This window comes from Rahnella sp. 1L-D-7-B-C2 (genome assembly GCF_057290995.1).
In genome coordinates, this window is the sequence record NZ_JBXAVQ010000004.1 from 173015 (window position 1) to 230506 (window position 57492).

General features: G+C 52.9%; 55 protein-coding genes (2 of these 55 only partly in view). 26 read left to right on the forward strand and 29 right to left on the reverse strand.

The genetic code is table 11. The features are described 5' to 3' along the window. From AC0Z7K_RS09250 to AC0Z7K_RS09265, 4 genes are all read right to left on the reverse strand, one after another. Positions 1-628, reverse strand: partial view of a CDP-diacylglycerol diphosphatase gene (locus AC0Z7K_RS09250; RefSeq protein WP_485614065.1) — the 5' portion only. The gene continues 137 nt to the left of window position 1, outside the view; the window shows 628 of its 765 coding nt (coding positions 1-628); it begins with the start codon at positions 626-628; its stop codon lies beyond the left edge, outside the window. Positions 629-687: 59 nt separating this feature from the next. Then, positions 688-2010, reverse strand: coding sequence for an MFS transporter (locus tag AC0Z7K_RS09255; protein ID WP_413530027.1), 1323 nt, complete (start codon positions 2008-2010; stop codon positions 688-690). A gap of 287 nt (positions 2011-2297) precedes the next feature. Continuing rightward, positions 2298-3437, reverse strand: coding sequence for an inner membrane protein YhjD (yhjD, locus tag AC0Z7K_RS09260; protein ID WP_485614067.1), 1140 nt, complete (start codon positions 3435-3437; stop codon positions 2298-2300). Positions 3438-3521: 84 nt separating this feature from the next. Further along, positions 3522-4421, reverse strand: coding sequence for a LysR family transcriptional regulator (locus AC0Z7K_RS09265; RefSeq protein ID WP_485614068.1), 900 nt, complete (start codon positions 4419-4421; stop codon positions 3522-3524). 126 nt (positions 4422-4547) lie between these two features. Between AC0Z7K_RS09265 and AC0Z7K_RS09270 the strand changes: the two genes are divergently transcribed. After that, on the forward strand, positions 4548-5306 hold the full coding sequence (locus tag AC0Z7K_RS09270) for an SDR family NAD(P)-dependent oxidoreductase (protein ID WP_485614070.1): 759 nt from the start codon (positions 4548-4550) through the stop codon (positions 5304-5306). A gap of 8 nt (positions 5307-5314) precedes the next feature. Here AC0Z7K_RS09270 and AC0Z7K_RS09275 read toward each other — a convergent pair whose 3' ends face one another. After that, positions 5315-6061, reverse strand: a complete 747-nt coding sequence (locus AC0Z7K_RS09275; RefSeq protein WP_413530031.1) for a flagellar brake protein — start codon at positions 6059-6061, stop codon at positions 5315-5317. A 370-nt stretch (positions 6062-6431) separates the two neighbouring features. On the opposite strand from AC0Z7K_RS09275, the gene AC0Z7K_RS09280 reads away from it, so the two are divergent. The 5 genes from AC0Z7K_RS09280 (at position 6432) to mqo (AC0Z7K_RS09300) (ending at position 12289) form a co-directional block, all read left to right on the forward strand. Further along, on the forward strand, positions 6432-6974 hold the full coding sequence (locus AC0Z7K_RS09280) for a tetratricopeptide repeat protein (protein WP_413530032.1): 543 nt from the start codon (positions 6432-6434) through the stop codon (positions 6972-6974). A 43-nt stretch (positions 6975-7017) separates the two neighbouring features. Beyond that, positions 7018-7503 carry an RNA polymerase sigma factor gene (locus AC0Z7K_RS09285; RefSeq protein WP_485614259.1) on the forward strand — a complete coding sequence of 162 codons (486 nt, stop codon included), beginning with the start codon at positions 7018-7020 and terminating at the stop codon, positions 7501-7503. Continuing rightward, positions 7500-8276, forward strand: coding sequence for an anti-sigma factor family protein (locus AC0Z7K_RS09290; protein WP_485614072.1), 777 nt, complete (start codon positions 7500-7502; stop codon positions 8274-8276). The genes AC0Z7K_RS09285 and AC0Z7K_RS09290 overlap by 4 nt, the downstream gene beginning before the upstream one ends. 313 nt (positions 8277-8589) lie before the next feature. After that, positions 8590-10239, forward strand: a complete 1650-nt coding sequence (mqo, locus tag AC0Z7K_RS09295) for a malate dehydrogenase (quinone) (protein WP_485614074.1) — start codon at positions 8590-8592, stop codon at positions 10237-10239. A 397-nt stretch (positions 10240-10636) separates the two neighbouring features. After that, positions 10637-12289: a malate dehydrogenase (quinone) gene (mqo, locus tag AC0Z7K_RS09300; protein WP_485614075.1), complete on the forward strand. Its 1653-nt coding sequence runs from the start codon at positions 10637-10639 to the stop codon at positions 12287-12289. A 65-nt stretch (positions 12290-12354) separates the two neighbouring features. Here mqo (AC0Z7K_RS09300) and AC0Z7K_RS09305 read toward each other — a convergent pair whose 3' ends face one another. The 4 genes from AC0Z7K_RS09305 to ebgR all read right to left on the reverse strand — a co-directional run bounded on the left by AC0Z7K_RS09305 (position 12355) and on the right by ebgR (position 18631). Beyond that, positions 12355-13854: an amino acid permease gene (locus AC0Z7K_RS09305; RefSeq protein ID WP_485614076.1), complete on the reverse strand. Its 1500-nt coding sequence runs from the start codon at positions 13852-13854 to the stop codon at positions 12355-12357. 57 nt (positions 13855-13911) lie between these two features. Continuing rightward, on the reverse strand, positions 13912-14364 hold the full coding sequence (locus AC0Z7K_RS09310) for a beta-galactosidase subunit beta (protein ID WP_413530037.1): 453 nt from the start codon (positions 14362-14364) through the stop codon (positions 13912-13914). Then, positions 14364-17435, reverse strand: a complete 3072-nt coding sequence (gene ebgA, locus AC0Z7K_RS09315; RefSeq protein ID WP_485614077.1) for a beta-galactosidase subunit alpha — start codon at positions 17433-17435, stop codon at positions 14364-14366. The genes AC0Z7K_RS09310 and ebgA overlap by 1 nt, the downstream gene beginning before the upstream one ends. A 215-nt stretch (positions 17436-17650) precedes the next feature. Beyond that, positions 17651-18631 (reverse strand): transcriptional regulator EbgR, encoded by a 981-nt coding sequence (ebgR, locus tag AC0Z7K_RS09320; protein WP_485614078.1) that lies wholly within the window; start codon positions 18629-18631, stop codon positions 17651-17653. 213 nt (positions 18632-18844) lie between these two features. Here ebgR and ygjJ point away from each other — a divergent pair, with 213 nt between their 5' ends. Continuing rightward, on the forward strand, positions 18845-19927 hold the full coding sequence (gene ygjJ / locus AC0Z7K_RS09325) for a protein YgjJ (RefSeq protein WP_413530040.1): 1083 nt from the start codon (positions 18845-18847) through the stop codon (positions 19925-19927). After that, the gene (gene ygjK, locus AC0Z7K_RS09330) at positions 19927-22314 is read left to right on the forward strand and encodes an alpha-glucosidase (protein WP_485614079.1); all 2388 of its coding nucleotides are present in this window, start codon (positions 19927-19929) and stop codon (positions 22312-22314) included. Before ygjJ ends, ygjK begins: the two co-directional genes overlap by 1 nt. A gap of 40 nt (positions 22315-22354) precedes the next feature. Here the strand turns inward: ygjK and cytX are convergent, their stop codons facing one another. Next, a complete protein-coding gene (gene cytX, locus AC0Z7K_RS09335; protein ID WP_485614080.1) occupies positions 22355-23608 on the reverse strand; it encodes a putative hydroxymethylpyrimidine transporter CytX in 1254 nt (417 codons plus the stop codon). Positions 23609-23762: 154 nt separating this feature from the next. Then, positions 23763-24419 carry a Qnr family pentapeptide repeat protein gene (locus AC0Z7K_RS09340; protein ID WP_413530049.1) on the reverse strand — a complete coding sequence of 219 codons (657 nt, stop codon included), beginning with the start codon at positions 24417-24419 and terminating at the stop codon, positions 23763-23765. 185 nt (positions 24420-24604) lie between these two features. On the opposite strand from AC0Z7K_RS09340, the gene dcp reads away from it, so the two are divergent. From dcp to AC0Z7K_RS09360, 4 genes are all read left to right on the forward strand, one after another. Next, positions 24605-26758 carry a peptidyl-dipeptidase Dcp gene (gene dcp / locus AC0Z7K_RS09345; RefSeq protein WP_485614082.1) on the forward strand — a complete coding sequence of 718 codons (2154 nt, stop codon included), beginning with the start codon at positions 24605-24607 and terminating at the stop codon, positions 26756-26758. 148 nt (positions 26759-26906) lie between these two features. Then, positions 26907-27995, forward strand: coding sequence for a bifunctional transcriptional activator/DNA repair enzyme AdaA (locus AC0Z7K_RS09350; RefSeq protein WP_485614083.1), 1089 nt, complete (start codon positions 26907-26909; stop codon positions 27993-27995). Further along, the gene (locus AC0Z7K_RS09355; protein ID WP_413530052.1) at positions 27979-28104 is read left to right on the forward strand and encodes a hypothetical protein; all 126 of its coding nucleotides are present in this window, start codon (positions 27979-27981) and stop codon (positions 28102-28104) included. The genes AC0Z7K_RS09350 and AC0Z7K_RS09355 overlap by 17 nt, the downstream gene beginning before the upstream one ends. Beyond that, positions 28101-28262: a hypothetical protein gene (locus tag AC0Z7K_RS09360; RefSeq protein WP_413530053.1), complete on the forward strand. Its 162-nt coding sequence runs from the start codon at positions 28101-28103 to the stop codon at positions 28260-28262. The genes AC0Z7K_RS09355 and AC0Z7K_RS09360 overlap by 4 nt, the downstream gene beginning before the upstream one ends. Positions 28263-28335: 73 nt before the next feature. Here AC0Z7K_RS09360 and AC0Z7K_RS09365 read toward each other — a convergent pair whose 3' ends face one another. Together AC0Z7K_RS09365 and AC0Z7K_RS09370 are read right to left on the reverse strand one after the other, a co-directional pair. Next, on the reverse strand, positions 28336-29535 hold the full coding sequence (locus AC0Z7K_RS09365) for an MFS transporter (protein WP_413530054.1): 1200 nt from the start codon (positions 29533-29535) through the stop codon (positions 28336-28338). A gap of 125 nt (positions 29536-29660) precedes the next feature. Further along, entirely contained in the window at positions 29661-30362 is a 702-nt protein-coding gene (locus AC0Z7K_RS09370) for a TetR/AcrR family transcriptional regulator (RefSeq protein WP_485614085.1), read from the reverse strand. 84 nt (positions 30363-30446) lie between these two features. Here AC0Z7K_RS09370 and AC0Z7K_RS09375 point away from each other — a divergent pair, with 84 nt between their 5' ends. The 4 genes from AC0Z7K_RS09375 (at position 30447) to AC0Z7K_RS09390 (ending at position 33802) form a co-directional block, all read left to right on the forward strand. Beyond that, positions 30447-31946, forward strand: a complete 1500-nt coding sequence (locus AC0Z7K_RS09375) for an MDR family MFS transporter (protein WP_413530056.1) — start codon at positions 30447-30449, stop codon at positions 31944-31946. A 229-nt stretch (positions 31947-32175) separates the two neighbouring features. Beyond that, on the forward strand, positions 32176-32997 hold the full coding sequence (locus AC0Z7K_RS09380) for a glycoside hydrolase family protein (RefSeq protein WP_485614086.1): 822 nt from the start codon (positions 32176-32178) through the stop codon (positions 32995-32997). Further along, positions 32994-33380, forward strand: coding sequence for a hypothetical protein (locus AC0Z7K_RS09385; RefSeq protein ID WP_485614088.1), 387 nt, complete (start codon positions 32994-32996; stop codon positions 33378-33380). The genes AC0Z7K_RS09380 and AC0Z7K_RS09385 overlap by 4 nt, the downstream gene beginning before the upstream one ends. Before the next feature lie 65 nt (positions 33381-33445). Continuing rightward, positions 33446-33802, forward strand: coding sequence for a hypothetical protein (locus AC0Z7K_RS09390; RefSeq protein ID WP_485614089.1), 357 nt, complete (start codon positions 33446-33448; stop codon positions 33800-33802). A 50-nt stretch (positions 33803-33852) separates the two neighbouring features. Here AC0Z7K_RS09390 and AC0Z7K_RS09395 read toward each other — a convergent pair whose 3' ends face one another. Further along, the gene (locus tag AC0Z7K_RS09395) at positions 33853-34332 is read right to left on the reverse strand and encodes an Hcp family type VI secretion system effector (RefSeq protein ID WP_485614091.1); all 480 of its coding nucleotides are present in this window, start codon (positions 34330-34332) and stop codon (positions 33853-33855) included. 298 nt (positions 34333-34630) lie between these two features. On the opposite strand from AC0Z7K_RS09395, the gene AC0Z7K_RS09400 reads away from it, so the two are divergent. Then, positions 34631-36463 carry an ABC transporter ATP-binding protein gene (locus AC0Z7K_RS09400; RefSeq protein WP_485614093.1) on the forward strand — a complete coding sequence of 611 codons (1833 nt, stop codon included), beginning with the start codon at positions 34631-34633 and terminating at the stop codon, positions 36461-36463. Here the strand turns inward: AC0Z7K_RS09400 and AC0Z7K_RS09405 are convergent. Together AC0Z7K_RS09405 and AC0Z7K_RS09410 are read right to left on the reverse strand one after the other, a co-directional pair. Then, the gene (locus AC0Z7K_RS09405; RefSeq protein ID WP_485614095.1) at positions 36460-37590 is read right to left on the reverse strand and encodes a GNAT family N-acetyltransferase; all 1131 of its coding nucleotides are present in this window, start codon (positions 37588-37590) and stop codon (positions 36460-36462) included. The two genes, AC0Z7K_RS09400 and AC0Z7K_RS09405, sit on opposite strands and share 4 nt — an antisense overlap. Before the next feature lie 76 nt (positions 37591-37666). Next, entirely contained in the window at positions 37667-38296 is a 630-nt protein-coding gene (locus AC0Z7K_RS09410) for a carbonic anhydrase (protein WP_413530063.1), read from the reverse strand. A gap of 219 nt (positions 38297-38515) precedes the next feature. Here AC0Z7K_RS09410 and msrA point away from each other — a divergent pair, with 219 nt between their 5' ends. Continuing rightward, the gene (gene msrA, locus AC0Z7K_RS09415) at positions 38516-39058 is read left to right on the forward strand and encodes a peptide-methionine (S)-S-oxide reductase MsrA (protein ID WP_413530064.1); all 543 of its coding nucleotides are present in this window, start codon (positions 38516-38518) and stop codon (positions 39056-39058) included. Between the two features lie 69 nt (positions 39059-39127). Here msrA and AC0Z7K_RS09420 read toward each other — a convergent pair whose 3' ends face one another. From AC0Z7K_RS09420 to AC0Z7K_RS09445, 6 genes are all read right to left on the reverse strand, one after another. Then, positions 39128-39433, reverse strand: a complete 306-nt coding sequence (locus AC0Z7K_RS09420; RefSeq protein WP_485614097.1) for a hypothetical protein — start codon at positions 39431-39433, stop codon at positions 39128-39130. 22 nt (positions 39434-39455) lie between these two features. Next, the gene (locus tag AC0Z7K_RS09425) at positions 39456-40721 is read right to left on the reverse strand and encodes a PTS sugar transporter subunit IIC (RefSeq protein WP_413530066.1); all 1266 of its coding nucleotides are present in this window, start codon (positions 40719-40721) and stop codon (positions 39456-39458) included. A 55-nt stretch (positions 40722-40776) separates the two neighbouring features. Beyond that, entirely contained in the window at positions 40777-41082 is a 306-nt protein-coding gene (locus AC0Z7K_RS09430; RefSeq protein ID WP_413530067.1) for a PTS sugar transporter subunit IIB, read from the reverse strand. Between the two features lie 66 nt (positions 41083-41148). Beyond that, the gene (locus tag AC0Z7K_RS09435) at positions 41149-41592 is read right to left on the reverse strand and encodes a PTS sugar transporter subunit IIA (RefSeq protein ID WP_413530068.1); all 444 of its coding nucleotides are present in this window, start codon (positions 41590-41592) and stop codon (positions 41149-41151) included. 208 nt (positions 41593-41800) lie between these two features. After that, on the reverse strand, positions 41801-42397 hold the full coding sequence (locus AC0Z7K_RS09440) for a P-loop nucleotide/nucleoside kinase family protein (RefSeq protein ID WP_485614099.1): 597 nt from the start codon (positions 42395-42397) through the stop codon (positions 41801-41803). Next, positions 42390-43325: a tagatose-bisphosphate aldolase gene (locus tag AC0Z7K_RS09445; RefSeq protein WP_485614101.1), complete on the reverse strand. Its 936-nt coding sequence runs from the start codon at positions 43323-43325 to the stop codon at positions 42390-42392. Before AC0Z7K_RS09445 ends, AC0Z7K_RS09440 begins: the two co-directional genes overlap by 8 nt. A 233-nt stretch (positions 43326-43558) precedes the next feature. Here AC0Z7K_RS09445 and AC0Z7K_RS09450 point away from each other — a divergent pair, with 233 nt between their 5' ends. The 3 genes from AC0Z7K_RS09450 (at position 43559) to AC0Z7K_RS09460 (ending at position 46342) form a co-directional block, all read left to right on the forward strand. Next, the gene (locus AC0Z7K_RS09450; protein ID WP_485614103.1) at positions 43559-44491 is read left to right on the forward strand and encodes a sugar-binding transcriptional regulator; all 933 of its coding nucleotides are present in this window, start codon (positions 43559-43561) and stop codon (positions 44489-44491) included. A gap of 271 nt (positions 44492-44762) precedes the next feature. After that, on the forward strand, positions 44763-45614 hold the full coding sequence (gene cho, locus AC0Z7K_RS09455; protein WP_413530072.1) for an excinuclease Cho: 852 nt from the start codon (positions 44763-44765) through the stop codon (positions 45612-45614). A gap of 341 nt (positions 45615-45955) precedes the next feature. Continuing rightward, positions 45956-46342, forward strand: a complete 387-nt coding sequence (locus AC0Z7K_RS09460; RefSeq protein WP_413530073.1) for an acyl-CoA thioesterase — start codon at positions 45956-45958, stop codon at positions 46340-46342. A 98-nt stretch (positions 46343-46440) separates the two neighbouring features. Here AC0Z7K_RS09460 and gorA read toward each other — a convergent pair whose 3' ends face one another. Further along, positions 46441-47793, reverse strand: coding sequence for a glutathione-disulfide reductase (gene gorA / locus AC0Z7K_RS09465; protein WP_413530074.1), 1353 nt, complete (start codon positions 47791-47793; stop codon positions 46441-46443). Between the two features lie 164 nt (positions 47794-47957). Then, positions 47958-48800 carry a 23S rRNA (adenine(2030)-N(6))-methyltransferase RlmJ gene (locus tag AC0Z7K_RS09470; protein ID WP_112167494.1) on the reverse strand — a complete coding sequence of 281 codons (843 nt, stop codon included), beginning with the start codon at positions 48798-48800 and terminating at the stop codon, positions 47958-47960. Between the two features lie 181 nt (positions 48801-48981). On the opposite strand from AC0Z7K_RS09470, the gene prlC reads away from it, so the two are divergent. Further along, entirely contained in the window at positions 48982-51042 is a 2061-nt protein-coding gene (gene prlC / locus AC0Z7K_RS09475) for an oligopeptidase A (RefSeq protein WP_485614106.1), read from the forward strand. Positions 51043-51051: 9 nt separating this feature from the next. Beyond that, positions 51052-51798 (forward strand): 16S rRNA (guanine(1516)-N(2))-methyltransferase RsmJ, encoded by a 747-nt coding sequence (rsmJ, locus tag AC0Z7K_RS09480; protein WP_056775557.1) that lies wholly within the window; start codon positions 51052-51054, stop codon positions 51796-51798. A 61-nt stretch (positions 51799-51859) separates the two neighbouring features. Here rsmJ and AC0Z7K_RS09485 read toward each other — a convergent pair whose 3' ends face one another. The 3 genes from AC0Z7K_RS09485 to uspA all read right to left on the reverse strand — a co-directional run bounded on the left by AC0Z7K_RS09485 (position 51860) and on the right by uspA (position 53235). After that, positions 51860-52222, reverse strand: a complete 363-nt coding sequence (locus AC0Z7K_RS09485; RefSeq protein ID WP_485614108.1) for a hypothetical protein — start codon at positions 52220-52222, stop codon at positions 51860-51862. Positions 52223-52334: 112 nt separating this feature from the next. Further along, complete coding sequence (locus AC0Z7K_RS09490) at positions 52335-52571, reverse strand: hypothetical protein (RefSeq protein WP_485614110.1); 237 nt, start codon at positions 52569-52571, stop codon at positions 52335-52337. 223 nt (positions 52572-52794) lie between these two features. Beyond that, the gene (uspA, locus tag AC0Z7K_RS09495) at positions 52795-53235 is read right to left on the reverse strand and encodes a universal stress protein UspA (RefSeq protein WP_014333460.1); all 441 of its coding nucleotides are present in this window, start codon (positions 53233-53235) and stop codon (positions 52795-52797) included. Between the two features lie 348 nt (positions 53236-53583). Between uspA and uspB the strand changes: the two genes are divergently transcribed. Then, positions 53584-53919 (forward strand): universal stress protein UspB, encoded by a 336-nt coding sequence (gene uspB / locus AC0Z7K_RS09500; protein ID WP_112167500.1) that lies wholly within the window; start codon positions 53584-53586, stop codon positions 53917-53919. Between the two features lie 107 nt (positions 53920-54026). On the opposite strand, the gene pitA is transcribed toward uspB, so the two are convergent. Beyond that, positions 54027-55532, reverse strand: a complete 1506-nt coding sequence (gene pitA, locus AC0Z7K_RS09505; protein WP_413530078.1) for an inorganic phosphate transporter PitA — start codon at positions 55530-55532, stop codon at positions 54027-54029. A 322-nt stretch (positions 55533-55854) separates the two neighbouring features. On the opposite strand from pitA, the gene AC0Z7K_RS09510 reads away from it, so the two are divergent. Further along, entirely contained in the window at positions 55855-57057 is a 1203-nt protein-coding gene (locus tag AC0Z7K_RS09510) for a BaiN/RdsA family NAD(P)/FAD-dependent oxidoreductase (protein ID WP_485614112.1), read from the forward strand. A gap of 13 nt (positions 57058-57070) precedes the next feature. Here AC0Z7K_RS09510 and AC0Z7K_RS09515 read toward each other — a convergent pair whose 3' ends face one another. Continuing rightward, entirely contained in the window at positions 57071-57214 is a 144-nt protein-coding gene (locus AC0Z7K_RS09515; protein ID WP_485614113.1) for a hypothetical protein, read from the reverse strand. Between the two features lie 141 nt (positions 57215-57355). On the opposite strand from AC0Z7K_RS09515, the gene AC0Z7K_RS09520 reads away from it, so the two are divergent. Further along, a protein-coding gene (locus AC0Z7K_RS09520) for a peptide MFS transporter (RefSeq protein ID WP_413530088.1) crosses the window boundary here: on the forward strand, positions 57356-57492 show its 5' end (the start). It continues 1417 nt past the right edge of the window; 137 of the gene's 1554 nt are visible here — the first part of the coding sequence; it begins with the start codon at positions 57356-57358; its stop codon lies off the right edge, out of view.

The window sequence follows — 57492 nt, forward strand, 5'->3', positions numbered from 1 at the left end:
AGTGCCCCATCTTTTTATCAGCCTCCGGCACACCTTCGGCCAGAATGCGGAAAGCGCCTCTCTGATTCAGTTCAGCAGGGGTGACTTTGCGCGCCAGATAGGTGTGACCGAGCAGCTTGTCCGGCAATTGCTGCCAGTTATATCCCATCGCCACGCCGTCTTTGATAAGCCGTTTTTTCACCTCCGGCAACAGGCACGAAATATGAATGTGCAGCTGGTTCTGTGAACGCCCGTATTGAGAATTGATCGCCAATGAGACGTTGCTGTCATCAATCGGTTTACCGTACTTTTCCGCCATATAATGCCGTGCGGCCCAGGCCTGACTAAAGAAGTTCGGTGTGGCTGGCTCCAGCAGCGCCGGGCTTTCCATTCCGGTAATGCGTGCGGTGGGCATCAGCAAATATTGCAGCGGCCCGTTCATGTCTTTCAGCACCACAAATCCCTGCTGTTCATCGACCTGCGCACAGGGCGCGGGTTTGCCATTGCTGCGCTGATTCGGCAGGCATTTTTGGCTGATAATATTCCACAGGGCGTTGGGATTAGAGCTGTGAGGCCAGAAGTACCAGAGGGCGGCGGCAATCACGATAAGCAGGAGCAGGAGAGGCAGGATCAATCGTCGTAAGCGCATAAGAAACCTTCGCAGAAGGCACCGTGCCGGGCGCGTACCGGGCACGGTATCCAGGTCAGTTACAGTGACTGATGGGCAGTTTCTTTGGACAGCAGCAGCGCTATCAAGGTCAGCGTTGCCATAGAGGCCAGATAAACGCCCACATAAAACAACCCGTAATGGGTTGCCAGCCAGGTGGCGATGTACGGCGCAACGGATGCACCCAGTATCGAAGACACATTATAGGAGAAGGAGGCGCCGGTATAGCGAACTTCCGTCGGGAACAGCTCCGGCAGCAGCGCGCCCATCGGACCAAATGTCAGGCCCATCACCATGAATCCGCACAGCAGGAAGACCATTACCAGTGCCTGCGAACCGGAACCCAGAATCGTCGGGAAGTTAAGCGCAAAGACAATCATCAGCAGCGTAATGCAGATCATGGTTTTGCGACGGCCAAATTTGTCCGCCAGCTGGCCCGCAATCGGCACCATCACACCAAATCCGATCACGCCAATCATCAGCATCAGCAGGAATTCGTTACGGGGAATGCCTAACCCGAGAGGCTGCGCCGCCGTGCCGTAGCCCAGCGAATAAACCGTCATGATGTAGAACAACGTGTAAGTGGCGACCATGATGAAAGTGCCCAGCAGCGTCGCTTTTTTGTATTTCGTGAACAGGGTGCCGATCGGTACTTTTACCTGTTTGCCCGCTTTGGCGATTTTGGCGAAAACCGGCGTCTCATGCAGGGACACACGTACATACAGGCCAACCAGTACCAGTACGGCGGAAAGCAGGAACGGCACGCGCCAGCCCCAGGCGATGAACTGTTCGTCGGTCAACAGCCACGACAGCAGCAGGAACATACCGTTGGCGAAGAAGAAGCCAATCGGTGCGCCGAGCTGTGGGAAAGAACCGTACAGCGCGCGTTTTTTCGGTGGCGCATTCTCTGTGGCGAGCAATGCCGCCCCGCCCCATTCACCGCCGAGGCCCAGACCCTGACCGAAACGCGCCAGCGCCAGCAGCAGCGGGGCGAAGACGCCAATGGTGGCGTACGTCGGCAGCAGGCCGATGACCACGGTGGAGACGCCCATGGTCAACAGCGAGGCAACCAGCGTCACTTTACGTCCGACGCGGTCGCCAAAGTGGCCGAAAAGCGCAGAACCGATCGGGCGTGCGATAAAGGCAATGGCGAAGGTCGCGAGCGACTGAAGCGTCGCGGCAGTCGGATCGCCCTGCGGAAAGAAAATATGCGGGAACACAATAACGGCGGCGGTCGCGTAGATATAAAAATCGAAGAACTCGATGGCCGTACCGATCAGCGATGCCACGATGACTTTGCCGCGGGAGTTCTGACTCACCAGGTGCGCGTCAGCTTCTAATTCAGGAGTGATGGTGGCTTGCATAAGTGTTTCTTATTTGTAATGAGTGAGAGGGAACTAATGTAAATAAATGTATAGCGAAAAGTCATCTTATGCAGAGCGAGGCGGCATTTCAACGCATCAGGCAGCCGGGAAAAGCAGGTTTCAGGTGGGTTCGGGTGATTGTTTTATTAACATCCTGTTTCACCAAACATAAGTTCGGTGAAAAGATGAAATGCAGAACAACTGACGGGGAAATGGCTAAATTAAAGTGCCTCTCTCAGTCAGTTATTCTGGTTTTCGGGGTCAGGATGAGATGAAATTAGTGATAATCACTGCTTTCTTATTTCATTGTCAGGATTAACGTCTGCGATATGTATTTCATCTGGCACGATGATGTGGTCCTGCGTGAATTCGCTGTCGTTTATCATTGCGTCCTTCTTCTTCTGCGCGGCCCGTTCTTTTGGGTCAGGCATACGCGGATCGTCTTTGTACTGCGCGGTGGCGATCCAGGCGGCGACAAACAGCGTCAGGCGGGCGAAGAAATAGAAGAACGCCATCAGGCCGATCACCGAACCAAAGGCGGCACCGGAAGGCGAGGTTGCCAGGCGCGGCAGCGTCATGGTCATCACAAACTTGATGACCTCAAAGCCGATTGCCGCCAGCAGCGTGCCACGGAACAGGGCTTTTTTACGCGGCTTGTGACGCGGCAGCATCCAGAAAATCCACAGGAACAACAGATAGTTGGCGGCAATGGAAATCACCAGCGCGATGCTGGTCATCACTGGCCTCAGCCATTCGATACCGCCCAGCCCCAGCGCATCCACGATGGTTTCCTGCGCCGAACCGGCAATCGAGGTCAGCGACAGCGTGATTATCAGCGCCAGCACCAGACCGGTGAGGGAGACAAAATCGCGGAAATAACGGCGATAAATTTTCTCCTGATCCTGAGGGTTACGCTCCCACACATCGCGGGACTGCGCACGGATCGCTTCACGCAAGTTACCCATCCAGCTGATACCTGAGTAGAGCGCAATCAGTAAGCCGGATAAACCGACCGCCGTACGCTGCTGGATAGCCGTATTCACGGTACTTTTCAGCGTCGCCGCCAGATTGGGATCGCTGATACTATTGACGATTTTATTGATAATCCCGGCCAGCAAATCCGGATTCGAGGCCAGCACGAAACCGACGGCGGCGAATGACACCATCAGAATCGGAATCAACGACAGGAACGAGAAATAGGTGATGGCCGCGCCAAACTGGCTGCCGAGGCGATCGTTAAACCGTTCGGTGGTGCGCAGCAAATGGGCTACCCATCCCCAGGATTTGACGTGCTCAACCAGACGCGAAAATCTGCCGATATTTTTATCTACCGTGTGATTGCCGGTTTTGATGTTAATCAGCGGCGTCGGTTCTTCCTGCTTTTCCGGCGTATGTTTTGAAAGGTCTTCTTTTGAAATTAGGGGCATTGATCCATGTTGTCCTTAAAAGTGTATCCAGTCTTAAGTATAGACACCTGTGAGGCGCAGCCGGGGCCGCGCAGGCTTAAGCGGTCAGGCAATGAACGTTTGGGTGATTTCCGTCAGCCAGTCCATGAACACTTTGACGCGTCGCGACAGGTTCAGACGGTGGGGATAAACCAGCGTAACCGGCATCGGCGGCGCGCGAAATTGCGGCAAAATACTCACCAGCTGGCCGCTCGCCAGCGCGTCCCGCGCGCCAATCAGCGGCACCTGAATAATCCCCAGTCCGGCCAGACAGGCAGAGACGTAGGTTTCGGTGCTGTTGACCGTCACCGCGCCGCCGGTTTTAACGCTTTTCACCTGCTTGCCGTCGAGGTATTCGAACGTGGACGTGTGGCTGCCGAGCGTTTGCTCGTAATGCACCATCGCATGATGGGCCAGCTGGTCGGGGTGATCCGGGATGCCGTAGCGTTGCAGATAGCCGGGGCTGGCGCAGTTGATCACGCTGAGATGCCCGAGCGGACGGGCGATAAGCCCCGAGTCTTTCAGCGTGCCGGAGCGCACCACACAGTCGAATCCTTCGCGCACCACGTCGACGCGGTGATCGGTGCTGCTCAGTTCGATTTCCAGCGCCGGGTAGCGGTTGAGAAATTCCGCCAGACGCGGTAACACCAGATGCGTCGCCATACCGACTGACATATCCACTCGCAGCCGCCCGCTGACATTGGCCGGATTCGACTGAAACATCGTCTCCAGCTCATCCATGTTAGAAAGCAACTCCTTGCAGCGCTGATAAAACACCTGCCCGTCCTGTGTCAGCTGCACGCGACGCGTTGAACGATGCAACAGGCGGGCGGACATCCGCGTCTCCAGCTGTTGTACCAGACGAGACACACTGCCCTTCGGTAATCCCAGACTTTCGGCGGCGCGGGTAAAATTACTCAGCTCGGCGACGCGCACGAAGACCTGCATTGATTGTATTTTATCCACATAATATCCGATTGTTGTTTGGATTGAGACAGTGAAACTCATTATGGACCATTTATCACACGCAGGTAATCCAATAGGCTATGTTTCATCCGATGCAGAAGTGACATAACCCTAATGAGGTCTGAAATGAGTCGAAAAATCGCTATCGTGACCGGCGCAAGCCGTGGTTTAGGTAAGAATGCCGTTGAAAAGCTGGCAAAAAAGGGCGTGGATATCATTTTGACCTACCACAGCCAGCAGGATGCGGCGCAGGCGGTGGTGAAATCGGTGGAAGCGGCGGGCGGGAAGGCCGTAGCGGTCAAACTTGATGCGGGCAACAGCAGCAACTTTGATGCGTTTGTCGCGCAGGTGAAAACGCAGCTGCAAGCAGTCTGGCAGCGCGATAACTTCGATTTTCTGGTGAACAATGCCGGTGTCGGGCTGCACGAAGCATTCGCTGAGACCACCGAAGAACAGTTCGATCTGATGATGAACATCCATCTGAAAGGTCCGTTCTTCCTGACGCAAAAACTGCTGCCGCTGATGGCCGACGGTGGCCGTATCCTCAACGTGTCGAGCGGGCTGGCGCGCTTTGCGCTTCCGGGCTCATCCGCTTACGCCATCATGAAAGGCGCAATTGAGGTGCTGACCCGTTATCAGGCGCGGGAATTGGGCGCGCGCGGCATCACCGCCAACGTGCTGGCACCCGGCGCGATTGCGACGGATTTCAGCGGCGGCATGGTGCGCGATAATCCGCAGGTGAATAAAATGGTGGCGGATAACACCGCGCTGGGCCGTGTCGGATTGCCGGATGATATCGGCGATATGGTGGCGTTAATGCTCAGTGATGAAGCAGGCTGGATGACCGCCCAGCGTGTCGAAGCATCAGGCGGCATGTTTATCTGATCGCAGCGTCAATCGTGCTGGAAACGCCGGGCTTTCATATGCTGTTGTTTTTCCAGCTCGAAAATTGCCCGTTGCAGGTCGCGTTCCTGCGCGGGCGATAAGCGCGGAAACTTAAAGCTCAGCCGCTGCGAGCTGACCGTCTCGCCTTTGTTGCTGACCGATTTACGCGGCATCGAGCCGATATACTGCAGATCCAGTTTAAATGTGCCGAGCTCTGCCAGCTGGATAACCGAATCTTTCAGCACTTCGCCCGAGGTGATTTCCGGCAGCGCGGTGCCCTCAATTTCCAGCCCCAGCCCGCCCAGCGAAATGTCTCTCACGCGAAAAGCAAACTCGGTGGCATCGGAGAGTTTGCCGCTGCAACGGTAGTCCGGCAACCAGGGCACATTAACGCGGAAATACTCACGGCGTTGGATGAAATACAGCACTGGCGGAATATCACAGATAAATGTCGGCAGGCCGTCAAAGGTCACCTGACGGACTTTGCTGCACGAGAACTCGACTTTTGCCCCGGTCGGTTCCGCCACAAAGGTCAGCGATTCTGCTTCCATCGCCAGCCCATTCTCGTAATCGGAACTGCCCAGATCGAATAAGAACTGATGTCCGTCTGAATTCACATCCAGAATTTTACTGATAAATTGTCCACGGGCATGGGTGACCATGACCAGCGTCTGGTTTTTTTTCAGATCCCGTAAAACGGACAAAATCGCCAGCGTGTTACGCTTAGCAAACGACTCTTTGGGTACTTCGCTCACCTGCCACACCTCTATATGCAATGATCACAAAATGTTGGCGCAGCCTTTGACGTATAAAGCGCCCACTACGGTTATCGGCCACTCAGAACAAATCTTTATTGTGTTAACCCTGATATTTTCACCGGCTCAAAGTGAAATTCCGGTGTCAGTGAGCGGCTTTGAACCGCCCTGAATTATATATAGGCGATATTTCATTCTCCTGAGTATGATTTTTTGCTCTCACCCCCGAAATAAACCGAATAGAAAGCCGCATTCAGGTGTTTACCTTGAAACGAACACTGTCGGGCGCGGCGCGCTTCTTCAAACCGTCTTAACGGTGTCGTCTTGGAACTCAGGCGAAGTTATCGATTCCTCTCTACAGGACATCATCATGAAGACAAAAACTATGATTCAGGCGCTGGCAGCAGTGTGTTTCGCGGGCAATGTTTTGCTGTTCAGCGCAGGTGCGAACGCAATGGGCGACAACTCAGATGCGAAGAAAACACCCGACTGCCCGAAAGGGCAAATCTACGACAGCAAAACCCAAAGCTGTATGGTGGATAAAGGCAGTATGATTTCCGATCAGGACAAAACCCAGTACGCCTACCATCTGGCCAAAACTGGCCGTTATCAGGAAGCCCTGACGGTGCTGAATACGCTCAAAGATCAGAACACCAAAGAGGCATGGAATTATCGCGGCTATGCCACCCGCAAACTCGGGCGCACTGACGAAGGCATCGGCTATTATCAAAAATCTATCGCCATCGATGCAAATTACGCCAAAGTGCGCGAGTATCTCGGCGAAGCTTATATGATTAAAGGACGCCCCGATCTCGCCAAAGCACAGCTGGCCACCATCAAAGGCTTATGCGGCACCGGCTGCGAGGAATATCGTGATCTGAGCGCCGCTATCGACGGCCATCCGGAATCCTGAGTACGGGGAACGATAAATTTCACCGACAGAATTACGTCACGAACTGAGCCAGTATCTGGCCCGCCTCTGGCGCTATGCGATGGTGTTATCGCATAAGCGCGATGTGGCGGATGATCTGGTGCAATCCACCTGCGTGCGGGCGCTGGAACGCTGCGCCCAGGTGGTGGACAGCGCCGGAACCGATCGCTGGCTCTTTTCGATTCTGCACTCTATTTGGGTCAATGAACTCAGGGCGCAGCACGTCCGTCAGGGGCAGGGATTTGTGGATGTGAATGAGCTGGATACGCCCGCCGACGCATTTTCATTTGAAGACCAGCGCTGGCATTCGCAGGTGATGCAAAGGGTGAATGGCCTGCCGGAAGCGCAGCGCAACGCGGTTTTTCTGGTCTACGTCGAAGGGTTCACCTATCAGGAGGCGGCGATAACGCTGTCAGTGCCTATTGGCACCATCATGAGCCGTCTGGCATCCGCACGACTGACGCTGGCAAAAAATAGCGGAACGTCATCACGACAGGGAGAGAAAAAATGACCCGTGAAATCCTGTCTTCTCCTTTTTCCGATGAGGTGTTAGTCGCCTATCTCGATAATCAGCTGAGCGCACAACAGCGCGCGCAGTTTGAACAACAGCTGGCGCACGACAATGTTCTGGCTGAGCGGCTGGCGCAGATGGCGCGCAGCAATTTACCTTTTCATGATGCTTTTGGCGCGATGTTACAGGACGCGCCGGTCGGCAGGCTTCAGGCTGTACTGGATGCGATCCCGGATGTGCCGGTCGCCGCTGCGCGCGGCGTTAGCCGTCGCGCACTGCTTGCCGCATCGGTGAGTTTTCTGGCGGTCGGGCTACTCGCCGGGCGTTATTCGACCATGCTGCATGCCGAAATCACCTGGCGCGATCGCGTGGCGGATTACATGTCGCTCTACACTGCGCAGACGCTGGCGGACATCAACGATTCCCCTGAACAGCAGCAGCTCCAGCTGTTGCGGGTGCAGAAATCGCTTGGGATCGTGTTAACGCCGGCGGCGCTGAGTGTGCAGGGCGCCGCGCTGAAAAATGCCCGAATGTTGCATTACGATGAATATGACATCGCGCAGATAACTTATCTGGACGCACGTTTCGGCCCGATGGCGTTGTGTATCACCCGGAGCGAACAGCGTGACGACACGGCGCAGGAGAGTGAAATTCGGCAGAAAATGAACGTCGTTTACTGGCGGCAATCCGGCTACAACTTCATGCTGATAGGCCACAGTCCGGCGGCGATTCTGGCGGAACATGCGGCCACTTTGCAGGCAAAACTCGCCTGAGCTTTTAGCAGATAGTTTCGTCACGGAACTAACTTATGTAATTATTTAAAGTATTAAACTATTTTTAATGCACGTAACGGCAATGTTAAAATGTTTACGAAATCTCGATAATATGAGTAATCGGTAACATTTATGTGGTTGAATTGTCGTTAGTCACCGCGGTTTTCGTTACTCCCCATTATTGTCCTTTCATACTCTGTGGAAACAATCGCTTGTTTCCCACCGCACCGGGTTGTTGATTTCGTTTATCCAGGGAAATTTGGATAGCTTTCACCTGCAAAACTAAAACTAAACATTCAGAGAAACAGACGTCATGAGAAAGATATTCGCCATGATCCTCTGCCTTAACGTGGTTGCCTTCAGTCAGTCAGCGTTCGCAGAAGATGAGAAGCCCGTCGATGTATTACTGATCGGCGGCGGCATTATGAGCGCGACGCTGGGGACGTACCTTCAGGAATTAGAACCGGACTGGTCAGTCAATATGGTTGAGCGTCTGGACGGTGTTGCACTGGAAAGCTCCAACGGCTGGAACAACGCCGGTACCGGTCACTCTGCGCTGGCAGAAATGAACTACACGCCGGAAAAACCCGACGGCAGCATCGATATTTCCAAAGCGGTTGAGATCAATGAATCCTTCCAGATTTCCCGCCAGTTCTGGTCTTATCAGGTAGAGAACGGCGTTCTGCACAACCCGCGTTCTTTCATCAACAGCACGCCGCACATGAGTTTTGTCTGGGGGGATGACAACATCAACTTCCTGCGTAAACGTCACGCCGCGCTGCAACAAAGCACGCTGTTCCGTGGCATGGAATACTCTGAAGACCCGGCGCAAATCAAACAGTGGATCCCGCTGGTGATGGAAGGTCGTGACCCGAAACAGAAAGTCGCCGCAACGCGCATTCCGATCGGTACCGACGTGAACTTCGGCGAGATCACCCGCCAGCTGGTGGCTTCTTTGCAGAAGAAACCTAACTTCTCCCTGAGCCTCGGCCATGAAGTACGTGAAATCAAACGTAACCCGGATAACACCTGGAATGTGACCGTTGCTGACCTGAAAAATGGCGACAAAGAAAGCGTCATCAAAGCCAAATTCGTGTTTATCGGTGCCGGCGGCGCGTCCCTGACTCTGCTGCAAAAATCCGGTATCCCTGAAGCGGATAACTACGGCGGCTTCCCGGTCGGCGGTGAATTCCTGGTGACTGAGAACCCGGACGTAGTGAAACGTCATCTGGCGAAAGTGTACGGCAAAGCGTCCGTTGGCTCGCCGCCGATGTCCGTTCCGCACCTCGACACCCGTATTCTCGATGGTAAACAAGTTCTGCTGTTCGGGCCGTTTGCGACCTTCTCCAGCAAATTCCTGAAAAATGGCTCCCTGTGGGATCTGTTCGGCAGCGTCAACTTCTCCAACATCATGCCGATGACCCACGTGGGTATCGACAACTTCGATCTGGTGAAATATCTGGTCAGCCAGGTGATGCTCTCGGACGACGACCGTTTCGATGCATTACGTGAATACTTCCCGGATGCGAAGAAAGAAGACTGGCGTCTTTGGGAAGCCGGTCAGCGCGTGCAGATCATCAAGAAAGATGAGAAAGAAGGCGGCGTTCTGCGTCTGGGTACCGAAGTGGTCAGCTCGAAAGACGGCAGCATCACCGCGCTGCTGGGTGCATCACCGGGCGCATCTACCGCTGCGCCGATCATGCTGCACCTGATGGAAAAAGTGTTTAAAGACAAAGTCGCGACACCAGAGTGGCAGGCCAAACTGAAGGAAATCATCCCTTCTTACGGCACCCAGCTGAATGGCAACGTGGCGGCGACAGAGAAAGAACTGGGCGACACCAGCCGCGTTCTGATGCTGGATAATCCACAGCCAAAAGCGGTCGAACCGGCCCCCGCTGCGGATAACTCTTCAGCACCTAAGCAAGGCCAGGAGCAGAAACAAGTGGCAGACGTCGCGCTGTAATCTGAATCTTAAAGCCGTTATCAGGAAGGCGCGGGAGACCGTGCCTTTTTAACAATCTTCTCCAGGTTCTTCCTCCCTCAAACCCGATTTAGCACGAATTGCGCGTTCTTTGTACGCGACAAATCGGTCAAAAACATCATCATTACTCCCCGAAAACCCCGTCCGGATGCGGCCTGCGCGAAGGTCAGACGCTCTCATCTCCTCTTTTTTTGAAAGGTTAAATCCTTTTTTAAATTATGTAGTGATAATGTTATATTCGTTGCCATCATTTGAAAAAATGAAGATTCAGTAACGTTCCCGCGTGTTTTTTTGCTAATTTCTTGTTCGATTGTGATAACAGAAGTCATAACAAATCGTCATAACAAAACAGAACTGAACATTTAGAGAAACAGACGTCATGAGAAAGATACTTGGTATGCTTCTCAACCGTGACTCACTGGGTGCCAGCGAGCCTGCGGCCGCAGAAGACGAAAAATCCGTTGATGTATTGCTGGTCGGCGGCGGAATTATGAGTGCTACGCTCGGGACCTTTCTTCAGGAGCTCGAGCCGGACTGGTCAGTCCATATGATCGAACGCATGGACGGCGTGGCGCAGGAAAGCTCGAACGGCTGGAATAACGCCGGGACAGGCCATTCCGCGCTGGCAGAAATGAACTACACCCCGGTGATGCAGGACGGCTCCGTCGATATCACCAAAGCCGTGGCGATCAACGAAGCCTTTCAGGTTTCCCGTCAGTTTATGGCCTATCAGGTGCAGAAAGGTGTGCTGAATAATCCACGCTCGTTCATTAACAGCGTGCCGCACATGAGCTTTGTCTGGGGCGATGAAAATATCGATTTCCTGCGCAAACGTTTTGCTGCCCTGCAGGAAAGTACGCTGTTTCGCGGGATGGAATATTCGGAAGACCCGGAACAAATCAAACAGTGGATCCCGGCGGTAATGGATGGCCGTGATCCGGCACAAAAAGTGGCGGCAACCCGCACCACGGCGGGCACCGACGTTAACTTCGGCGAAGTGACGCGTCAGCTGGTGGAAGCCCTACAGAAAAAATCCAATTTCACGCTGGCTAACGGTCAGGAAGTGCGCGATATCCAGCGCAATCCGGACAGAAGCTGGCGCGTGACCATCACGGATCTCAAGCACAGCCATAAACATCACGTCGTGAACGCGAAATTTGTGTTCATCGGCGCCGGTGGCGCGTCGCTGACCCTGTTACAAAAATCCGGTATTCCGGAAGCGCGTGACTACGGCGGTTTCCCGGTCGGCGGGGAGTTCCTGGTGACTGAAAATCAGGACGTGGTGAAACGCCATCTGGCGAAGGTCTACGGCAAGGCCGCCGTGGGCGCGCCGCCGATGTCCGTTCCGCATCTCGATACCCGTATTATCGACGGTAAACAGGTTCTGCTGTTCGGGCCGTTCGCGACCTTCTCCAGCAAATTCCTCAAAAACGGTTCCCTGTGGGATCTGTTCGGAAGTGTCAACAGCTCGAACTTACTGCCAATGACGCACGTCGGCATGGGTAACTTCGATCTGGTGAAATATCTGGTCGGGCAGGTGATGCTCAGCGATAACGATCGTCATGCAGCGCTGAAGGAATTCTTCCCGCAGGCCGAGCAGAAAGACTGGAAACGCTGGGTGGCCGGGCAGCGCGTGCAGGTCATCAAAAAAGATGGCAAGCACGGCGGCGTACTGCGTCTGGGTACGGAAGTGGTCAGCGCGAAAGATGGCAGCATCGCCGCGTTACTGGGCGCCTCTCCGGGCGCGTCCACCGCTGCGCCGATCATGATGAAGCTGCTGGAAACCGTGTTTAAAGAGAAAGCCGCCAGCCCGCAATGGCAGGCCAAATTCCGCGAGATCATCCCGTCGTATGGCACCAAACTGAACGGCAATGTGGAAGCGACCGAGAAAGAGCTGCTGGAAACCAGCCGTATTCTGCAACTCGAGACGCCGTCGATGAAGACGACGCCGGTCGCCGAGGTGGTGCAGCTGCGTCCGCTCGACGCACAGGCTCAGGAAGAAACCAATCTGCCAGCGGATATCGCGCTGTAACGTCTGGTTCCGCAAACAAAAACCGCCTTTTGTATCAGGCGGTTTTTTTATATCTTTAGTTTTGATTACGCGCCGGACAGCGATTTCGCGATATTCGCTTCTTTTATGCGTGCCGTTTCGTTTTGCGATTCCAGTACAATTCTCGCCAGCGGGGTGTCTTCGTCATAACGCGTTTGCGCATCCAGCCCTTTGGAATATTTATTGTATTTCCACCATGCATAACCGAGGAACAGCACCAGCCCGCCGACGTTATAAAACACAATGGTCAGAATGCTGGCGCCGGTCGGGAAGGTCGAGGCGATAAATCCGACGGTAAAAATCACAATCAGCGTACTGACGATGGTGATCCCCTGCATTCTTGAACCCATTTTAAAATCGCGCTCAACCTTGTCATATTTCAGCCGCAGATTCAGATACGCCAGCATAATAAACAGCGGCGGCAGCATGGAGGCCGCAGCGGTCATGTTGATCAGCGTATTCATTAATTCCTGCACGCTGTTTGAGCCCAGCGTCGGAATTAACATCAGCGGAATGACGATAAGAAACTGGATCCACGCCGCGCGCGTCGGCACGCCGTGTTTATTCAGACGAATGGTTTTCTCCCCAAAAATCCCCTTAGGAATTTCAGTAAAGAAAATTTTGACCGGTGCGGCCGTCCACATCAGCAGTGAACCAAACATCGCGGTAAATGAAACGACGCCGACGAAGCGGTTCATCATCACCGCCGGTAAACCAAAGTGTGCCGATAATCCTTCAAATACCTGCACCGTACCGCCGGTGAAATGCAGCGCAGACTGCGCCACGAAAACGTTAATCAGCAGTGACGCGATGGAATAAAGCACGCCGATCACCAGCCCGGAAATGATGATGACTTTGACGAAGGCGCGGCTGCCGCCCTTGACGTCATTGACGTAGACCGCGACCGATTCCGCACCGCCCGCTGCCTGAAATATCCACGCGATAATGCCTAAGAATGCCCAGTTAAAATGCGGCGTCATGGCTTCGACGTTGATTGGATTTGCCGGTTCGACGCCGCCAGCCAATGCCGCGCCTGCCAGCATAATATAAGAGAACGTCAGCAGTAACATTAATGTGGAGGTCACCGACGTCATCGGTCCGAGTAATTTCGCACCGCTGTTGGAGATAAGCGTGGAAAAAGCGAACAGGCAGATGCTGATGATGGCAGTTGTGACCGGTGTGAAAATATAGTCATGCCCTAAAAATGCGTACGAGGCGTAAGCAATAACGCGCGGAAGCAGCGCCGTGAAGAAAAATAAATTCACGAACCAGTAGGTGTACGCCGTCATAAATGCCCAGCGCCCTCCGAGCGCGCTTTTTACCCAGGCATAAACGCCGGCTTCCGAGTTTTTATTGAGCGAGACAAATTCGGCGATGATCAGACAAAATGGAATGAAATAAAGGACAGTCGCCACCAGAAAGACCGGCGCGGAGGCGATGCCCAACTGAATATTATTATTGATGACATTATTGAAGCTAAAAACAGCGGCAAACGTCATGGATAACAATCCAAATTTACCGATCGTATTACGACTGGACCCGGCCATAGTGAATCTCCAACTGCGATATTTGTAGGGTGAGTTTTTTATTATTTGTTTAAGAAATTATTTGTTTAAGAAATAGCTTTCTTCGATGGTCACTTTCAGGATGGCCTTTCGGAGATCTTTTTCCGGCCGGAAGCGGCTGGCTTCGTGATTTTCAAAAATGATGACGTTGCCTTTTCGCGCTGTGATTATTTCGCCGCTGCCGGTGAAGAGTTCACGATCGGTTTCATCGCTGTAGGGCGCGAAAATGTTAAGCCCTGATTTGGCAGCGAACTCAATTTCCTCACCGCCTTCGAGGTAATAATGCACATCGAAATACCGGCGATGGCCTTCAAATTCTGCCCGCTGCGCCTCAGCGCCGGACGCCAGCCGGTACACCAGCGAATCGCCGATGGAGTGAAAAACGCCGGGGCGTATTTTTTCAAGGTTATTAACTGCTTCCATGCAGCGCAGCCATTTCTTTCCAGTGCCGTACAGCCGCTGAAATTCAGCTAACGAGTTAAGAATAATCATCAGTTCGCCTCCGGGGTTTCTAAGGGCTGGGGCTGAAAGGAAAGTTTTGCGAGACTCAGGCTGTCGGTGTCCTGCTGACGGAATGGCACCAGCGTGAAGCCGTAGCTGAATGCAGAAAAATACACGCGGTAGCTGTCGAGCACTTCCGAGCCCCAGGAGTTGGAGCCGAGCCCCATCATTTTGTGGTCGAGATTGAGCGTAAGGCAGCTGTCCGGCGTGAGCTCGTCGATGTGCTGCGCCTGCTGTAACATCTGCGAACTGTAAGGCCAAAGGCTGAAATTGATCGGTTGACGCGGCTGAATGAAAATCCCGTGCCCAGCCTGGTCGCGCAGGCTCAGCCAGCGGATATCCTGCCGGTTACCGTTGTCCTGCGGCATCGGATAGTTTTCGAACAGGCTGCTTACCGGCTGCTGATAATGGCCGATCAGGTTGGCCTGACGGCTGTCCTGATAGTTTTCGCCCGGCCCGCGACCGTAATATTCCACCTGTCCAAAACGGCGGCTGATGCCAAAATCCAGACCTATTTTCGGGATGACGTGGCTGAAATCGCCATAAGGCGTGCCGGAAAGATCCAGACTGACCGCGCCCTGCGGCGATATCCGCCAGCGGTAAACGCAGCGCATACCGAAATCAAACACCGGCGGGGCGATCACCGTGCGGACTTCAATTACCACGTCGTTGTTCTGTCGTTCACAATGCAGCGAGCGAAAATGCTGCTGCATGATTTGCAAATGATTTGGCTGCCAGATGCCTTCGAATTCCGGCTTATGATTGTCGATGACCGGTTTGAAGAAGTTGAGCGTGGGTGCGCGGCCGACGATTTCTGCGCCGTCCACCTGCCAGCTTTTCAGTTCGCCGTCGAGACGCGAAAATTCAAGGCGCCAGCCCTGACCGCTGACGATAATGACATGCTTCTGCTCGTCGCAAACCAGCGGTATCCGGTTATCCGGTTCGGGTAACGCCGCCTGCGACTGTGCGGCCTGCAACAGCACCTGATAGTGGCCGAGCGGATGATTCGCTTCGCTATAGGCGGTCGGACTGTTTTTACTGATGCTGACGTTAAGGAACGTTTCCTGTCCGCTGGCGGCGAATTCCGGCAGTGGGATCTCTTCGCATTCTCCGGGTTGCAAATGCGGCAGGGTGATTTCACGGGTTTCTGTGCAGAGACCGGCAATCTGCACGGTCAGCGACAGGGTGATGTCTTCCAGTGAACTGAACCAGTAACGGTTTTTGACGCGCAGATTTTTGCCACAAAGGCTGATGTCCACCGGGCATAACACCTGCTTATATTCACGCAGGCCGGGGCCGGGCGTCTGGTCGGGATAAATCAGGCCGTCCATGCAGAAGTTGTAATTATTCGGATAATCGCCGTAATCGCCGCCGTAGGTGTAGCGTATTTGCCCGTTTTCGGCGGTTTCCAGCAGGCCGTGGTCGCACCATTCCCAGATGTAATGCCCTTGCAGGCTGGCGTGACGGTTCATCACCGCCTGATATTCCGCGAGTCCGCCGGGGCCGTTACCCATCGCGTGGGCATACTCGCAAATGATGCGCGGTTTAGCGTGCGGATATTCGCCGAACGCATTCATCATTTGCACGCGGGAATACATAGTGCTGATGACGTCAGTGACCTCGGCGTCGCGATCCTCTTCGTAATGAATGAGGCGCGTCGGGTCGAGGGCCTTACAGCGCGCCGCCATGGCGCGGATGTTGCAGCCATAGCCGGACTCGTTGCCGAGCGACCACATCACGATCGATGGATGATTTCTCTGCGCCATTACATGTCGCTCGATACGCTCAACATAGGCGTGTTCCCAGCGCGGATCGTCGGTGATACGACTCAGATCGCCGACGTTGGCGAAACCGTGACTTTCCAGATCGGTTTCCGCCATCACGAATAAGCCGTAGATGTCGCACAGGTCGTAAAAGCGCGGATCGTTGGGGTAATGCGCGGTGCGCACCGAGTTGATGTTGTGCTGTTTCATCAGGATGATATCGCGCTCAACCCGCGCCATATCGACCGCGCGCCCTTTGCGGTGATCGTGGTCGTGCCGGTTCACGCCGTGCAGTTTGAGGTAGCGCCCGTTGATGTAAAACAGTCCGTCGCGCACGGTGATATCACGAAATCCGACGCGTTGCGGCACCACGGAAATCACCTTGCCTGCGTCGTCATACAGCGTCAGCAGCAGCTGATATAACGCCGGATGCTCCGCGTTCCACTGGCGTGGCTGGCTGACCGGCATCTCCAGCCTGCAACGGGTTTCGTCGCTGATATGCAAGTCACCTGCTGATAACTCCGCGATGCAGCGATCGCCATCCCACAGCTGCGCGTGCAGCCGGTAACCACTGACGGGCTGGTGAAGGTTGTGCAGAGCGGCATCAATTTTCAGCGTCGCATCGCAGCAGTTTTCATCGAATGCCGTGACGACGGAAAAATCCTGTAAATGGACAGGGTTCTGGCCGGTGAGATACACATCGCGGAAAATCCCCGCCATCCACCACATATCCTGATCTTCGATATACGTCGAATCCGCCCATTGCATCACACGCACCGACAGCAGATTTTCGCCCGGCTGCGCGAAGGCGCTGATATCAAACTCCGCGCACAGGCGGCTGCCTTTGCTGAATCCGACGTAATGGCCGTTCACGTAAACTTCAAAGTAGGTTTCGACACCGTCGAATTTAATCAGGGTTTGTTTGCCTGCCCAGGAAGCATCCAGAGAAAAGATGCGCTGATATGCGCCGGTCGGGTTGTTGGCGGGCACGAAAGGAATGTCGATCGGAAAGGGAAAACCCTCGTCGGTATATTGCAGCTGACCGTGGCCTTCCATCTGCCACATGCCCGGCACGGCGATATCGCCCCAGTCGTTCACGGGCTGGCAGTAGAATTCGTCGGGGACTAACGCCGGATGTGCAAAATAACGGAACTGCCAGCGGCCGCTGAGCAGCTGAAAATTCTGGCTGGCGGCGCGGTCAAAGCTCAGCGCCTGCCGTGCATTTTCATAACTGAAAAAGCGGGCGCGAGGCGGTAAACGGTTTTCTGACTGCTTGTCGATGTTTTCCCAATTATTCACGTGATCTCTCCTGAGACGTGTTTCTATGGGAAATAAGATAGTAAATATTTAGTAAAAATAACTAAAAACATTTACTGATTGTCAGAGAGATCACACAAATTAAAAAATGTGTTTGAGGATCATGCGGTTAATTTTTTCGATCGTCGGTGATCCCTCTGACACCGCCTTTTCATCGAAAAGCCGCGTGCCAGAGAGAGATTCGCGCAAGCGCCGTATCAGCAGCGCGTAGTGTCGCGCAGTTGCAAAGAGCTCGGCACAAACACTGAAAGCGGCACGCTGCGTTCATCGCGCAGGCGTTCAGTCAGCAGGTTAACTGCCTGCGCGCCCATGGTTTCTGAATGAATGCGAACCGTTGATAAAGAAGGGAAAACAAAGCGGGCGGTCGGGATGTCGTTGACGCTTATCAGCGCAATTTGCTCGGGGATTTTCACGCCATGCTCCAGCAGCGCACGGGTCACGCCCAGTGCAATGGAATCGGTGGCGATCAGCAGCGCCGGTGGCCAGGAGGTACTCCCCGCGAGCATTTTCTTCGCGCACTGATAGCCGGACTGGCTGGTGAAATCGCCGTAATAAATATCCTGCGGCTGCACGACGTTTTTCAGCCGGCCATATTCCACAAACGCCTGCTCACGCTGGTCGGCGAACTCCGGGTGATCGCGCCCGCCGATAAAGCCGATCCGCGAATAGCCCTGGCCGATGAAGAAATCGATCACCTTCTGGCTGATTTTGAAGAGATCGACATTCACGCAGTCAAACTGTGCGTCTTCCATCACGCCGTCTATGAATACCACCGGGCAGGATTGCTGACTGAGTTGCTGATGCAGCGCGGTCTGCGGCTGGCCGATTACCAGAAAACCGTCGGCGGACGGCAGCGGTTTATCGCCATTAAAGTCGTAACCTGAAATCAGCGTAATACCGAGTTTTTCGCATTGTGTTTCAACACCATAGCGCATGGAAAGATAGTAAGGATCATCAATTTCCAGCCCCTGGCGGTAGGTGAACAGCGCCGCGAAAGTCATCCGGTGCGTAGCGTTGCGTTTGGAAGAGGACAGCTTATATTCCAGACGCTCCGCCGCTTCCAGAATGTTCTGCCGGGTTTGCGCTTTCACGCTCAGGCTCGGATCGTCATTTAGCACGCGCGAAACCGTCGCAACGGATACGTTCGCGGCCTCAGCGATTTCCTTCAAAGTAGCCATCAGCGTCTCATAAATAGGTAAACCAAAGCCGTAGCTTAATGTGATCAGCGGCTTATGTATACCCGCTGCGGCTGCGTGAACGCCCAAAAAAGCATTGTGACCAGGTTAACGCTTTACCGATATTTCAGTATATTTTAGTAAAATATTTACTACTATGCGTTTTACTTTTTGGCTCACTCCTTAAACCCTTCACTCTGAGCGAAGCGCATAACAATGAAGAAAATATCACTCAATAAAATATTAATGTTTTTATTATTCGCCTCGCCAATGAGTTTAGGGGCGCAGGAACCGGCTGTACCCGCCGAACACAATGTATTAACCCCACCTGAAATAACACCAACAAATCCGGATGCCACGGCGTACCGTTTTTATGGCGAAATGGGCGGCGGCGGCAGCGTCTATTTAAACGGTAAAGACCAGCATAAATACAGTGACGGAACTTATATCGAAGGCGGGCTGGAAATAAAGCACGGCAACTGGTTCGGGCTTATTTACGGCGAAGGCTGGACGGTACAGGCCGATCATCAGGGAAATGCCTGGGTGCCGGATCACAGCTGGGGCGGATTTGAAGGCGGCCTGAACCGATTTTATGGCGGCTACCGTACGGATAACGGCACCGAGATGATCCTCAGTATGCGCAATGACTCTTCACTCGATGACCTGCAATGGTGGGGCGATTTTACGCCGGAATACGGTTACGTCATCCCCAATACGCGCGATTTAACGCAGGCGGCGAAAATCCAGAATCTTACCGGCAAGTTCCGCTACAGCGTGACCGCCGCGCCGGAAAGCCGCGTCGACGAAAGTAAAGCGCTGCTGCATTTCGGGAAATATGACCGTTATTCAGATAAATACACGTATCGCGCGATGGTCAACGGTTATACGCAATATGATCTGGCGGAAGGGCTGACGCTGCTCAATGGCCTCGAACTCACCGACGGCACCGGGCAGCTGTTGCTCGCCGGTTTGCAGGGCAAAAACCTGGCAGGGCGCGTCTGGCATCACACCGGCAAGGGCGATGGCAATCATCCGGGCAGCGAATCCGGGATGATGGTCAGCGCGATGGTCGAAGCCGTATCCGGCCTTTATTTCTCCACCGCGTACAGCTACGCCGAACATCATTTAGATAATGCGCCTGACACCACGACCTCCTATGCACAGGGCGGGATCTGGTACGAATATTACGGTGGCCGGTTTGCGACGGCATTAGACAGTAAATTTTATATGAGCAACGACAATACCGGTGCCAGTAATTCGATATTTCTGATGCAATATTTCTATTGGGGTAAATCATAATGAAAATCGTCAGCAGACTTAAATCCGCCACTCTTTTCATCTCAGCGGCATTATGTATTTCCGGCACTGCACTGGCCGATAATGCAAAGATATTACAGGCAGAAAATTATAAAAACGTCATTAACCGCACCGGCGCGCCGCAATATATGCTCGATTATGATTTCGATGAGCATCAGCGTTTTAATCCGTTATTTGATGACGGTGCGTGGCACGGACATTTATTACCGGCAAGCGCGGAAAGTATGGGTGGATTTCCCGGCCCGGCGCTGCTGACCGAAGAATATATCAACTTTATGGCGGAGGATTTTGATCGCCTGACAGTCTTCCAAGACGGGAAGAAAGTCGCGCTGAGCATGACGGTGTACAGCATTCCCGGTGCGCTTGTCCAGACGCTGACCGCGCCCGGCATCCGCATCGATTTGACGCTGCGTTTCGTCACCTCGCGCACTTCGTTGCTGGAAACCAAAATCACCACCGATTCCCCGCTGGACCTGGTGTGGGACGGTCAGCTGCTGGAGAAACTTCACGCTCAGGAAGGCAAACCGCTGTCGGATAAAACCATCGAACAGGAATATCCCGGCTATACGCGCACTCTTCTCCCGACCGCCGACGGGCTGCGCGTCACTTTCGGTAAAGTGCGTGCGCCTTCCAGCCTGATGACGTCCGGAGAGTCTGAGTATCAGATCCACAAATCTCTGCCGATGCAGACGACTGTCGATGGCCATCAGTTTACCGGTAAGGCGGACATCTCCGGATCTACTACGATTTACACCACCTATTCGCATCTGCTGACTGCCGCCGAAGTGCAGCAGGAACAGCCGAAAATCGCCGATATTCTCCTCCATCCGCAAACCTATCTCAGCGCTTCGGAAAAACGCTGGGAAGGGTATCTCAAAACCGGGCTGACCAATCGACATGCCACTCAAGCGCAGGAGCGCGTGGCGGTGAAAGCCATCGAAACCCTGAACGGCAACTGGCGTGGTGCGGCGGGTGCGATGAAGTTTGATTCTGTCACGCCGTCAGTGACGGGCCGCTGGTTCTCTGGCAATCAGACCTGGCCGTGGGACACCTGGAAACAGGCGTACGCGATGGCGCATTTCAACCCGGACGTGGCGAAAGACAATATTCGCGCGGTGTTTGCGTTTCAGATCCAGCCTGGCGATCCGGTACGCCCGTGGGATGCCGGTTTTGTTCCCGATCTTATTGCCTACAACCCGAGCGCAGAACGTGGCGGCGACGGGACCAACTGGAATGAGCGCAACACCAAGCCGAGCCTGGCGGCGTGGTCGGTGATGGAAGTCTACAAAACCACCGGCGATAAAGCGTGGCTGGCCGAGATGTACCCAAAGCTGGTCGCTTATCATGACTGGTGGCTGCGTAACCGCGATCATAACCATAACGGCGTGCCGGAATATGGCGCGACGCGCGATAAAGCGCATAACACGGCGGACGGCAAAATGTTGTTTACCGTCAAAGAGGGGCAAAAAGAGCAGACAGAATCGGGTCTGAAAAACTACGATCGCGTGGTGAAATCCGGCAAATACGACAGCATTGAGATCCCGGCGCAAGTTGCGGCTTCCTGGGAATCCGGTCGTGACGATGCTGCAGCCTTTGGTTTTATCGATGCGGATCAGCTGGCGAAATACGTCAAAAATGGCGGTAAAAAACAGGACTGGCAGGTCAGCTTCGCCGAAAACCGCGCTGCGGACGGCACGCTGTTAGGCTACTCGCTGTTGCAGGAGTCGGTGGACGAAGCCAGCTATATGTTCAGCGATAATAGATATCTGGCTGAAATGGCAGACATTCTCGATAAGAAATCCGAAGCGGAGGCTTTTCGCAGCAAAGCCGCGAAACTGGCCGGCTACATCAATACCTGCATGTTCGACAGCCGGAGTGGTTTCTTCTATGACATCCGGATTGAAGATAAACCGCTGGCCAACGGCTGCGCGGGCAAGCCGATTGTCGAACGCGGCAAAGGCCCGGAAGGCTGGTCCCCGCTGTTCAACGGTGCAGCGACGCAGGCCCACGCCGACGCGGTGGTGAAGGTCATGAAAGATCCGAAAGAGTTTAACACCTACGTGCCGCTCGGGACCGCCGCGCTGACCAATCCGGCATTCGGCGCAGACATCTACTGGCGTGGCCTGGTGTGGGTTGATCAGCTCTATTTCGGTTTAAAAGGCATGGAGCAATATGGTTATCGCGATGATGCCGTCGCGATGGCGCAGACCTTCTTCGACCACGCCGATGGCCTGGTCACCGACGGCCCGATCCGCGAGAACTACAACCCGCTCAACGGTAAGCAGCAGGGCGCCCCGAATTTCTCATGGAGCGCCGCGCATCTTTATATGTTGTATAACGATTTTTTCGGGCAGGGTAAGTTGAAATAATTCAGCAGACGTAACCGCCCTTCGGGGCGGTTTTCGCAGGTCAGGATTTTCGCCCCAATCCCCAGCATACCAGCCCCGCCACCACCAGTGACGGAAGAGTCGCGCCGATATCCGGCAGCAGATTGGCCATCAGATGATAGACCGCGATACCGATAATCCATGCTGCCAGCGATCGCACATTCAGGTCTTTCTGCGTATTTTGGCGCAGGACAAAATGATGGGTGAGCACCACGCCGAACAGGGGCGCAAACACTGAGCCAATCAGCAGCAGGAAATTCTCGTATTGCGTGAGCGGCACGCCCCATGCGATCAGCGTACACAGCAAGCCAATGCCCAGCGTGAGTTTTCCGATGCTCACTGGCAACGATGTGCCTGCCGAGACCGCCGCCGAGTGGATATCGGCGAACGCGTTTTCGTGTTCATCCACCAGAATCAGCAGCAATGGAATACCCAGCGCGATACCGGAAAGTGCCAGCAGCAGGGCGTTAGCGTCGGTCGATGTGCTGACGAACGCCAGCGTATAGGCCACGCCGAGCGACATCATCCACACGCTGCCGAGAAAATATCCGCACGCCGTTCCCCAGAAGTTTTGCCGCGCCGATTTGCCGAAGCGGGTGTAATCCGACACCAGCGGCAGCCACGAAAAGGCCATCGAGACCACGATGTCACAGGCCAGCGCGAACGGCATCGAGCCGTCTCCCGCTTTGTGCCACAGCGTGGATAAATCTGCATGCAGGAACAGATAACCGGTCAGCCACGCGCAGCTCGCCAGCAAAAGCCAGATCCCCCAGCGGCGCAGCACCACGCGGATAAATGCCAGAGGCCCGCTGGCCGCCAGCAGCGTGGCGATTGCGCCGAAGATAAATGTCCAGAGTGTCGGATTGGCCCAGAGTCCGCCATCGCCCCAGGCCCGTTTTGCCAGAAGAGTGGCCGCATCGCGCATGACGACGATTTCGAACGCGCCCCAGCCAATCAGCTGGATCAGATTAAACAGCACCGGCAACGCCACGCCGCGCTTACCGAGGCTTAGCTTCAGCGACGCCATCGACGACATCCCGGTCTGTCCGCCGATCACCCCAACCAGCGCCAGCAGTGCAACGCCGACCGCCGAACCCAGCATGATAGCGGCTATCGACCCCGCCAGCCCGAGTCCGGGTGCCAGAATCGCTCCAGCCTGCAATACCATCAGGCCCATGCCTAAAGAAAACCACAGCGAGAATAAATCAGACCAGCCCAATACCCGTGACTTTTCCGGTATCGGAGACTTTGGGGAATAAATACTATTATCTTTCATGAGGTTAATTTCGTAGTTACAGCAAGGGTCTGTTATAGCATATTGCGCAGGAATTCTGATGACAGGCGAGGAAAGAGGCGCACTTTTTGGTTTCAGTTGCTGAATTTCCGGCACAAAAAACCTTTTCTCACTTCTTAAAATTTCAATCTCTTCCTTACTTCGAATGAATCACAATCACGCCTAATTTCTCCAGCAAATGACTTTGCTGCCAGTCATCGATTTTCACGCCGTCGAGATCGACCTTGCGCAGGTTCAGTTCGCCCAGATCGGAATTTGTCAGGTCACAGTGGGTGATGTTGACGTTGTTCCAGTCAAATTCGGTGAATTCGCCGCCGGAAAGATCGGAGCCGCTGAGGTTCGCGCCTTGCACATTAGCGCCGGTCCAGCGGTTTTCCCACAGCTCACATTTCTCCAGAATGACTTTGCTGAAGTTCGCGTAGCTGAAGTTATTTTTGGTCATGAATGCGCTGCAAAACCAGGTGCGCGAGGTGATCATATTCATAAAGCTGGCACCGCTGAAATCTGCGCCTGTGGCTTTGCATTCGCGGATCTCCAGACCCAGCGCCTGAATGTTCTTGAAATCAGCCATGGTTAAATCGCAGTTTTTGAAACTGGCGTCTTTCAGCTGGGCATGCTGAAAAGAGCAACCTGCCTGCGTTTCATCATCGTAGAAAATACAGTTCACGAAGGCGATTTCAGACAGATCGGTGCTGTCGAAACGGCAGCGCAGGAACCGGCAATCATGAAATGTTTCGCCCGTCAGCTGCTTCTGGCTAAACCGCTGGTCGCTGAAAGTCTGGTCTTTGATCATCTCGTTCCCTGTCATTTTTCCCGCCGCGAAGGGCTTTATCCTGACAGAAAACACAGATCGAAAATATGGAACCTGCCTCGTAATAACACGATTTACTTAAGTATTCGTTTTGCCGATCGGCCGGCAGGCGTCTATTCTCAAAGGCTTAACGGAGTACATCTTTCAATCAGCTAAGGAAGACTGAAATGCGTCTGTCCATCCTCTTTATGGCAACCAGTCTGGCGTTCAGCCAGCACGCAATGGCGGCAGAATCCGCACCGCCCGCCACGCAGGAGCACGTCATGAATCATGCTATCAATGCCGATAATCCTTTTTTAAAACCCAGCCCGCTTGAGTATCAGGCTCCGCAATTTACTCTCTATAAAGACAGTGATTATGAACCGGCGCTGCTTGAAGGCATCCGTCAGAAACTGGCTGAAGTGGATAAAATAGCCGACGACACTTCCCCACCGACGTTTGAGAATACGTATGTCGCACTGGAAAAATCCGGAGTGATGTTGCAGCGTGTGCAGAACGTCTTCGGTGCGATGACCGGAGCAAATACCGACGATACGCTGCAAAAAATAGATGAAGACATGTCGCCAAAGCTCGCCGCGATGGATGACACCATTCATCTTAATAGCAAGTTATTTGCGCGGCTGAAAGCGGTCTACGACCAGCGCGCGTCACTAAAACTCGATGCCGAATCCCAACGACTGATCGAGGTGACATACAAAGATTTTGAACTGTCGGGCGCAAATCTGTCCGATGCCGATAAAGATAAACTTAAAGCCCTGAATCAGCAGGCGGCTACGCTCAGTACGCAATTCACCAACAAATTGCTGGCTGCGACTAAAAATGGCGGGCTGATGCTCAAGGATAAAAATCAGCTGGCCGGGCTGAGTGATGCCGAGATTGCCGCAGCGGCTCAGGCGGCGAAAGACCGCAAACTGGATAACGCCTGGCTGCTGGTGCTGCAAAACACGACGCAGCAACCGTTGTTGCAGTCGCTAAAAGATCGCGATGTCCGCAAAGGGCTGTACGACGCCTCTGTTAAGCGTGCGGAATACGGTGATAAGAATGACACCCGCGAGCTGATTTCGAAACTGGCCAAAGTCCGCGCCGAACAGGCCAAAGTGCTGGGCTTCCCGAGCTATGCCGCGTGGAAGCTGGAAGACCAGATGGCGAAAACGCCTCAGGCCGCGCTGGATTTCATGCACAAAATTGTTCCGGCAGCGACCGCCCGGGCAGAGCGTGAGGCAAAAGACATTCAGTCGCAGATCGATAAACAGCACGGCGATTTTAAAGTCGCGGCATGGGACTGGCAGTTTTATGCCCAGCAGGTACGCAAAGAGAAATATGACCTCGATGACGCGCAGATAAAACCCTATTTCGAGCTGAACAATGTGCTGGAAAATGGGGTCTTCTATGCGGCGAACCTGCTGTACGGCGTCACCTTTAAAGAGCGCAAAGACCTGCCCGTTTATAACCCCGACGTGCGCGTTTTTGAAGTGTTCGATAAAGACGGTAAATCGATGGCGCTGTTCTATGCCGATTACTTCCAGCGCGAGAATAAAGGCGGTGGCGCGTGGATGAGCAACTATGTCGATCAGTCCAAACTGCTTGGCACCAAACCGGTGATTTACAACGTCGCGAACTTCCAGAAACCGGCCGCAGGGCAACCGGCGTTGCTGTCGTGGGATGATGTGATCACGATGTTCCATGAGTTTGGTCACACCTTGCACGGCCTGTTCGCCGATCAACAATATCCGAGCCTGTCGGGTACCGCGACGCCGCGCGATTTTGTCGAATTCCCGTCACAGTTCAACGAGCACTGGGCGAGCGACCCGAAAGTGTTTACTCACTTCGCCAAACATTATCAGACCGGTGAAGTGATGCCGCAGGCGTTGCAGGACAAAATTGAGAAGGCCAATAAATTTAACAAAGGCTATGACATGACCGAGTTGCTGGCCGCCGCGCTGCTGGATATGCACTGGCACAGTCTGAGCGCGAGCGATCCGGCGCAGGATGTCGATAAGTTCGAAGCCGAATCACTGGCGAAGGACAAAGTGAATCTGGCTTATGTCCCGCCGCGTTACCGTTCCAGTTACTTCCAGCACATCTGGGGCAACGGCTACGCCGCCGGTTATTACGCCTACCTGTGGACCGAAATGCTTGCTGACGATGCCTTCGCCGGTATCACCGAGCAGGGCGGGCTGACGCGGGAAAATGGGCAGAAATTCCGCGATCAAATCCTCTCGCGCGGTAACAGCGAAGACCTCGAAAAACTCTATGAAACCTGGCGCGGCAAGGCACCGTCTATTGAACCGATGCTCAAGAACAGGGGGCTGGAGGAGTAAATCCACAATGCCCGGCATCATGCCGGGCGTTTTTTCTTCCTGTACCTCCCTTCGCGCGATAATTAAAGAATTGACGCCCGAAAAACGGCGCATCTACGTTTTAAAATCCCCTATTCTTTTTTCACCGACACAGACTGTGAGTTGAATCATGCTATTCGATTTACCCGACGATAATGTTCTCTATGCCGCGCTGATTGCCCGCGATCCCGCCTATGACGGTTTTGCGTTTGTAGGTGTGAAAAGCACCGGTATTTTTTGCCGTCTGACCTGCCCGGCACGCAAGCCCAAACGCGAGAACTCGGTGTTTTATTCGTCGATGGTGAGCGCGATGGAAGCAGGTTTTCGCCCCTGCAAGCGTTGCCGTCCCCTAATGGAAGGGGGTGAAAAAGACCCGCTGGTACTGAAATTACTGGCTGCACTGGACGCGGATCCCGAGAAAAGGTGGAGCGAAGAGGATGTACAGGCAATGAATGTTGATCCGTCTACGGTTCGTCGCGCTTTCAAGCGTCAGTTTGGGATCACGTTTTTGGAGATGGCTCGTTTGCGCAGAGTGGGCAAGGGGGTTGATGCTCTGTCCACCGGCCATCAGGTGATCGATGCGCAACTGGATGCCAGTTATGAATCCGGTAGCGGATTCCGGGCGGCCATCAGCCGCCAAATGGGTCTTAATCCCAGTCAGGCAAGGAAGCATCAGTTTCTGAAAGCTGACTGGCTGGATACGCCCATTGGCGTGATGTTGGCAATTGCGAGCGTTGATGCCTTGTATTTGCTGGAATTTGTGGACCGACCTGCATTATCGAATGAAATCGAGCGGCTAAAACAGCTGACGTCCTCTGAAATCATCTTCGGCCGCACTGTGCCGATAGAACAGGTTGAAGGTGAACTCGCTGCTTATTTTGCCGGGACATCGCGGGTGTTCAGTACGCCACTTGCCGAATTCGGCTCGGTATTCACCCGTAAAGTGTGGGATGCGCTAAGGGCTATTCCATCTGGGGAATTGCGCAGTTACTCCTCGCTGGCGAGTGATATAGGCCAGGCATCTGCTTCCAGAGCTGTCGCCCAAGCCAACGGCGCTAACCAGATTTCGATTCTTATTCCCTGCCACCGCGTGATAGGCGCTGACGGTTCCCTCACCGGTTATGGCGGCGGATTGTGGCGTAAGCGCTGGCTGATTGAGCATGAAAAAAGAATGGGGTTAAGCCTGCCAACAGGAGCGAAGTATGAATCAGCAAAGTAGGGCTCGGGATTTTGCACAGCAGCACATAAAACACAATCCATTGATGTTGTACAACATCTGGGATGCGGGCAGTGCACAGGTGGTGGCTCAGTCAGGGGCGACGGCGTGAACAAATGCGAGCATCTGAAGGCGATTATGCAGGCGGGCGTAGTGGGGATTAACATTGAAGATCAGCTCATGGGATTACCTGCATTAAATACCATGTCTGACCAGTGTCAGATACTGGCCTCACTCCCCCGGTCGCGCAACTCGCCGGACTGGGCGTGAGCCGGATAAGCTTCGGCCCAGGCCTATATATTGCGCTGATGGCACATCTCCAAAAGCAGATGTTCGCTGCAGTTTAATGCGTACGCGCCGCCAGCCGGTGTCCCATCCAGAAGAATACCAATCCGCCAGCCGAAGCGGCGATCAGTGCGATAAACATCACCGACGGGGCGGCGTAGCTGAGCAGAAAACCGCACATGACCGGGTTGATCGCGCCGCCGAGATTGCTCAGGTTTTGCATACCGTAGTAGCTGCCTTTCATGTTTTCCGGGGCGATAAAGTCGATAAACATATATTCCACCGGAATGACGATCAGTTCGCCGAAGCTGAAAATCGCCATCGCAATCATCCAGAACAGTACGGATTCTCCGGCGGTCATAAATCCGATCAGCCCGACGATAAAGAATACTGTGCCAAGGAACAGCCATTTCAGCAGCGTTTGTTGCTTCATCCGGCTGCTTAAAACGTACTGGAAGGCGATAACAATCACGGCGTTGGTGATCATCACCGCGCCGATGATTTTATAGGCAAACTCCGCATTCGACACGAGTATCAGGTATTGCGAGAGATACCCGGCAAACTGGCCGAAGACTACCGAGCCGAGCGTGCTGCCCAGCGTGAAGTAAATCAGGCGGCGATCGCGGGCGAGAATGCCCAGCGTCTGGCGCAGGTTGGGTTTTGGCAGCGGTTTTTGTTCCAGCACGGCCTGCGGCGGTTTGTGAGGAATGTTGCGTAATCCCCAGCCGAGAGAAATTACCGTCCCGAGCGCCAGTACGCCGGAAATCACAAACGGCAGCATCGGGCTAAACCCCGCCAGCCAGACACCGAGCGATGAACCGACCGCCCAGCCGACGTTCACCAGCGTGTAGTTCATCGAAAATGCTTTGACCCGTTTCTCGACAGGTAACCAGCTGGCGATACAGGCTTTGAGCGTAATGCTCAGCAGCGCATAAGAGGCATTAAGCAGTGCCAGCACCAGCAGAACCCCGGTGACGTTCGGCAGCACCGGCAGCAGTAAAAAACTCAGGCCGAAAGAGCTGATGGATACGGTGATGAGTGTGCGGTGATTAAATTTATCGACCAGATAACCGGCGTACAGGCCGCTGAGAATGCCGATCGCCAGGCTGGCACCGAGGATAATCCCGACGCTTTTTGGCAGCAGATGGTAGTGCTCGGTCAGGTAAATCGTAATAAACGGCAGTGTGACACCGCGCCCGATAGTAAGTACTAACGAACTGGTGAGCAGCGCGAGGATCAGCGGCGGCATTCCCTTCATTCTTAAGGCATTCCCTATGTATTGATGGTGACGGCTAGCCAGTGATAATAGTCGAGTCTGCGCAGTATTTTTCGATACAAAAATAAGAGAATGAAGAGAGATTACCGCAGCTGTAAGGGTTCAGCTTATGACTTCTGCGGCGCAACGCCGTTAAAGAGCAACACTGAAACGTGTTTACGCAGCGCTTCGGGTGAAATCGGTGAGGCGGCGCCCTGGCGCATTTTCATCGAGGCGAGCGGGAACAGTGTCAGGCCAAACAGGGTGATGAACAGCAGCGCCGGATCGAGATCCGGATTCAGGCGGCCTTCGGCTTGCCAGCGGGTGATGCAGTCGTGCACGATTTTCCGGTTCTTATCGCCATTGCGTTCTTCCATCCGTTTTTTCAGCATGCCGCTTTCGCTAATCACTTCCCGCACCCACAGCGGGGCGACCCACGGATATTTTACTGCCGCATCGATCATGCACTGCGCCATTGAGGTGATGGCCATCAGCGGATCGTCGGCGTGGATATCAAAGATGTCGCTGAAACCGGCGCGCACTGGCTGAAAACGCTCGTCGATGAGCACGTCCAGCAACTGCTCGCGGGTGTTGAAATAGTAATGCAGCATCGCGGTGGTCACGCCCGCCTCTTTGGCGATCATGCTCAGCGGCGTTTCGGCGATGCCGGACTGGGCAAAGAGTTTCAGGGCGGCATCGAGCAGCAGTTCACGCTTATCCACACCTTTTTTAACCCCGCTCGGGCGACCCGGACGGCGTGGAGTTGTCACGCCATCTTTTTGAACCTTTTGTGCTGTCGTCGCTTTTTCTGAGATTTTTCTGTCTGTCATGGGCGGGGTGATCCATTGACCGGATGAAAGTGATGCGTCAATATTAATTATACAGTTAATTAATTACAAGTCAGGAATGCATTCATGACAACTATGAATTCGGCGCAGAGTGAGGTGACGGAAGCCAGGCCTTCGATCAAGCTTCTGTTCTCCGCGCTGCTACTGGTGATGCTGCTGGCCGCGCTTGACCAGACCATTGTCTCGACGGCGTTGCCGACGATTGTCGGTGAACTGGGCGGGCTGGATCAGCTCTCCTGGGTGGTGACATCATATCTGCTGGCATCGACCATCGTGGTGCCGCTTTACGGTAAGTTCGGCGATTTGCTGGGCCGAAAAATCGTGTTGCAGACGGCGATTGTGGTATTTCTCCTTGGCTCCGTTCTTTGCGGTCTGGCACAGAATATGACCCAGCTGATCCTCATGCGTGCGTTACAGGGACTGGGTGGCGGCGGGCTGATGGTAGTGACCATGGCCGCGGTGGGTGATGTGATCCCGCCCGCTGAACGCGGAAAATATCAGGGGCTGTTCGGCGGCGTGTTCGGGCTGGCGACGGTCATCGGCCCGCTGATCGGCGGTTTTCTGGTGGAGCACATGTCATGGCGCTGGATTTTCTACATCAACCTGCCGCTGGGTATTTTTGCGTTGCTGGTCATCGGCGTGGCGCTGAAATCACAGACCGCACGCATCCGTCACGAAATCGACTTCCTCGGCGCAGCGTATCTGGCGGCGGCGCTGACCAGCATTATTTTATTTACCAGCGAAGGCGGCACGGTCTATCAGTGGTCGGATCCGCAACTGTGGTGCATTCTGGCATTTGGCGTGGTGACGCTCGGCGGCTTTATTTATGAAGAAACGCTGGCGGCGGAGCCAATCATTCCGCTTGGATTGTTCCGCGACCGTACGTTCCTGCTGAGCTGCGCCATCAGCTTTATTATCGGGATGTCGCTGATGGGCTCGATGACGTTCCTGCCGCTCTATTTGCAGGTGGTGAAAGGCTCGTCACCGTCGGAAGCCGGGATGCAACTGCTGCCGCTGATGGGCGCGCTGCTGGTCAGCTCGATTGTCAGTGGCCGGATTATCAGTCGCGTTGGACGCTATCGCCTGTTCCCGATTTTCGGCACCTTGCTGAGTTTTATCGGCATGCTGATGCTGGGTAACCTCAAACTCAGCACCACGCTGCCGCAGCTTTATCTGTATATCGGCGTGCTCGGCTTCGGGTTAGGTATGGTGATGCAGGTGCTGGTACTGGCGGTGCAAAACTCGGTGTCGATGAAACAACTGGGCGTGGCGACGTCCAGCGTGACGCTGTTCCGTTCTATCGGGGGGTCTATCGGCGTGGCGGCTTTCGGCGCCCTTTTCACCCATGGTTTGCGGACGCAACTGGAGAAACTGATCCCCGAAGGCACGCAGCTTCCGCGCTCGCTGGGCGCGCAGGCAGTACAACAGTTACCGGCGGCAATCCGCGATGATTATTTACAGGCGTTCGCCTCGGCGCTGCATTCGGTGTACCAGATTTCCGCCGGCGTGATGGTACTGGCGTTCGTGTTGTCGCTGTTGCAAAAAGATGCTGTGCTGAAGAAATAAAATGTTTCGTTGAGTCGTTTCAATATTGTGGGCTTCGGCCCACATTCTTTAAATTCCTCTGTAAAAAAACTCCCTCCCTTTTCCTATTTCTGGTATTTATAAATCAATAACCCACAGTTAATCATTTATTCCAATGCTCCATGTATTTATTAGATGAATAATTCTTAAATTTTTAAAAGATGAAATTATAAATCACCGCAACTTATTGCATAGTAATAAGGATGTAGATATGTCCTCATCATTAAGTCGAAGTGTCGGCTACTTTGGCGACAACTTATTTCATGACGTTATCGAAGTACAATATCGTTTAAAGAGTGCTGGATTTTCGGAGCTGATTGTAGATGGCAATTGTGGGCCGAAAACCGTGGCCGCCATAAGAAAGTTTCAGCAACGGTTTATGTCATTGCCTGATGGCCTGGTTGAACCCGGTGGTGCAACCCTCCGTCGGTTGCAGTTTGGGCATTTCTCACAGGGGAACGCACGTCTGGACACGCCTGTGCCGACGGCGAGTAATCTGCCAGCAGGCGGGGGAGTGAGGAAAAATGTTAATGACTTGTCTGTTAGCCCGCAGGGACATGCGTTAATCAAGAATTATGAGAGTTTGAGGTTGAGGCCTTATTTTGATGGTACAGGTCATGAAATTACGAAATATATTAAAGGCGCTACTATTGGATATGGACATCTAATTAGTGGAGAAAGAGAATTCGAATCTTTCAAAACAGGAATAAATGAGATGAAATCTAATGAACTTTATCAGGGAGATATTTTTGAAATGGAAATTAAAACAAAAAAACTCATAAAAGTTCCTCTTTCTCAAAATGAATATGATGCGATAATGATTTTTGTTTTTAACATAGGATATGGAAGTATTGAAAAAGACAAAGGATTTATTACATCAGAAGTATTAAAAATCATAAATGGTGAGTCTAGTGTAGATATAGATGAAGCATGGTTACGCTGGAAATATTCTAATGGACATATTACGAAAGGGGTAATAAATAGGAGAAAGTCTGAGCTCAATGTTTTCCATAATGGAGTTTATGCGCGATGAGATTGTTTACAATAGTGTTGTTATTTCTCCTCACCTCAGAAAATTGTTATGCGAATAGATACAAGTTACATCCTGGTGTCTATTCTTTTCAGGGAGAAAAATTCGAAATAGAACTTAAAGTACCTTGCCCGGGAGTAAACTTAGCTTGTCAAAATGTAACATATGATGGGATCAACAAAAAAACAGGGGGTAAAATTCATCTGAAAGGTCAGTTAATGGTGAATCCACAAGCTAACCGTCAATGGTATGAATTTGAAAATGGGCAATACCTTTATTTATTGACGCCTGATTATACACCATCAGATACACCTGATGAAAAATGGAGGTTAAATGTATCCATTAAAGGGAAGTATATTATAAGTGACTATGGCGTAATGTATTAGGTAAATTTATACGAATGATTGGATTTTAAATAATGAATAAAATAATGATTATCGGGATTCTGACTATGTGGAGCACAACTTGTTTTTCGAGCAATTATGAACTTCACCCCGGTCAGCCAGATTTTAGATGTAAACGTTTCGATATCGATTTGAAATATAATTGCGAAGAGGGGGAGATGGCTTGTCAGGATGTAGATTACGACGGGATAAATAAAAATACTGGCGCAAGATTGAAACTGAAAGGTCGGGTTATGTTTAATTCCCACAGCTATGATTTCCAAGGGTATGTTTTCGATAATGGTCAATACAGCTATACTTTAAATCCGGATTATTCTAAAGAAGAAAATTCCCACGAAGTTTGGGTGTTAAATATTTTTTATCACAATAAAATCCTTTCTCACGACGAATGCCTTGCGAATTAGAATATCTTAAAAAAGTGCCATTTAATCCTCAAATGGCACTTTTTAGACTCCTATAAGACTCTGTCAATCCATAAGCTATAGCCTGAAGTTCCGGCGATATGATGCGTGACATCTATTGTTTCGTAACGTAATGAAAGCGTCTCGTAGGGTTGAGAGTCGCCACCAGGGAGTGTACTGGGATTGGTAGATGAAATGCTTTCAAGGGTGGCGTCTGTCAGTTTGAGGGTGAGGTATTTTTCCTGTACGCCGTACTGTGAAGTTCTGAAGTAGTCCAGAGTGCATTGAATTTTCTCATTATTAGAAATTGCGACAAGCAATAATGGTGTCGATTTATCCAGAGGCTTTGTTACCCTGAGGGGATGATGGTTAACATTTTCATCTCGGGTGATATCGTGTTGAGAAGAATAGACAAGTATCTGATCTGCATGGCCGGACTGAAATCTGTTGCCGATGGAACTGTAGGTTGAGCAACCTGCTGATATTAATCCTTGCGTCTTTCCTGTTATGGTTAAATATGTGCAGTTTGACATTTTTAATGTTCCTTTATGAAAACTTTCAGAGTGTTATTTCTAAATAAGCGAATCATGCTCTTCTATTATAAAGCTATTTTTAACATGAAATGAATATTGAAAATGAGACCCAAATCGGGTTGATGTTTGTTTTAATATAAATGCCAAACCTTTTTATAATTATAACGGAATAATAAGAATGCATATTTTTAATAGGTAGAACACAAAAAATACTCTACGCTTATAGGTTCTGTTACGTTATGAAACCAGAACATCAGAGCAGGACAGCCCTGACGACAAATTACTTAAGAGGTGTGCCATGCTGTTTCGCCGTTTCGAGCGAATGATCGACATCTTCCGTGAGGCGCCGGGCGGGGAGCCGCCGGATAAAGTTTTTCCTTTCTATCTCTATTATTTACGCCAGGTCTGGCCGAGTTTTGCGGTGCTGCTGGTGGTCGGGCTGGTGGCATCGCTGATTGAAGTGTCGCTGTTCAGTTATCTCAGCCAGATTATCGATCTCACCAAAGATACGCCGCCGGGCAGTTTCTTCTCCGAACATAGTGGGGAACTCATCTGGATGGCGGCGGTGGCGATGATTCTGCGGCCGGTGTTTTTCGGGCTGAACGATTTACTGGTGCATCAGACCCTGACGCCGGGCATGACCAGCATGGTGCGCTGGCAAAACCATAAGTATGTGCTCAAGCAAAGCCTGAACTTCTTTCAGAGTGATTTTGCCGGGCGTATCGCCCAACGCATCATGCAGACCGGCAGCTCGCTGCGGGATTCGGCGGTGCAGATGGTCGATGCCATCTGGCACGTGGTGATCTACGCCGCGAGTGCGCTGTTCCTGTTTGCCGAAGCTGACTGGCGGCTGATGATCCCGCTGATTATCTGGATTTTCTGCTACGCCATTTGCCTGTGGTTCTTCGTGCCGCGCGTGAAGCAGCGTTCGGTCGAATCCTCCGAAGCGCGCTCTAAACTGATGGGCTGCATCGTCGATGGCTACACCAATATCGCGACGCTCAAACTGTTTGCCCACAGCGACATGGAGCAGCAGTACGCCCGTGATGCGATCACCGAACAGACGTACAAAACGCAGCTGGCGGGCCGTTTGCTCACCGGTATGGCGTTCGCTATTACCACGCTGAACGGCCTGCTGATTGTCGCCAGTACCGGGCTGGCGCTGTGGTTGTGGACGCAGTCGCTGATCTCCGTCGGCGCGATTGCGCTGGCGACCGGTCTGGTCATCCGTATTGTGAATATGTCCGGCTGGATCATGTGGGTGGTGAACGGGATTTTCGAAAATATCGGCACGGTTCAGGACGGCCTGCACACCATCGCACAGCCGCTGACCGTCACGGATAAACCGCAGGCGAAGGCGCTGAAGGTCGATCGCGGGGCGATCCACTTCGATCATATTAACTTTAACTACGGGAAAGGTGCGCGGGTGATCCAGGATCTGGATCTGGCGATCCGCCCCGGCGAGAAGATCGGTCTGATAGGGCCTTCCGGCGCGGGGAAATCGACGCTGGTGAACCTGCTGCTGCGCCTGTATGACATCGACGGTGGCCGCATTTTGATTGATGAGCAGAACATCGCCGACGTCACGCAGGAAAGCCTGCGCGCGCAAATCGGGATGATCACGCAGGACACCTCGCTGCTGCACCGTTCCATCCGCGATAACCTGCTTTATGGCCGGCCGGGCGCAACGGAAGAGGAATTGTTGCAGGCAGTCCGGCAGGCTCGCGCCGATGAGTTCATTCCGCAACTCTATGATTCACTGGGCAGAACCGGGCTGGATGCGCACGTCGGCGAGCGCGGCGTGAAACTCTCCGGCGGGCAGCGTCAGCGTATCGCGATTGCGCGCGTATTACTGAAAAACGCACCGATTCTGATCATGGATGAAGCCACGTCGGCGCTGGATTCCGAAGTGGAAGCGGCGATTCAGGAAAGTCTGGAGACGCTGATGGGCGGCAAAACGGTGATCGCCATCGCGCATCGCTTGTCGACGATTGCCAAAATGGATCGTCTGGTGGTGCTGGAGAAAGGGCAGATTGTCGAGATGGGGAGTCACGCCGAGCTGCTGGCGCACGGTGGGCTTTACGCCCGTTTATGGCAGCATCAGACCGGTGGATTTGTCGGGATGGATTAAGGTTCGGCACTGTGCCGGTAGGGCAGCATTGCACGGGCTTCATCCGCCCAGCGCTGCACGCCGGCACGTTCTTCCACTAAGAAATCTTCCACGGCATCGCGCAGCCCCGGATGCCGTAAATAGTGCCACGAGTCGGTGATCACCGGCTCAAAGCCGCGCAGCAGTTTGTGTTCGCCCTGGGCACCTGCGTCAAACCGCGCCAGCCCGTTGACAATCGCGTACTCCATCCCCTGATAAAAGCAGGTCTCGAAGTGCAGCCGGTCGAACTCGGCAAGGCATCCCCAGTAGCGGCCATAGAACGTATCCCCGCTGATTAAACTGAACGCCATCGCCACGTCGCGACCACTTTGCTGCGCGACGACCAGACGGATCGCCTCCGGCATCCGCTGTGCCAGCAGGCTGAAAAAAGCACGGGTCAGATAGGGCGACTGGCCGCGTACTGCGTAGGTATTGCTGTAGCAGCGGTAGACAAAATCCCACTGCGCTTCGGTCACGTCGGCCCCTTTCAGCCAGACAAACTCAATGCCCTGCGCCGCGACCTGTTCGCGCTCTTTGCGAAACTGCTTACGTTTGCGCGAGGTGAGGGCATCGAGATAATCCTGAAAATCGCGATAGTCCCGGTTCTGCCAGTGATACTGGCAGCCGAGTCTGTGCTGCCAGACTTTTTCGCGGCCAATCAGCTGGTTGGCGCGTGGATCGGTGAAATTAATGTGTGCGCCGGTCAGGCCGTTTTCTACCAGATACTCCGGCAGCGCCTGCAATAAGTTGACTGCTGCAGCTTCATCACCCAGCAAACGCGCGCCGGTCACCGGGCTGAACGGCACTGCGCCCAGCCATTTCGGATAATAGGCAATGCCCGAACGCTGACATGCATCCGCCCAGCCCTGATCAAACACGTATTCACCATATGAATGACGCTTGCGGTAACCGGGAATGGCGGCGAGGATTTTGCCGTTTTCCTGCCATACCAGGTGCTCGGACTGCCAGCCAGAGTTCGGCCCCAAACTGCCGCTCTCTTCCAGCGTGGATAAAAACGCGTGGCTGAGGAACGGTTGCTGCGCAGGCACCAGCGCGTCCCACTGCGCGGCAGGTAAATCGGCCAGATGGGTAAACGCGTTTATCGGCATGAGTTTTTCCGGTGAGGAAGAAAGTGGGCAGGGTAAGGCGGACATCCGGGAGCCATTCAGCTCCCGGAAAGAGATATTATGAGGCGGTGACTTCCGGATTATCGGAGAGCGAGATGAAAGTCTTGCCGTCATAGGCTTCAATAGAGCCGGATTCAATATCATAAACCCAGCCGTGCAGGGTAATTTCGCCTTTGGCTAAAGCGACCGCCACACAAGGATGCGTGCGCAGATTACCGAGTTGTGCGACCACATTCTGATGCACCATACCGTTTACGCGGGCTTCCGGTGTTTCATGTTCAGTCGCTTCGTTGATGGCTTTTGCCGCATCCGAATAACGCAGCCAGTGGGCGACCGCAGGCATGTGATCCAGACAGGTACAGTTGGCTATTGCGCTCATTGCGCCGCAGTTGGAATGCCCGCAGATCACAATATCCTTAATGCCCAGTGCTTTAACGGCATACTCGACGGTCGCGGAAACGCCGCCCGGTTCAGGCCCGAATGGCGGCACGATATTACCGGCATTGCGGATCACAAACAGTTCACCCGGTTCGCGCTGGGTGACTAATTCCGGTACCAGACGGCTGTCTGAACACGAAATAAAAAGTGTCTTAGGATTTTGATTTGTTGCGAGTTTTTTGAAGAGCGTAGAGCGTTGGGGAAACGCTTCTTTTTGGAATCTGAGGAAACCTTCAATAACGTCTTTCATGTGGGAATTCCGTATATTTCAATGGTAATGATACTGCCACGAATAAATAAGCAGATCAATCAGACGCAATACCACTATTATTTCTAAGGTAAATGACTTTATCCATAAAGACACGTTGGCAGTCCGGATAAATACCAGTGGGCTTTATTTTGTTGTGATACCTTTATCCTTATATTTATGCCCTCATATTTACCTTGTACTCAACGTGAAGGAGTCTTTATGACAATCGAATACGCTATTTTCGGCGGCGGCTGCTTCTGGTGTACGGAAGCGGTATTCAAAGACGTCATCGGCGTAGAGTCGGTAGAAAGTGTCTATACCGGCGGTGCGCGGCCAAACCCGACGTATGAGCAGGTTTGCAGCGGTGCTACCGGCCACGCGGAAGCGATACGCGTCGGCTTCGACCCGGAAAAACTGAGCTACGGCGATCTGCTGGATATCCACTTTGTCACACACGATCCGACTCAGCTTAATCGCCAGGGTAACGACGTCGGCACGCAATATCGCTCAGTGATTTTCCCTGCCGATGACGTGCAAAAGGCCGAGGCGGAAGCCGCCATTCTGCGCGCGCAGCCCGATCACAGTCAGCCGATCGTGACCAGCATCGAGCCGCTCGGCGAAGTCTATGTGGCCGAAGGCTATCATCAGAATTACTGGGACGGCGCGGGTCAGCAGAACCGTTATTGCATGGCGGTGATCCCACCGAAATTGCAGAAATTGCGTAAGAGTTTTGCGCAGCGGACAAAGTCGCTGAATCCTTAATATCCCCGCTATCTTTAAAAAGCCAAAGCCAGAACACGAGGTTCTGGCTTTTTTCATTTCTCCGTCCGTTCAGAAACCGTAACGGATCGCGTCCTTACTTTGTTGCATCAGCGCATCAATCTTCTGGGAATAGGTTTCCAGGCCCTTGCCATCTCCGGCTTGTGAGCATTCACGCCGCCGCGCGTTGTAGGCTTTCATCAGCTGCGCCTGCGCAAAGCCGGGCTTGCCGTAACACACCATGCTCTGCTCCCAGCAGGCGATGGCGGCGTCCAGTTCCTGCTGTTCCTGATACTGTTTTCCCAGCTCGTTGAGCGCTTTGGCCGCCTCCTGCGGGGGCAGTTGCTGCGCTAAGATTTGCTCAATGCGTGTATCCATCTCTGAAAATCCTCAGGTTCGCTTAGTGGAAGAAGTTAAGAATATGGCCGAACACCAGCCCGACGCTGATGACATCCGAGTCACTGAACGTCACGTTCGAGAACCCGAATTTACCCAGCAGCGGCAGTAACAGCGCAGGTAATAAGGTGATAAACAGCCCGTGGAAGATGCCGCCGATTATCGCGCCACGACGTCCGCCGACGGCGTTACCGAAAATGCCCGCCGTACCGCCTGCGAAGAAGTTGGTCAGCATGCCCGGTAAAATCATCGCCAGCCCCAGGCTTGGGAACAGGAACATGCCGATGACGGAGCCGATGGTGGTGGAAATAAACCCGATGATTACCGCGTTCGGGGCATACGGGAACAGCACCGGGCAATCGAGCGCCGGAATGGCGTTCGGAACGATACGCAGGGCGATCCCACGGAAAGCCGGAACGATTTCCGCCAGCAGCAGGCGTACGCCGGAAAGCAGCACATACACACCCACGACAAATTGCACGGATTGCAGGAAGGCGTAGACCAGATAGTTAACACCATTGGAGAATGGTGCAACCACGTCCGGACCGGCGGCGATAGCGGGGATGAGGTAAATCGGGATCATCACCACCATCATCGACAGGTATGTATCTTGCAGGAACGATAAGGCCTGTGGCAGCTCAAAGTCTTCGGTGCTTTTACTGACATCACCGGTGACTTTCGCCACGCCGGCCTGCACGATATAGCCGATAGTGCAGAAATGGCCGAGCGCAAAATCATCCGAACCGGTAATTTTGCGCACAATTGGCTGGGCCAGTACCGGCATACCCACCGCCATCACCCCGGCGATCACGCCGCCGGTAATGATCAGCTCCGCACCACGCAGGCCGCCCATATAGCCGATGACTGAACAAACAGTCGCCATCCATAAGGAGGCCTGGCCGGTCAGGAAGATATATTTAAAGCGCGTCAGGCGGGCAATCAGGATATTGACGATAAACGCCAGCACCATAATTAATGCTGTTTCTCGTCCAAGCGTTTGTTGTGCGATCCCTGCAATCGACCCGACGTCGGTAACGACGCCGCGCATATGAAAGCCTTTCTGGAATATTTCGCCCAGAAAGGTCAGCGCATTCACAATAATACTTGCGCCGGAAAGTAAGACTAAAAACCCCAACAATGTTTTTAATGTGCCGGTGATGATTTGTCCGGGGCTTTTTTTCAATGCGATCAAACCGATCATCGCAATCAGCGATATTAATATTGATGCCTGGCCTAATACATCATTAACAATAAAGTGAAGGAAAGACATAAGCGTCCCCTGTAGTAGAGATGTAGAGTTGTTCTATTGGATAACAATATTTTTATTATTGGACGGCAAGAAGACCCATTTCCTGAAGTACCGGCGTCAGCTTGGTTTTAATTTCATTTTTATCCACCAGTCGCTTGAGATAAATAATATTGGCTTTGATGGTGTAATGCTGGAACTGGGAGCGGAAGTTTTCGCCAGTCATAATAATATCGGCACGCGTCGAGGTGGCGCTGGAGATATCGCAGTGTGATAAATCCGCTTCGACGCCTAAATCTTTTAAGGCGGCTTCGATACTCATTTCACAGGCGAAGCTGCTGCCCAGACCTGCGCCGCAGACAGCTAAAATCGATAATCTTTTCATGAGAATTCCTTACGCATTTTGTAGGTGATGAATCACGAGTTATGTTCATATCTCTTCACTTCACGTCTAAAACTGTCGGATGATCTCTAACGCTTCCTGCTTGTTTTTACTCTCTTTTAATTTTTTTCCTGCCTCGTCGTCGCAGAACAGATGAGAAAGACTGGCGATCATTTCAATGTGCGAATGGCTGTCGACAGCGGCCAGCGCGAAAATAACGTAAACCGGATCGTTATCTTCACTGCCGAACTCGACGCCTTCTGAAACAATCACCAGCGACAGCGCCGTTCTGTTAACGCCTTCTTCTGGCCGGGCGTGAGGCATTGCAATGCCTTCACCTAAAACGTAATAAGGACCGATTTCCCGATGCATATCATATATTGCCTGCAGATAACGGCTTTCTGCCGCACCGGAATCAATTAATGGCTGCACTGCTAATGCCACTGCACTTTTCCAGTCATCAGTTTTCGGAATTATCTTGGTGTTATTTTCATTGATCCAGTCGCTTAACATAATACCTCTTCATATGAATAGGGTCTTTTCTCAGTATGATATTTAAATTAAATAAAAACTGTGATCTGTCCAACCCTGTTTACTATTAATTAAACTTTCATTTATCAAAGATAAGAATGTAAAACGATGTGTCGTAATAAATTCGTGAGCCAAAAAACACACATCAGTCTGTTTCTTTGTTCAGTAACGTAATATTTCCCCGTTTAATTTATTGCGTTTGTGTATGGAATGAATTCATTATCCATTCGTGAATAACAACAATATTTACAGGCCTATTATCATCGACATTATTCTGATCGAGAGAATATACCGGCCCCAGCGCCATGGGCTGCGCATTTGCTGCAAGAATTTTTAATTCGGGAATGTATTCTGCCCCGACATGTCCCGGTAACCGTTCGCCCAGCCGTGAAGAAAAGCGGTCGGCCACGCGTTGTGCATCAATCTTGCACCAGATTTCCACCACCTGCGTCACTCCCGCCTGTTGCAGATACCCCTGCAAAACCTCTTTCGGCTGGAAACCGAACCAGGCATCGACAATAAAGGTGCTGCCCTGTGGCGCACTGGCAACGATATCCCAAATTACCTGATAGCTGGCCTGACCCAGCACGCGGTTAAAGGGGCGATCGACATTTTGCAGTCGCTGAAGGAACGGGTTTTTGATGCCATCCAGCGACAGTTGCAGCCAGCCACTGTGTTCAGAAAGCTCAACGGCGAGCCGGCTTTTACCCGATGCGGGGATCCCGTTGACCAGGACAACGCGTTTTCCGGCAAAGCCATTTCGTGAGGCGCTTCTGTTTTCAGACATGTTCCACCTGTTCAGTTTGGTTGTGCGCCGGTGCGCGGAAATACTGCTGGATCACCGCCTGAAGCTCGTTCAGACGCGGCACGGCGAGAGATTCCAGCCGGGATTTAGTCGCGCTCCGGTCGAGAGAAATGCAGTCTTTCCACAGTGAACGCCCGGCGATTACGCCCGATGCCCCTTCGCTCATCGCGTCAGCCACTTGCTTGAGGAACGTTGTGTGATCGACACCCGCTGACAGCACCGCCCAGGGGACGTCGCCTGCCAGTGTGGTGATATCCGCACATGCCTGTCTGGAGCCAGGATAAGGCAGTTTCAGCACCTTCGCACCGCATTCCAGACAGATCTTCGTCCCACCATAAATCAGCGACGGGACTTTTTCCTTATATTCTTCCTCGGTTTCGTTATCGAGTTTGTAGGTCAGAAACTCCACCACCAGCAGTAAATCTTCGCGGGCAAAATCGTCGATGCACTGACGCAGGATTTCAATGTTGTGGCGGTTGGCTTCTTCCTGATCGGAACGCAGGTACACCATGATTTTTCCGCCGGTCGCGCCCAGTTCGCGGACACGGCGCGCATCCACATTGGCGACCAGTCGCGACAGACGGTAGCCTTCCGGCGAGTTATCCCAGCCCGACGCATCGAGGCCGATCAGCAGGGCGGTGTCGCGGGCGATAATGCCGTCGTCCACCAGTTGCGGTACGGCGCACACCGGATCGACCAGCACGCACGTCGCTTTACTGGCGAGATATTGGGTGATGTCGGCTTTGATAAGCCCGAGTTCGTGTTCAGAAATGGCGGATTGTTGCTGAGGATCGCTGGCCAGCAGGCTGCGCATGGCCCCGCGCTGGTCGCAGGCGATAACCATCATTGCGCCATTCTTGCCACAAATCTGCTGATAGCTGCGTAATTCTGAAGTAGACATTTTTGACATGGAACTCTCCTTTGCGTGAAATTTATTACAGATGAAAAAATCTCGATTACACTGGACGTTCTGTCTTTACCCCCAGGCAAAAAGGGGTGGAGAATCGCGTAACTTGCCGGTTTACAAGGGTTGAAGCCCGATCCGGCACATTGCATTTTTACAGGTGTTGCGCAATAATCCCTCAATCGACGATTTGAGTGTAATTCATTACTGAAAGGAATTTCAAGCTGAAAGAGCCAATTTTGCAAGATATTGCAGCAACGCGTGCCATGATGCATTTAGTGGCGAAGCTGCATTACGAGTCTGATATGTCTCAGGTGGAGATTGCTCGCAAGCTGGATGTCTCAACGGCCACCATCTCAAGATTGCTTAACAAGGCCCGTGCGGCGGGCATTGTGCGCATCGAAGTGGTGGGATTATCTTCGCCGGAAGACATGACGTCAGATTTGGTCAAACGTCTCGGATTAAAGCAGGCCTACGTGGTCGATGCGCCACCGGGAAATGTGCTGGGCGCGCTGGCGACACCGCTGGCCTCACTGTTGCAGGAGGCCGGGCTTGGATCGGGTTCGGTGCTCGGTATTGGCTGGGGAAGGGCGGTGCGCGAAGTGACGCTGGCCGGTATGCCGCGATTGCCGGGCATCATGACCGTGGCGCTGAACGGCGGAATGCAACAGTCTGCGCCTCATTTTCAGATCACCGAGTTTGTGCGCCGGGCGGCGGAACAGATGGAAGGCACGCCGTATTTCTTACATGCGCCCTATCTTTCTTCTGCACCGCTGCGCGATGCATTTCTCGCCGATCGCAGCGTGCAGGAAATTATCTCGCTGTGGGATCGCCTCGACGCGGCGATTGTCGGCATCGGTCTGACGCACACGCCGAAACCGAGTGAATCCACCACCGCCACGCCGGGTGAGCAGGCGCTGAGTGATGCGGCGGGCGACGTGCTGCGCCATTACTTCACCGAGTCCGGCGAGTTGCTACACTGGGAAGGTGAGGAGCGGATGATCGCAGCCTCCGTCGAGCAGTTGCGTAAAACGCCGCTGACCATTGGCGTTGCCGCCACGCCAGAAAAAGCTGCCGGGATTATCGGCGCGGTGCGTTCAGGGATGATCAATTCCTTAGTGACGGATGTGAACACCGCGCAGGCGATTCTGGATAAGCTGCCGGTGGCGTAACGCGATGCGGTTTTAAACAGTCTGGCCGCCGCGGCGGCAAACCTACCCTGACGATCCAATGCGTCGAAGATCATCAGCGCTTAAAGGCTTTGTCGCATTATTTGTCTCCGGGCCGGGATGAATGACTAATAAAATTATTCCTAATATCAAAGGGAATCGAAAAATTTACGCGTAATTTATTTCTCGGAGGTTGCGAGCTGTATAAACAAACAGTATTATTTGTCGAATATTTTTTATACGTTTTTTATCAGGCAACAGCAGGTCAGCTAATTTGTGGAATCCCGAGAAAGAGCTTTTCACCGAGCTTTATCAGTATCCTGAACATCTTCGTCATACCTTAGAAAACCTGCCCGGCAGCAGCGGTGTGTATATTTTCTATGGTGATGACCAGACTTTTCCGCTGTATATCGGCAAAAGTGTGAATATCCGCAGCCGCGTGATGTCGCATTTTCGCAATCCTGCTGAAGCAAAATTGCTGCATATGACGCGCGACATCGATTATGTCCAGACCATCGGCGAAGTCGGCGCATTGCTGCTGGAGTCCGATCTGATCAAATCGCGGCGTCCGCTGTTTAATAAGCGGCTGCGTACCGCCCGCAAACTGTGTTCCATCCGGCTTCAGGGATTTACCGCCAATATTGTGTTCAGCAATGAAGTGGATTTCTCCCACAGCGAAGACCTGTTCGGGCTGTTTAAAACCAAGATGTCTGCGGTGGAGAAAATCCGGGATATCGCCGATCAGGAAAAGCTCTGTTATGGCGCGCTGGGGCTGGAGAAACTGGCAAAAAACCGCGCGTGCTTCCGGTTTTCTCTCGGTAAATGTGCCGGTGTGTGTTGCGGAAAAGAAACGCCTGAGGCGCACTTTGAACGCCTAAAAAATGCGCTCAGCGCCCTGAAAATCCGCAGCTGGCCTTATCCCGGCCGCATCGCCATCGCCGAGGAAGCGGATGGCCAGACGGATTATCACGTCATCAATCACTGGTTCTACCTGGGTACGGTGAAAACGCTGGAGGCCGCAAAAGAGTTCGATATCGCCGTTCCGCATTTTGACCGTGACAGCTACAAAATCCTCTGCAAACCGCTGTTTGCGCCAGACAGCCCAAAGGTTATTTTACTGGATTGAGGCTTGGGACTGGTTATTCCACACTCAGCCTGAATTCCCTTCGGTAAAGCGACGGGGGTTTTGAATTGCCGGCTACGGAGTTCGCCGTCTCTGCGCCGCGCTGGCGGGTATCGCGGAAGTATTCGCTGAATTTAAAACCACCGCAGTTGTGTTGGAATTACCGGTGAAATAACGGGGCATCAAAACCAAAAGGCCTGAGGTCACTAGATCTCGGGTCTTTTTGTATCCGAATAAAATAGTTTCTCACTGGTATTATCTTGAAACATGTTGGTTTTTACCAAACGAAATTACTGCTGTATATCTGATGCTTTGTTACGCAACTGTGAGAATAAGGCGAAGAAATGTTTAGTAAACAATATGAAGTGGATGAGGCTCATATCGATTTTCAGGGTGTCGTGGATGGTTTGTACTATCCGTTTTACATGGAGTGGGCGCGCCACGCCTATATGCGAGAAGCGCTGGGAATTGATATCGAAGCTGAATTTACTCAGGGCAACCTGTATATGGTATTGGAGTACTCAATGCGCTTTCGTAAAAGCCTGAAAAAAGGCGATCAGGTTGAAGTGACATGCGTACTGGAGAGAAATGAAAAACGTAATCGCGTTAACTTCGTTCAACAGATCAAAGTTGAAGGCGTTGTTTTCGCCGACGCCACTTTTGTTGCCACTTGCCTGACTAACGGGCGTCCTTCGATGCCAGATGCGGTGAAGAACGCGTTGGATATATAGCTGTGACGCTCGTCGGGGGAAAGTGATGACAGCTAAAAAAACTGGCCTGTTACGGCCAGTTTTTAACGTTCCAAAGGTGCTGGCAGGATTTTCCTGCATTACCGCATGGTAACGAATTCTTCTGCGCCGGTCGGGTGGATAGCAACCGTGTTATCGAAGTCTTTCTTGGTTGCGCCCATTTTCAGTGCGACCGCAAAGCCCTGCAACATTTCGTCCATGCCGTAACCGATGCCGTGGATGCCGACAATTTTCTCGTCTTTACCGACGCACACCAGTTTCATGCGGCACGGCTGGCGGTGCTGCGTGACGGCGGTGTACATGGCGGTGAACTGCGATTTGTAGACTTTTACGTTGTCTTCGCCGAACTGCTCGATGGCCTGCGGTTCAGTCAGGCCGACCGTGCCGATTGGCGGGTGGCTGAAGACGACGGTGGCGATGTTGCTGTAATCCAGATGCTCGTCCGGTTTGTTGTTGAACAGGCGTTCGGAAAGACGACGACCCGCCGCAACGGCCACTGGCGTCAGTTCGACTGCACCGGTGTTGTCGCCCACGGCGTAAATGCCTTTTACGCTGGTATTCTGGAATTTATCGACGACGATGTAGCCTTTTTCGTTGGTTTTTACGCCGGTCGCTTTCAGGTTGAAGTTGTCAGTTTCCGGTTCGCGGCCAATCGCCCAGACCAGGCTGTCGACTTCAAATTCTTTGCCGTTTTCCAGCTTCAGCGTCAGGCTGCCGTCGGCATTTTTTACCACTTCTTTCGGAATGGATTCTTTATGCAGCGCCGGGCCTTCGGCTTCCATGACTTCTACCAACGTATCGACCATCAGCGGATCGAAGGTACGCAGCGGCGCATGTTTACGCACGAACAGGTGAGTTTCGGCGCCCAGCCCGTTCATTACACCGGCGATTTCAACCGCGATATAACCTGCACCAACGACGGCAACGCGTTTCGGCATTTCGGTCAGATCGAAGAAACCGTCGGAGTCGATGCCGTATTCAGCACCGGGAATGTTTGGATGGCTCGGGCGACCGCCGGTGGCGATCAGGATGTGATCTGCGGTGATCTTCTCGCCGTTCACTTCCACAGTATGATCGTCAACGAAACGCGCGAAGCCTTTGATCACATCAACGTTATTTTTGCCCAGCACGTTGTCGTAAGAGGTATGGATACGGTCGATGTACGCGGTGCGGTTGGCGACCAGCGTTTTCCAGTTGAAGCTGTTAACGGTGGTATCAAAACCGTAGTCCGGGCCGTAGTTACGGATAGCTTCGGCGATCTGCGCGGCGTGCCACATCACTTTTTTCGGGACACAACCCACGTTGACGCAAGTGCCGCCCAGCTCTTTAGCTTCGATCAGCGCGCATTTTTTCCCATACATGGCTGCACGGTTGATTGATGCGATACCGCCGCTGCCGCCGCCAATTGCCAGATAGTCATAATGTTTGGTCATCGGATTTTCCATGAATTGTGAAAAATGAAGAACGCCATACCGGCGTCGCTAATCTAAATAATTGCCCAAGAGTTTAGCTGGTTGTGGAAAAGATTGGATCAATGATTGCGATAGGTTTGATAGCCGGAGCCTTTGAAAACCGGCTCCGGCAGAACAGAAGGGGATTACTCAGGCACGACCCATTTGACCGTCGTGTGACCCGTACCGGAGGGTACCAGTACTTTCAGCAACCACGGCAGCACGTTCTTCATCTGCTGCTCAAGTTTCCACGGCGGATTGATGACAATCATGCCAGAAGCCGTCATCCCGCGTTGATCGCTGTCCGGGCGCACGCCCAGTTCGATTTGCAGGATACGGCGGATGCCAGTGGCTTCCAGATCGCGCAGCATTTTTTTGATCTGCTGACGCATCACTACCGGATACCACAGCGCGTATGTGCCGGTAGCAAAACGCTTGTAGCCTTCCTGAATTCCTTTGACCACGTCCTGATAATCGGTTTTCAGTTCGTATGGTGGATCCATCAGAATAAAGCCACGGCGTGACAGTGGCGGCAACTGAGCTTTCAACTGCTGATAGCCATCGGCGCGCGAAACGCGGGTGCGGTCATCTTTTTGGAATTCACTGCGCAGCAGCGGGAAATCGCTCGGGTGCAGTTCGGTCAGTTGCAGTTTGTCTTCTTCCCGCAACAGCTGACGCGCAATCAGCGGCGAGCCAGGGTAATAACGCAGATTCTCGTTGCGGTTGAAGTGGCCGACGACGGACATATAAGCCGCCAGTTCTTCAGGAATATCGTCACGCTGCCAGATGCGTGCGATACCTTCCAGATATTCGCCCGTGCGTTCGGCATGTTCGCCGCTCAGCTGGTAACGCCCGGCACCCGCGTGGGTGTCGAGATAAAGGAAAGGCTTATCTTTTTCTTTCAGAGACTCAATGATCAGGCTCTGAACAGTGTGTTTCAGTACGTCGGCATGGTTGCCGGCGTGAAAACTGTGGCGGTAACTCAACATGTGCGGCTTTCTCCTGCGGCTTCGCGGCATTATCCATTAAAGACTATCCCGCCGCCACCCATTGATTTCCCCGTCCCTTGACCGCATGTTAGAAGTTACGTCATCTTTAAGACGACCCGAATTCACGGCGTGGTGCGCCACTGGCGTATCACCCCCAACGTTATTACGAAGGACTGGCCCTATGACTGAACAGCAAAACGCGTCGAATCCGCTCTTAAAACCGTTCTCCCTGCCGCCTTTCTCTGCGATCCAACCTGAACATATTGTCCCTGCGATGAAGTCTGCGATCGAAGAAAGCCGTCAGACCATCGAACGCGTGGTTGCACAAGGTGCGCCGTATACGTGGGAAAATCTGTGCCAGCCGTTGGCGGAAAGCGACGATCGTCTCGGGCGCATCTGGTCACCGGTCGGTCATCTGAACGCGGTGAAAAACAGCCCGGAGCTGCGCGAAGCCTATGAGCAGTGCCTGCCGATTTTGTCTGAGTTCAGCACCTGGGCGGGTCAGCACGCCGGTTTGTATCAGGCCTATTGCGATTTAAAAGCCAGCGATCATTTTACTGCGCTGTCTGTGGCGCAGAAAAAATCCATCGATAACGCCCTGCGCGATTTCGAGCTTTCCGGTATTGGCTTGCCGATGGAAAAGCAAAAGCGCTATGGCGAAATTTCTGCGCGTCTGTCTGAGCTGGGTTCGACCTACAGCAACAACGTGCTCGATGCCACTATGGGTTGGAGCAAGCTCATCACTGACGAAAACGATCTGAAAGGTTTACCGGAAAGCGCACTGGCGGCGGCGAAAGCGCTGGCCGAATCCAAAGAACAGGAAGGCTGGTTACTGACGCTGGATATCCCGAGCTATCTGCCGGTCATCACCTACGGCGAAAACCGTGCGCTGCGTGAAGAAATGTACCGCGCGTTCGGTACCCGCGCGTCCGATCAGGGCCCCAATGCCGGTAAATGGGATAACAGCGACGTGATGGCGGAGATTTTGTCATTGCGTCACGAGCTGGCGCAGTTGCTGGGCTTTGATTCTTACGCGGATATGTCGCTGGCGACGAAAATGGCTGAAAGCCCGAAACAGGTGATCGACTTCCTGAGCGGTCTGGCGACCCGTGCGCGTCCGCAAGGTGAGCAGGAACTGGCTCAGCTGCGTGCGTTCGCCAAAGAACATTACGGCGTCGATGAGATGGAAGCCTGGGATTTGCCGTTCTACGGCGAAAAACAGAAACAGCATCTGTTCTCCATCAACGACGAGCAACTGCGTCCGTATTTCCCTGAACAGCGCGCGCTGGAAGGGCTGTTCGAAGTGGTAAAACGTATTTACGGCATCACCGCTAAAGAACGTAAAGACGTGGAAACCTGGCACAAAGACGTGCGGTTCTTCGACCTGTTTGATGAGACCGGTGATCTGCGTGGCAGTTTCTATCTCGACCTTTACGCCCGCGAGCACAAACGCGGTGGCGCCTGGATGAACGACTGCGTCGGCAGCATGCGCAAAGCCGACGGCGAGCTGCAAAAGCCGGTCGCGTACCTGACCTGCAACTTTAACGGCCCGGTCGGCAATAAACCGGCGCTGTTCACCCACAACGAAGTCACTACGCTGTTCCATGAGTTCGGTCACGGCCTGCATCATATGCTGACCCGCATCGACACGCCGGGAGTCGCCGGTATTGCCGGTGTGCCGTGGGACGCCGTCGAGCTGCCGAGCCAGTTTATGGAAAACTGGTGCTGGGAGCCGGACGCGCTGGCATTCATCTCCGGCCATTTCGAAACCGGCGAACCGCTGCCGAAAGAGATGCTGGATAAAATGCTGGCGGCGAAGAACTATCAGGCAGCGCTGTTTATTCTGCGTCAGCTGGAGTTCGGCCTGTTCGATTTTCGTATGCATGCGGAATATGATCCGGCGAAAGGTGCGCAGATCCTGCAAACCCTTGGGGAAATCAAGAAGCTGGTTGCCGTGGTGCCATCACCGAGCTGGGGACGTTTCCCGCATGCGTTCAGCCATATTTTTGCCGGCGGTTATGCGGCTGGTTACTACAGCTATCTGTGGGCGGAAGTGCTGTCTGCCGATGCCTATTCCCGCTTCGAAGAAGAGGGGATTTTCAACCGCGAAACCGGCCAGTCATTCCTCGACAATATCCTTTCACGCGGGGGTTCCGAAGAGCCAATGGAGCTGTTCAAGCGCTTCCGCGGGCGTGAACCGCAGCTGGATGCTATGCTGCGCCATTACGGTATCAAAGGATAATCTCTGCCTGTGAGTGTGTGTTTACTGTGTGAAGAAGGCGCCGATGAAGGCGCCTTATCTGTTCTGGCGCAGCGCTGGAATCTGACGTCTGACCCCGACGCGGTGATGGCGCTGGTTCTTACGCCTGAACGTCTGGAATTACGCAAACGCGACGAGCCGAAACTCGGCGCGATTTTTGTCGATTTCGTCGGTGGCACCATGGCGCACCGTCGCAAATTCGGTGGCGGACGCGGTGAAGCCGTGGCGAAAGCGGTGGGTGTTAAAGGGCGCTATCTGCCCGATGTGGTCGATGCCACGGCGGGCTTAGGTCGCGATGCCTTTGTGCTGGCGTCATTGGGCTGCAAAGTGCGGATGCTGGAGCGTAATCCGGTCGTTGCGGCGCTGCTCGACGACGGGCTGGCGCGCGGTTACCGCGATGCTGAAATCGGCCCGTGGCTTCGTGAGCGCATGACGCTGCTGCACGCCTCCAGCCTGACGGCGCTCTCTGAGCTTTCGCCTAAGCCGGAAGTGGTGTATCTCGACCCGATGTATCCGCACAAGCAGAAAAGTGCGCTGGTGAAAAAAGAGATGCGCGTGTTTCAGGGGCTGGTTGGCCCGGATGAGGACGCCGATGGATTGCTGGAACCGGCGCGCCGCTTAGCCACTAAGCGCATTGTGGTAAAACGCCCGGATTACGCGCCACCGATGGCCGATATCCCCGCGCAAGCCGCCGTGGTGACCAAAAGCCACCGGTTTGATATTTATACGCCGTTGTAAGAACACAACGAGATGAAAAAGAAACCAGAAAGCACTGCACATACGTTCTGGTTTCTTATTTTCATGCCTGATTACGCAAATCTTCAATAAACTCTGTCACCGGTACCGTTTTTTCGCGATCCCGCTGTGCTTCATCGATCTTGTTTAACTGGTCGATCAAAATCTTCTTCATTTCCGCTTCTGCGAAACGCGTCAGCAAATCTCTTACCATCGGCTGATAGCCAATCTGGTGATGTGCCGCGATTGTTTTCAGGTTACTCAGCAGCGACTTTTGCAGTCTTATTGAAATGGCCTGAAGCTCCATCATGTCATCGATCTCAGCAGCCTGAGCGGCGGAGATTGCGACAGCGTGTTCTTCAGACACGCCCAGCTCGCGGTTATCCCACATCTCAGCGTTATTTTGGGCGTCGTGGTGGGTTGTCATAATGTCATCCTCTAAATGTTTCGATATTGGTGGCCCGTTGGTGCGTAACCGCAAATCTGCACGAAATTGCTCAATTTTCATCACGCCTGTTTACTGCTGTAAATGCGCTTCTCTATTTAAGTTGTGCCGGGTGTCCCTGATGCGGAGGTATAAAACAGACTTTCAGCATCCGGCCCCGGTTCGTTTGGGCGATAAACCACAATGTAGGCGGGGTCGTCCGATGTTGTTCTCGAATATCCATCAGGTAATTCCCGTCACGATTAACAAAGCATTCGAGAACTTCTTTTTCCGTCACACTGTGTTTGATGAGCAATTTTTCCTTCACTGCAGAAGAAAACTGGATTTTCATGGCACATTCTGTATGAAAATATCGTCCGTATATACCAGCGTATTAAATTTTATTTCTATTTAAACATAGTGTTAATGATTTAAATCTAATAATAAAATTTATGTATATACAATAATAATGCTTAGTCCAGAGATTGACCAGTTTTCTTTCGCTCACATATCGCCCATAAAAAATGCCCGCCGGTTTTCACCTGCGGGCATTTTTACGTTAACGCTTTCGCGATTTACGCTTCTTCTTCCTCGTCACGCAGCGGGACGATCAACATGTCGATGTGGACGGTATTGATCAGCTGGCGCGCGGAGGACATCAGTTTGCTCCAGAAATCCTGGTGATGACCGCACAGCACTAAATCCACGCCGTATTTGTTGATGGCATCGACCAATACCTGCGCTAAATCACCACTGCCGCTCAGGGTCTCGGAAATCGGATAACCGGCGTTTTGCGACAGTTCATTCAGCGCGTGGTGGGTTTCTTCGGAAATACGTTTTTGCATATCACCCAGATTGACATCGATAAGGCCGGTATACAGGTCTGAATAGTTCACATCAACGTGGATCAGGGACACTTTGGCGTTATACGGACGCGCCATCGAGACGGCTTTCTCAACCAAAACCTTGCTCTCTGGCGACAGGTCTACTGCAATGAGTATGTGTTTGTAAGCCATAAGAAAACTCCTTCCATAAGTCGGTTAACAGCAATATCAGCATCATGCGAAACTCATGCTTTTAGTATAGCCCCAAAATGGTTAAAGAAATCAAGCATACAGATCCCATTTCCTCATTTGACAAAGCATAGATAGAAATAATATGAGCCAGCGTCCCCATTTCCAGATTCGTTTCCTACACTCAATGAATGCAGGGTTCTCCTGCTTTGGCAATTTTCTGTGATGTGAAAAGGGGCGGACCGCGTTGTGTCCGGGGGTGTGAAATCGCGGAAAGGCAGGGCGAAACGTCGGGTGTGTGGCCGATTGCGGGTCACATTGCGCGGGGTGAGTTCGCCTTGAGGGGGAATCATGATCAGTCCCGTTGCGCTATTTTGGGCTTTATGTTTTGTGTGTGTGGTGAATATGCTGCGCTATTACTCTTCTCTGCGCGCATTGCTGGTGGTGCTTCGGGGATGCGATCCCTTGCTGTATCAGTACGTGGATGGCGGCGGGTTCTTTACGTCTCACGGCCAACCGAGCAAGCAGATAAGGCTGGTGCGATATATTTATGCTCAGCGTTACGTTGAACATCACGACCCTGAGTTTATCCGTCGTTGTGAGAGAGTCCGTGGTCAGTTCGTTCTGACGACCGCGCTGGTGGGGCTTATCCTCATCAGTATGCTGGCGATGCTCATCTGGTATTAACCCTGAATAATCGTTGTGAGGATGTGTGAAAAAGGAAACAAAAAAGGCGGCCTGTGATTGCTCACAAGGTCGCCTTTTTCTTACCTGAGCCGCAGCTCAGACGTTTATCAGATAAGCTTTAACGCAATCCAGTACAGCAGGCCGGAAAGCACAATCGAGACCGGCAGGGTTAAAATCCATGCCATCGCGATGTTCTTCACGGTTTTAGACTGCACGCCGCCGCCGTCCACAATCATGGTGCCTGCAACCGCAGAGGACAACACGTGCGTGGTGGAGACTGGCATACCGGTGTAACTTGCCACGCCGATAGACACCGCCGCCGTAAGCTGCGCAGACAGGCCCTGTGCGTAGGTCATGCCTTTCTTACCGATCTTCTCACCGATGGTGGTTGCAACGCGCTTCCAGCCAATCATGGTACCCAGCGCCAGCGCCAGTGCTACCGCGATGATGATCCAGATCGGCGCATATTCGACGGTCTGAAGAATGTCGGTTTTCAGTTCGCCGAGGAAGCGTTTATCCGCAGGCGAGGTTTCCGGCAGTTTCGCCACTTTATCGGCCGTATCAGACACACACATCAGCAGGCGACGCATATGGCTGCGTTCATCCGGTGCCAGGGCGCTGTAAGACGGCAGATTGGTCAGCAGCGTTTGCGCGCGGCCGATAGCGTCGAGTGCATGGCTGCTGTCGCAGTGGAACACTTTCGCAGCATCGGTCGGTGCGATATTCACGTCTGGCGCAGGCACCAGAGGTGTTTGTGCGACCACGTGCGGTACCGCATCCACGTGCTGCTGATAGTACTGACCGAGGTGCGTCACGGCGTCGCGGGTACGGGTAATGTCGTAACCGGTTGCGCTCATGTTGAGCACAAAACCTGCCGGAGCCACACCAATCAGGACCAGCATGATCAGGCCGATACCTTTCTGACCATCGTTAGCGCCGTGAGAGAAACTCACGCCAATAGCCGACAGGATCAGGCCGATACGGGTCCAGAACGGCGGCTTCTTCTTACCGTCTTTCTTTTCACGTTCAGCAGGCGTCAGGTGGATACGGGCATGTTTCTTATTGCCACTCCAGTAGCGACGCAGCAGGAAAATCATGGTTCCTGCCACAATCATCCCCACCAGAGGCGAGATAATCAGAGAGGCAAAAATACCGATCATTTTAGGGATGTTTAACGCATCGACCACGGAAGTGTGAGTCATCAATGCATTGGTCAACCCTACGCCAATGATGGCGCCGATCAGGGTGTGGGAGCTGGACGCCGGCAGACCAAAATACCAGGTGCCGAGGTTCCAGATGATCGCTGCCAGTAACATAGAGAACACCATAGCAAGGCCATGCGTGGAACCTACGTTGAGCAGAAGATCGGTTGGAAGCAAATGAACGATGGCATAAGCCACACTCAAACCACCGAGTATGACGCCAAGGAAGTTAAATACCCCTGCCATCACGACCGCTAATTGCGAACGCATTGCCCGGGTATAGATGACGGTTGCTACTGCATTGGCCGTATCATGAAAACCGTTGATGGCTTCATAGAACAGAACAAACAGTAACGCGAGAATCAATAACGAACCGGTATGAAAATCCAACCCGGCAAATAGATGCAGCATAATTGTTACGCCAGTTAGTGGTCATGAACGCCGCGCATTATCTGCGAGAACAGGGTGTCTATAAAAGGAAAATATGACATTTTTTTGACTAAAAACAGGACAAAAAAAGCCGAGACGGAGATTAATTTATGAATAATCAGTTAGTTATTTGCCCTTTCTTCATTGAAACATTTGCTTACTTAGCGCCATAAAACCCCGCTGATACTGGTGTAACCCCTGTCAGTCACTTACAATCCGCGGCGCATAGCGGGCAAAACCTGCTCAAATGCAGAGCGTATCCTATTTAAAACGTAGCTGAATTTTCCGAAAAGAGAGGCCAAAAGTGGAACAGGTTGATGTGGTAGTCATTGGTGCGGGTGCGGCAGGCATGTTCTGTGCAGCGCAGGCCGGACAGGGTGGCTGCCGTGTTCTGCTGCTGGATAATGGCAAGAAAACCGGACGTAAAATTTTGATGTCCGGGGGCGGACGCTGCAATTTTACTAATCTATATGCCGAACCGGCCGCCTATCTTTCGGAAAACCCACATTTCTGTAAATCCGCGCTGGCGCGTTATACCCAATGGGATTTCATCGATATGGTCAACCGCTACGACATCGCCTGGCACGAGAAAACCCTCGGCCAGTTATTCTGCGACGACTCTGCCCAGCAAATTGTCGCGATGCTCGATAAAGAGTGCGAGCAGGGGAATGTCGAAGTACGCCTGCGCAGCGAGATTTCCGACGTTCAGAAAACCGAAGACAGCTTTATTATCAACGTGAACGGCTCAACTGTGAGTACTCACTCACTTGTAGTGGCCAGCGGCGGACTTTCGATGCCGGGGCTGGGCGCAACGCCGTTCGGTTATCGTCTGGCCGAACAGTTTGGCCTGAAAGTTTTACCGACGCGTGCCGGCCTGGTGCCGTTTACTCTGCATAAACCGCTGCTCGACCACTTGCAGACATTGTCCGGCGTCTCGGTGCCTTCGGTTCTGACCGCGCAGGATGGCACCGTTTTCCGCGAAAGCATTCTTTTTACCCATCGCGGCATGTCCGGCCCGGCGGTGTTACAGCTTTCCAGCTACTGGCAGCCCGGTGAGTTTGTGAGCGTTAACTTACTTCCGGATACTGACCTGGCGGCGTTTCTTAATGCTCAGCGACAGGAACATCCGAATCAAAGCCTGAAAAATACGCTGGCGATGCAATTGCCTAAGCGGCTGGTCGAATGCCTGCAAACTCTCGGTCAGTTACCGGACGTCACGCTGAAACAGCTGAACGCGCCGCAACAGGCCGAACTGGTCGGGCAACTGCAAAACTGGCAGGTACAGCCGAACGGCACCGAGGGCTACCGCACGGCGGAAGTGACTCTCGGTGGTGTCGATACCAAAGAGCTTTCCTCGAAAACGATGGCCGCGGCCAAAGTCCCCGGTCTGTATTTCATCGGCGAAGTGGTAGACGTCACCGGCTGGCTGGGGGGATATAACTTCCAGTGGGCATGGAGTTCGGCGTGGGCGTGTGCGCAGGATTTGGTGGCTTCGCGAAAATCATAAACATTCAATATTCTTAGGTTTCCGCTCCATCAGCCCGGATGGAGCGGAGTGCTTGCGCATCACTTTTATTCACCCCACCCCACGCATTTTCTTTACCGTCATTTTCTCTGTTAACCGTCATAAAGTCTGTAAAAGTGGACAATGGTCGACTTTTCATCTTAAAGTCCTGCGGTTGGCACTAGAGATAACCCCTAATTGTTATCAAATAATAATGGCTGAATGATGATGAGCGGCCCGCCAGACAGCCGCCGCGCAGTTCAGTGTTCGCAAACACTCCGTCAGACTTTTTGGAGAATTTATGCATTCCTCTGGTAGTAAAAACGAAGGCCGGACCTTCTTAGGTCATCCTTATCCGCTGCGCTCACTGTTCTTCACAGAGATGTGGGAGCGCTTTTCGTTTTACGGGATCCGGCCTTTACTGATCCTGTTCATGGC

Bases quoted from the DNA above. Each gene is read 5' to 3' on its own strand.
- AC0Z7K_RS09255 (WP_413530027.1), bottom strand. From the start codon at position 2,010: ATGCAAGCCACCATCACTCCTGAATTAGAAGCTGACGCGCACCTGGTG.
- yhjD (WP_485614067.1), bottom strand. From the start codon at position 3,437: ATGCCCCTAATTTCAAAAGAAGACCTTTCAAAACATACGCCGGAAAAG.
- AC0Z7K_RS09270 (WP_485614070.1), top strand. From the start codon at position 4,548: ATGAGTCGAAAAATCGCTATCGTGACCGGCGCAAGCCGTGGTTTAGGT.
- AC0Z7K_RS09280 (WP_413530032.1), top strand. From the start codon at position 6,432: ATGAAGACAAAAACTATGATTCAGGCGCTGGCAGCAGTGTGTTTCGCG.
- AC0Z7K_RS09290 (WP_485614072.1), top strand. From the start codon at position 7,500: ATGACCCGTGAAATCCTGTCTTCTCCTTTTTCCGATGAGGTGTTAGTC.
- mqo (WP_485614074.1), top strand. From the start codon at position 8,590: ATGAGAAAGATATTCGCCATGATCCTCTGCCTTAACGTGGTTGCCTTC.
- mqo (WP_485614075.1), top strand. From the start codon at position 10,637: ATGAGAAAGATACTTGGTATGCTTCTCAACCGTGACTCACTGGGTGCC.
- AC0Z7K_RS09305 (WP_485614076.1), bottom strand. From the start codon at position 13,854: ATGGCCGGGTCCAGTCGTAATACGATCGGTAAATTTGGATTGTTATCC.
- AC0Z7K_RS09310 (WP_413530037.1), bottom strand. From the start codon at position 14,364: ATGATTATTCTTAACTCGTTAGCTGAATTTCAGCGGCTGTACGGCACT.
- ebgR (WP_485614078.1), bottom strand. From the start codon at position 18,631: ATGGCTACTTTGAAGGAAATCGCTGAGGCCGCGAACGTATCCGTTGCG.
- ygjJ (WP_413530040.1), top strand. From the start codon at position 18,845: ATGAAGAAAATATCACTCAATAAAATATTAATGTTTTTATTATTCGCC.
- ygjK (WP_485614079.1), top strand. From the start codon at position 19,927: ATGAAAATCGTCAGCAGACTTAAATCCGCCACTCTTTTCATCTCAGCG.
- cytX (WP_485614080.1), bottom strand. From the start codon at position 23,608: ATGAAAGATAATAGTATTTATTCCCCAAAGTCTCCGATACCGGAAAAG.
- AC0Z7K_RS09340 (WP_413530049.1), bottom strand. From the start codon at position 24,419: ATGATCAAAGACCAGACTTTCAGCGACCAGCGGTTTAGCCAGAAGCAG.
- dcp (WP_485614082.1), top strand. From the start codon at position 24,605: ATGCGTCTGTCCATCCTCTTTATGGCAACCAGTCTGGCGTTCAGCCAG.
- AC0Z7K_RS09350 (WP_485614083.1), top strand. From the start codon at position 26,907: ATGCTATTCGATTTACCCGACGATAATGTTCTCTATGCCGCGCTGATT.
- AC0Z7K_RS09355 (WP_413530052.1), top strand. From the start codon at position 27,979: ATGAATCAGCAAAGTAGGGCTCGGGATTTTGCACAGCAGCACATAAAA.
- AC0Z7K_RS09365 (WP_413530054.1), bottom strand. From the start codon at position 29,535: ATGAAGGGAATGCCGCCGCTGATCCTCGCGCTGCTCACCAGTTCGTTA.
- AC0Z7K_RS09370 (WP_485614085.1), bottom strand. From the start codon at position 30,362: ATGACAGACAGAAAAATCTCAGAAAAAGCGACGACAGCACAAAAGGTT.
- AC0Z7K_RS09375 (WP_413530056.1), top strand. From the start codon at position 30,447: ATGACAACTATGAATTCGGCGCAGAGTGAGGTGACGGAAGCCAGGCCT.
- AC0Z7K_RS09380 (WP_485614086.1), top strand. From the start codon at position 32,176: ATGTCCTCATCATTAAGTCGAAGTGTCGGCTACTTTGGCGACAACTTA.
- AC0Z7K_RS09385 (WP_485614088.1), top strand. From the start codon at position 32,994: ATGAGATTGTTTACAATAGTGTTGTTATTTCTCCTCACCTCAGAAAAT.
- AC0Z7K_RS09390 (WP_485614089.1), top strand. From the start codon at position 33,446: ATGTGGAGCACAACTTGTTTTTCGAGCAATTATGAACTTCACCCCGGT.
- AC0Z7K_RS09395 (WP_485614091.1), bottom strand. From the start codon at position 34,332: ATGTCAAACTGCACATATTTAACCATAACAGGAAAGACGCAAGGATTA.
- AC0Z7K_RS09400 (WP_485614093.1), top strand. From the start codon at position 34,631: ATGCTGTTTCGCCGTTTCGAGCGAATGATCGACATCTTCCGTGAGGCG.
- AC0Z7K_RS09405 (WP_485614095.1), bottom strand. From the start codon at position 37,590: ATGCCGATAAACGCGTTTACCCATCTGGCCGATTTACCTGCCGCGCAG.
- AC0Z7K_RS09410 (WP_413530063.1), bottom strand. From the start codon at position 38,296: ATGAAAGACGTTATTGAAGGTTTCCTCAGATTCCAAAAAGAAGCGTTT.
- msrA (WP_413530064.1), top strand. From the start codon at position 38,516: ATGACAATCGAATACGCTATTTTCGGCGGCGGCTGCTTCTGGTGTACG.
- AC0Z7K_RS09420 (WP_485614097.1), bottom strand. From the start codon at position 39,433: ATGGATACACGCATTGAGCAAATCTTAGCGCAGCAACTGCCCCCGCAG.
- AC0Z7K_RS09425 (WP_413530066.1), bottom strand. From the start codon at position 40,721: ATGTCTTTCCTTCACTTTATTGTTAATGATGTATTAGGCCAGGCATCA.
- AC0Z7K_RS09430 (WP_413530067.1), bottom strand. From the start codon at position 41,082: ATGAAAAGATTATCGATTTTAGCTGTCTGCGGCGCAGGTCTGGGCAGC.
- AC0Z7K_RS09435 (WP_413530068.1), bottom strand. From the start codon at position 41,592: ATGTTAAGCGACTGGATCAATGAAAATAACACCAAGATAATTCCGAAA.
- AC0Z7K_RS09440 (WP_485614099.1), bottom strand. From the start codon at position 42,397: ATGTCTGAAAACAGAAGCGCCTCACGAAATGGCTTTGCCGGAAAACGC.
- AC0Z7K_RS09445 (WP_485614101.1), bottom strand. From the start codon at position 43,325: ATGTCAAAAATGTCTACTTCAGAATTACGCAGCTATCAGCAGATTTGT.
- AC0Z7K_RS09460 (WP_413530073.1), top strand. From the start codon at position 45,956: ATGTTTAGTAAACAATATGAAGTGGATGAGGCTCATATCGATTTTCAG.
- gorA (WP_413530074.1), bottom strand. From the start codon at position 47,793: ATGACCAAACATTATGACTATCTGGCAATTGGCGGCGGCAGCGGCGGT.
- AC0Z7K_RS09470 (WP_112167494.1), bottom strand. From the start codon at position 48,800: ATGTTGAGTTACCGCCACAGTTTTCACGCCGGCAACCATGCCGACGTA.
- prlC (WP_485614106.1), top strand. From the start codon at position 48,982: ATGACTGAACAGCAAAACGCGTCGAATCCGCTCTTAAAACCGTTCTCC.
- AC0Z7K_RS09485 (WP_485614108.1), bottom strand. From the start codon at position 52,222: ATGACAACCCACCACGACGCCCAAAATAACGCTGAGATGTGGGATAAC.
- AC0Z7K_RS09490 (WP_485614110.1), bottom strand. From the start codon at position 52,571: ATGAAAATCCAGTTTTCTTCTGCAGTGAAGGAAAAATTGCTCATCAAA.
- uspA (WP_014333460.1), bottom strand. From the start codon at position 53,235: ATGGCTTACAAACACATACTCATTGCAGTAGACCTGTCGCCAGAGAGC.
- uspB (WP_112167500.1), top strand. From the start codon at position 53,584: ATGATCAGTCCCGTTGCGCTATTTTGGGCTTTATGTTTTGTGTGTGTG.
- pitA (WP_413530078.1), bottom strand. From the start codon at position 55,532: ATGCTGCATCTATTTGCCGGGTTGGATTTTCATACCGGTTCGTTATTG.
- AC0Z7K_RS09515 (WP_485614113.1), bottom strand. From the start codon at position 57,214: ATGAAAAGTCGACCATTGTCCACTTTTACAGACTTTATGACGGTTAAC.